55 protein-coding genes (2 of these 55 running past the window's edge) are annotated in these 57671 nt (G+C 37.7%); 37 read left to right on the top strand and 18 right to left on the bottom strand.

The features are described 5' to 3' along the window. Window positions 1–866, top strand: the 3' portion of a protein-coding gene (locus MHH44_RS18810; RefSeq protein ID WP_340799326.1) for a zinc-binding dehydrogenase. The gene continues 88 nt to the left of window position 1, outside the view; only the last 866 of its 954 coding nucleotides appear in the window; its start codon lies beyond the left edge, outside the window; the stop codon is at window positions 864–866. Between the two features lie 125 nt (window positions 867–991). Here MHH44_RS18810 and MHH44_RS18805 read toward each other — a convergent pair whose 3' ends face one another. Further along, window positions 992–3037, bottom strand: a complete 2046-nt coding sequence (locus tag MHH44_RS18805) for a methyl-accepting chemotaxis protein (RefSeq protein WP_340799325.1) — start codon at window positions 3035–3037, stop codon at window positions 992–994. Between the two features lie 316 nt (window positions 3038–3353). Between MHH44_RS18805 and MHH44_RS18800 the strand changes: the two genes are divergently transcribed. From MHH44_RS18800 to MHH44_RS18790, 3 genes are all read left to right on the top strand, one after another. Further along, on the top strand, window positions 3354–4259 hold the full coding sequence (locus MHH44_RS18800) for an NAD(P)/FAD-dependent oxidoreductase (RefSeq protein ID WP_340799324.1): 906 nt from the start codon (window positions 3354–3356) through the stop codon (window positions 4257–4259). Between the two features lie 231 nt (window positions 4260–4490). Further along, entirely contained in the window at window positions 4491–5342 is an 852-nt protein-coding gene (locus MHH44_RS18795; RefSeq protein ID WP_339263257.1) for a DegV family protein, read from the top strand. A gap of 33 nt (window positions 5343–5375) precedes the next feature. Then, complete coding sequence (locus MHH44_RS18790) at window positions 5376–5657, top strand: hypothetical protein (protein WP_008405562.1); 282 nt, start codon at window positions 5376–5378, stop codon at window positions 5655–5657. A gap of 60 nt (window positions 5658–5717) precedes the next feature. Here the strand turns inward: MHH44_RS18790 and MHH44_RS18785 are convergent, their stop codons facing one another. Beyond that, window positions 5718–6452, bottom strand: a complete 735-nt coding sequence (locus MHH44_RS18785; RefSeq protein ID WP_087617472.1) for a YqcI/YcgG family protein — start codon at window positions 6450–6452, stop codon at window positions 5718–5720. Between the two features lie 173 nt (window positions 6453–6625). On the opposite strand from MHH44_RS18785, the gene MHH44_RS18780 reads away from it, so the two are divergent. The 6 genes from MHH44_RS18780 (at window position 6626) to MHH44_RS18755 (ending at window position 11146) form a co-directional block, all read left to right on the top strand. After that, window positions 6626–7480 carry a dimethylarginine dimethylaminohydrolase family protein gene (locus MHH44_RS18780; protein WP_340799323.1) on the top strand — a complete coding sequence of 285 codons (855 nt, stop codon included), beginning with the start codon at window positions 6626–6628 and terminating at the stop codon, window positions 7478–7480. A gap of 182 nt (window positions 7481–7662) precedes the next feature. Then, a complete protein-coding gene (locus tag MHH44_RS18775; RefSeq protein WP_340799322.1) occupies window positions 7663–8514 on the top strand; it encodes a DegV family protein in 852 nt (283 codons plus the stop codon). Window positions 8515–9244: 730 nt separating this feature from the next. Then, window positions 9245–9388, top strand: a complete 144-nt coding sequence (locus MHH44_RS18770) for a hypothetical protein (RefSeq protein ID WP_168214724.1) — start codon at window positions 9245–9247, stop codon at window positions 9386–9388. A 105-nt stretch (window positions 9389–9493) separates the two neighbouring features. Continuing rightward, window positions 9494–9715 (top strand): DUF2829 domain-containing protein, encoded by a 222-nt coding sequence (locus MHH44_RS18765; protein WP_008405570.1) that lies wholly within the window; start codon window positions 9494–9496, stop codon window positions 9713–9715. 55 nt (window positions 9716–9770) lie between these two features. Next, window positions 9771–10493 carry a 3-oxoacyl-ACP reductase gene (locus MHH44_RS18760; protein WP_340799321.1) on the top strand — a complete coding sequence of 241 codons (723 nt, stop codon included), beginning with the start codon at window positions 9771–9773 and terminating at the stop codon, window positions 10491–10493. A gap of 149 nt (window positions 10494–10642) precedes the next feature. Further along, window positions 10643–11146, top strand: a complete 504-nt coding sequence (locus MHH44_RS18755) for a QueT transporter family protein (RefSeq protein WP_340799320.1) — start codon at window positions 10643–10645, stop codon at window positions 11144–11146. Window positions 11147–11213: 67 nt separating this feature from the next. Here MHH44_RS18755 and splB read toward each other — a convergent pair whose 3' ends face one another. The 3 genes from splB to MHH44_RS18740 all read right to left on the bottom strand — a co-directional run bounded on the left by splB (window position 11214) and on the right by MHH44_RS18740 (window position 15385). Further along, window positions 11214–12242 (bottom strand): spore photoproduct lyase, encoded by a 1029-nt coding sequence (gene splB / locus MHH44_RS18750; RefSeq protein WP_340799319.1) that lies wholly within the window; start codon window positions 12240–12242, stop codon window positions 11214–11216. Window positions 12243–12495: 253 nt separating this feature from the next. Then, window positions 12496–14694 (bottom strand): polysaccharide pyruvyl transferase family protein, encoded by a 2199-nt coding sequence (locus MHH44_RS18745; protein ID WP_340799318.1) that lies wholly within the window; start codon window positions 14692–14694, stop codon window positions 12496–12498. Continuing rightward, window positions 14687–15385 carry a glycosyltransferase family 2 protein gene (locus MHH44_RS18740; RefSeq protein WP_340799317.1) on the bottom strand — a complete coding sequence of 233 codons (699 nt, stop codon included), beginning with the start codon at window positions 15383–15385 and terminating at the stop codon, window positions 14687–14689. Before MHH44_RS18740 ends, MHH44_RS18745 begins: the two co-directional genes overlap by 8 nt. A 156-nt stretch (window positions 15386–15541) precedes the next feature. On the opposite strand from MHH44_RS18740, the gene MHH44_RS18735 reads away from it, so the two are divergent. After that, the gene (locus MHH44_RS18735; protein ID WP_008405580.1) at window positions 15542–15718 is read left to right on the top strand and encodes a DUF2642 domain-containing protein; all 177 of its coding nucleotides are present in this window, start codon (window positions 15542–15544) and stop codon (window positions 15716–15718) included. Between the two features lie 15 nt (window positions 15719–15733). Next, the gene (locus MHH44_RS18730; RefSeq protein ID WP_008405583.1) at window positions 15734–15943 is read left to right on the top strand and encodes a hypothetical protein; all 210 of its coding nucleotides are present in this window, start codon (window positions 15734–15736) and stop codon (window positions 15941–15943) included. Between the two features lie 397 nt (window positions 15944–16340). Here MHH44_RS18730 and hpaB read toward each other — a convergent pair whose 3' ends face one another. After that, window positions 16341–17783 (bottom strand): 4-hydroxyphenylacetate 3-monooxygenase, oxygenase component, encoded by a 1443-nt coding sequence (hpaB, locus tag MHH44_RS18725; RefSeq protein WP_340799316.1) that lies wholly within the window; start codon window positions 17781–17783, stop codon window positions 16341–16343. A gap of 564 nt (window positions 17784–18347) precedes the next feature. Between hpaB and MHH44_RS18720 the strand changes: the two genes are divergently transcribed. Further along, on the top strand, window positions 18348–19202 hold the full coding sequence (locus MHH44_RS18720) for a hypothetical protein (protein ID WP_008405590.1): 855 nt from the start codon (window positions 18348–18350) through the stop codon (window positions 19200–19202). A 70-nt stretch (window positions 19203–19272) separates the two neighbouring features. Here MHH44_RS18720 and MHH44_RS18715 read toward each other — a convergent pair whose 3' ends face one another. Continuing rightward, the gene (locus tag MHH44_RS18715; protein ID WP_008405594.1) at window positions 19273–19713 is read right to left on the bottom strand and encodes a YtoQ family protein; all 441 of its coding nucleotides are present in this window, start codon (window positions 19711–19713) and stop codon (window positions 19273–19275) included. 165 nt (window positions 19714–19878) lie between these two features. On the opposite strand from MHH44_RS18715, the gene nadX reads away from it, so the two are divergent. The 3 genes from nadX (at window position 19879) to MHH44_RS18700 (ending at window position 23942) form a co-directional block, all read left to right on the top strand. Then, window positions 19879–20655, top strand: a complete 777-nt coding sequence (gene nadX / locus MHH44_RS18710; protein WP_340799315.1) for an aspartate dehydrogenase — start codon at window positions 19879–19881, stop codon at window positions 20653–20655. A gap of 145 nt (window positions 20656–20800) precedes the next feature. Beyond that, window positions 20801–21769 (top strand): tRNA dihydrouridine synthase, encoded by a 969-nt coding sequence (locus tag MHH44_RS18705; RefSeq protein ID WP_340799314.1) that lies wholly within the window; start codon window positions 20801–20803, stop codon window positions 21767–21769. Window positions 21770–22280: 511 nt separating this feature from the next. Further along, window positions 22281–23942: an SLC13 family permease gene (locus MHH44_RS18700; protein ID WP_340799313.1), complete on the top strand. Its 1662-nt coding sequence runs from the start codon at window positions 22281–22283 to the stop codon at window positions 23940–23942. A gap of 41 nt (window positions 23943–23983) precedes the next feature. Here the strand turns inward: MHH44_RS18700 and MHH44_RS18695 are convergent, their stop codons facing one another. Next, window positions 23984–25165: an MFS transporter gene (locus MHH44_RS18695; RefSeq protein ID WP_340799312.1), complete on the bottom strand. Its 1182-nt coding sequence runs from the start codon at window positions 25163–25165 to the stop codon at window positions 23984–23986. 157 nt (window positions 25166–25322) lie between these two features. On the opposite strand from MHH44_RS18695, the gene MHH44_RS18690 reads away from it, so the two are divergent. Then, window positions 25323–26891, top strand: a complete 1569-nt coding sequence (locus MHH44_RS18690; RefSeq protein WP_340799311.1) for an alkaline phosphatase family protein — start codon at window positions 25323–25325, stop codon at window positions 26889–26891. Window positions 26892–26923: 32 nt separating this feature from the next. Here MHH44_RS18690 and MHH44_RS18685 read toward each other — a convergent pair whose 3' ends face one another. After that, a complete protein-coding gene (locus tag MHH44_RS18685; protein WP_008405606.1) occupies window positions 26924–27808 on the bottom strand; it encodes a patatin-like phospholipase family protein in 885 nt (294 codons plus the stop codon). A 403-nt stretch (window positions 27809–28211) separates the two neighbouring features. On the opposite strand from MHH44_RS18685, the gene MHH44_RS18680 reads away from it, so the two are divergent. From MHH44_RS18680 to MHH44_RS18655, 6 genes are read left to right on the top strand one after another with little or no spacing between them, the layout of a single operon-like run. Next, entirely contained in the window at window positions 28212–29168 is a 957-nt protein-coding gene (locus MHH44_RS18680) for a sugar kinase (RefSeq protein WP_340799310.1), read from the top strand. A 23-nt stretch (window positions 29169–29191) separates the two neighbouring features. Further along, the gene (locus MHH44_RS18675) at window positions 29192–29821 is read left to right on the top strand and encodes a bifunctional 2-keto-4-hydroxyglutarate aldolase/2-keto-3-deoxy-6-phosphogluconate aldolase (protein WP_014822664.1); all 630 of its coding nucleotides are present in this window, start codon (window positions 29192–29194) and stop codon (window positions 29819–29821) included. 3 nt (window positions 29822–29824) lie between these two features. After that, entirely contained in the window at window positions 29825–30895 is a 1071-nt protein-coding gene (uxuA, locus tag MHH44_RS18670; protein WP_340799309.1) for a mannonate dehydratase, read from the top strand. Next, the gene (locus tag MHH44_RS18665; protein WP_340799308.1) at window positions 30895–31731 is read left to right on the top strand and encodes an SDR family oxidoreductase; all 837 of its coding nucleotides are present in this window, start codon (window positions 30895–30897) and stop codon (window positions 31729–31731) included. The genes uxuA and MHH44_RS18665 overlap by 1 nt, the downstream gene beginning before the upstream one ends. 3 nt (window positions 31732–31734) lie before the next feature. Then, entirely contained in the window at window positions 31735–32733 is a 999-nt protein-coding gene (locus MHH44_RS18660) for a LacI family DNA-binding transcriptional regulator (protein WP_340799307.1), read from the top strand. Window positions 32734–32792: 59 nt separating this feature from the next. Then, window positions 32793–34130 (top strand): gluconate:H+ symporter, encoded by a 1338-nt coding sequence (locus MHH44_RS18655; protein WP_340799306.1) that lies wholly within the window; start codon window positions 32793–32795, stop codon window positions 34128–34130. 46 nt (window positions 34131–34176) lie between these two features. On the opposite strand, the gene MHH44_RS18650 is transcribed toward MHH44_RS18655, so the two are convergent. Continuing rightward, complete coding sequence (locus MHH44_RS18650; RefSeq protein WP_008405617.1) at window positions 34177–34422, bottom strand: hypothetical protein; 246 nt, start codon at window positions 34420–34422, stop codon at window positions 34177–34179. A gap of 230 nt (window positions 34423–34652) precedes the next feature. On the opposite strand from MHH44_RS18650, the gene MHH44_RS18645 reads away from it, so the two are divergent. Both MHH44_RS18645 and MHH44_RS18640 read left to right on the top strand, forming a co-directional pair. Next, window positions 34653–36050: a hypothetical protein gene (locus MHH44_RS18645; RefSeq protein WP_008405619.1), complete on the top strand. Its 1398-nt coding sequence runs from the start codon at window positions 34653–34655 to the stop codon at window positions 36048–36050. Window positions 36051–36194: 144 nt separating this feature from the next. Beyond that, window positions 36195–37814 (top strand): multicopper oxidase family protein, encoded by a 1620-nt coding sequence (locus tag MHH44_RS18640; RefSeq protein ID WP_014822669.1) that lies wholly within the window; start codon window positions 36195–36197, stop codon window positions 37812–37814. A 60-nt stretch (window positions 37815–37874) separates the two neighbouring features. Here the strand turns inward: MHH44_RS18640 and MHH44_RS18635 are convergent, their stop codons facing one another. Further along, on the bottom strand, window positions 37875–38435 hold the full coding sequence (locus MHH44_RS18635) for a DUF3298 and DUF4163 domain-containing protein (protein ID WP_008405623.1): 561 nt from the start codon (window positions 38433–38435) through the stop codon (window positions 37875–37877). A gap of 267 nt (window positions 38436–38702) precedes the next feature. On the opposite strand from MHH44_RS18635, the gene MHH44_RS18630 reads away from it, so the two are divergent. Continuing rightward, window positions 38703–39965 carry an MFS transporter gene (locus MHH44_RS18630; RefSeq protein ID WP_340799305.1) on the top strand — a complete coding sequence of 421 codons (1263 nt, stop codon included), beginning with the start codon at window positions 38703–38705 and terminating at the stop codon, window positions 39963–39965. A 59-nt stretch (window positions 39966–40024) separates the two neighbouring features. Further along, on the top strand, window positions 40025–40261 hold the full coding sequence (locus MHH44_RS18625) for a hypothetical protein (protein WP_008405626.1): 237 nt from the start codon (window positions 40025–40027) through the stop codon (window positions 40259–40261). Window positions 40262–40325: 64 nt separating this feature from the next. Here the strand turns inward: MHH44_RS18625 and MHH44_RS18620 are convergent, their stop codons facing one another. Then, window positions 40326–40556: a DUF1540 domain-containing protein gene (locus MHH44_RS18620; RefSeq protein WP_008405628.1), complete on the bottom strand. Its 231-nt coding sequence runs from the start codon at window positions 40554–40556 to the stop codon at window positions 40326–40328. Between the two features lie 305 nt (window positions 40557–40861). Here MHH44_RS18620 and MHH44_RS18615 point away from each other — a divergent pair, with 305 nt between their 5' ends. Further along, entirely contained in the window at window positions 40862–42349 is a 1488-nt protein-coding gene (locus MHH44_RS18615) for a class I adenylate-forming enzyme family protein (RefSeq protein WP_340799304.1), read from the top strand. 157 nt (window positions 42350–42506) lie between these two features. On the opposite strand, the gene MHH44_RS18610 is transcribed toward MHH44_RS18615, so the two are convergent. The 5 genes from MHH44_RS18610 to MHH44_RS18590 all read right to left on the bottom strand — a co-directional run bounded on the left by MHH44_RS18610 (window position 42507) and on the right by MHH44_RS18590 (window position 48136). After that, window positions 42507–43412: an ABC transporter ATP-binding protein gene (locus MHH44_RS18610; RefSeq protein ID WP_008405631.1), complete on the bottom strand. Its 906-nt coding sequence runs from the start codon at window positions 43410–43412 to the stop codon at window positions 42507–42509. Continuing rightward, the gene (locus MHH44_RS18605; protein ID WP_008405634.1) at window positions 43405–44457 is read right to left on the bottom strand and encodes an ABC transporter ATP-binding protein; all 1053 of its coding nucleotides are present in this window, start codon (window positions 44455–44457) and stop codon (window positions 43405–43407) included. The genes MHH44_RS18610 and MHH44_RS18605 overlap by 8 nt, the downstream gene beginning before the upstream one ends. A gap of 15 nt (window positions 44458–44472) precedes the next feature. After that, window positions 44473–45408, bottom strand: coding sequence for an ABC transporter permease (locus MHH44_RS18600; protein ID WP_087617443.1), 936 nt, complete (start codon window positions 45406–45408; stop codon window positions 44473–44475). Then, window positions 45408–46337 carry an ABC transporter permease gene (locus MHH44_RS18595; protein WP_014822673.1) on the bottom strand — a complete coding sequence of 310 codons (930 nt, stop codon included), beginning with the start codon at window positions 46335–46337 and terminating at the stop codon, window positions 45408–45410. Before MHH44_RS18595 ends, MHH44_RS18600 begins: the two co-directional genes overlap by 1 nt. A gap of 131 nt (window positions 46338–46468) precedes the next feature. Then, window positions 46469–48136, bottom strand: coding sequence for a peptide ABC transporter substrate-binding protein (locus tag MHH44_RS18590; protein ID WP_340799303.1), 1668 nt, complete (start codon window positions 48134–48136; stop codon window positions 46469–46471). 323 nt (window positions 48137–48459) lie between these two features. Here MHH44_RS18590 and MHH44_RS18585 point away from each other — a divergent pair, with 323 nt between their 5' ends. After that, window positions 48460–48957, top strand: coding sequence for a YehS family protein (locus tag MHH44_RS18585; RefSeq protein ID WP_340799302.1), 498 nt, complete (start codon window positions 48460–48462; stop codon window positions 48955–48957). Between the two features lie 245 nt (window positions 48958–49202). Then, on the top strand, window positions 49203–50102 hold the full coding sequence (locus MHH44_RS18580; RefSeq protein WP_008405643.1) for a radical SAM/SPASM domain-containing protein: 900 nt from the start codon (window positions 49203–49205) through the stop codon (window positions 50100–50102). Between the two features lie 57 nt (window positions 50103–50159). On the opposite strand, the gene MHH44_RS18575 is transcribed toward MHH44_RS18580, so the two are convergent. Then, window positions 50160–50735 (bottom strand): metallophosphoesterase family protein, encoded by a 576-nt coding sequence (locus MHH44_RS18575; RefSeq protein WP_008405644.1) that lies wholly within the window; start codon window positions 50733–50735, stop codon window positions 50160–50162. 212 nt (window positions 50736–50947) lie between these two features. Here MHH44_RS18575 and MHH44_RS18570 point away from each other — a divergent pair, with 212 nt between their 5' ends. From MHH44_RS18570 to murQ, 7 genes are all read left to right on the top strand, one after another. Beyond that, the gene (locus MHH44_RS18570; RefSeq protein ID WP_340799301.1) at window positions 50948–51682 is read left to right on the top strand and encodes a MurR/RpiR family transcriptional regulator; all 735 of its coding nucleotides are present in this window, start codon (window positions 50948–50950) and stop codon (window positions 51680–51682) included. A gap of 161 nt (window positions 51683–51843) precedes the next feature. Continuing rightward, on the top strand, window positions 51844–53247 hold the full coding sequence (locus MHH44_RS18565; RefSeq protein ID WP_014822676.1) for an extracellular solute-binding protein: 1404 nt from the start codon (window positions 51844–51846) through the stop codon (window positions 53245–53247). A gap of 98 nt (window positions 53248–53345) precedes the next feature. Further along, entirely contained in the window at window positions 53346–54239 is an 894-nt protein-coding gene (locus MHH44_RS18560) for a carbohydrate ABC transporter permease (protein WP_087617436.1), read from the top strand. A 13-nt stretch (window positions 54240–54252) separates the two neighbouring features. After that, complete coding sequence (locus tag MHH44_RS18555) at window positions 54253–55077, top strand: carbohydrate ABC transporter permease (protein ID WP_008405651.1); 825 nt, start codon at window positions 54253–54255, stop codon at window positions 55075–55077. 10 nt (window positions 55078–55087) lie between these two features. Continuing rightward, complete coding sequence (locus MHH44_RS18550) at window positions 55088–56119, top strand: serine hydrolase domain-containing protein (RefSeq protein ID WP_340799300.1); 1032 nt, start codon at window positions 55088–55090, stop codon at window positions 56117–56119. Between the two features lie 13 nt (window positions 56120–56132). Then, on the top strand, window positions 56133–57110 hold the full coding sequence (locus MHH44_RS18545; protein WP_340799299.1) for an N-acetylglucosamine kinase: 978 nt from the start codon (window positions 56133–56135) through the stop codon (window positions 57108–57110). Continuing rightward, window positions 57107–57671 carry the 5' portion of an N-acetylmuramic acid 6-phosphate etherase gene (gene murQ, locus MHH44_RS18540; RefSeq protein WP_340799298.1) on the top strand. The gene runs 341 nt beyond the window's last position, so 565 of the gene's 906 nt are visible here — the first part of the coding sequence; the start codon lies at window positions 57107–57109; its stop codon lies beyond the right edge, outside the window. The genes MHH44_RS18545 and murQ overlap by 4 nt, the downstream gene beginning before the upstream one ends.

The raw sequence follows: 57671 nt of genomic DNA, 5'->3' as shown, positions 1-57671 counted from the left end.
TTGATGTAAAAGCTGCCGGCCTATGTCATTCAGATGTAGCGGCATTACAGGATCCAGGGTGGATGCCACTTTTCCCTAACGGCCCTGTTATTATGGGACATGAGTTTGCCGGGGTTGTAATTGAAGTTGGTGAAGGTGTAAAAAATATTGAAGTTGGGGACCGCGTTGGCGTTAACCCGATGGATAGGGCCACGAAAGTAACAGCCGGATACAACTATGATGGTGGGTACGCAGAAAAAGTGCGTGTACCTGAACATCAATTTTTAGTTATTCCCGAGGGCGTGTCCTTTGTAGAAGGTGCTGCTTCAACAGATGCCGGAATCACAGCTTATCGAGCTCTTTTTAGTATCGGGCAAGCAAAAGAAGGAACAAAATTAGGAATCATCGGAGTCGGCGGACTTGGACAATTTGCTCTACAAATGGCATTAATTAAAGGATGCAAAGTATATGCTACCGATGTTTCTCCAGACGCGCGTAAACTTGCTGATGAACTGGGTGCCCATAAAGTTTACGATACGATTCTTGATATGAAAGAAGCGGAATGTGACGTCATTGTTGACTTTGCCGGTTTCGGACAAACAACATCTGATGCATTGGAAGCTGTAAAAGTACAAGGCACAGTTGTAATTGTTGGGATGGGGAAACTGGAATCCAATATCAACACGTATTTAATGATTACAAAAGAAATTAAACTTTTAGGAAGTAATGGCGGATCAGTCGAGGACTTACAAGGTGTATATGATTGTTTTGCTACTGGAAAAATGAGCCCGAATCTGATTACAATTCCATTTGAAGAAGTCGACAAAGGTATCGAGAAACTGAAAAACCATGAGGTAAAAGGTCGTTTAGTAGCTGTATTTGAATAGTAATTTAGATCATAGAAATTCTTCTCTTCGATGTATTTACGACATATAAAAAGCAGTTCAAATTTTAGTTAAAATTTGAACTGCTTTTAATTTTGAAAAATTGCCTATTACTATCTTACTGTTGACTAGAGCTTAAATTTAGAAACCGACTCAGTTAATTTTTCAACCTGGTTATTTAAATGAGTAGCATGCATCGTTACTTCAGAAGTAGCAGACGTTTGTTCTTCAATTGAACTTGCAATTTCTTGAGTCTCTGCTGTAACTTCTGTTGTCATTTCATTAACAACTGCAATTGAAGATACAACGACATTTTTTTGCTGTTGCATTGTTGATACATTTTCCATCGTGTTTGATATTGATACTTTCATATTTTCCAATGTATCGGACAGCTGTTTAATAGCATTATCTACAGTATTAACTGCTGACTTCTGATCTTCGCTAATCTCATTTGTTTGCTTCATTACTTGAACGAGTTGCTCAGTATCTTCTAAAATACTTAGAATAATTTGCTGAATATTAGTTGTTGCCGCTTTAGAACTTTCTGCTAAGCTTCTTACTTCATCTGCCACAACCGCAAAACCTTTACCATGTTCACCTGCTCGAGCAGCTTCAATTGAAGCATTAAGTGCAAGTAAATTTGTTTGTTCAGTAATTTGAGCAATTACATCCGTTACTTTTGAAATGGATTTAGTTTTTCCATCTAACTGTCCGGTTACAACCGTTACTTCATTGAACGCTCGCTCTAAATTCGCATAGGATGTTTCCAATTGTTGAACCTTACCAATACTCGAATGCACTTCAACCAATGCTTCGTCTGCATCATTTACCATTTGCTGAGTTTTTAATTCTATAGATTCTATACCATCGGCCAATACATGAATAGCTGTAGAACCATCATGCATTTTTTCTGCTTGTGTGCTTGTATTCATAGCAATTTCTTCAATGCTGTTTGAGACATTATTTAACGCTTGCTCATTTTCCTTCGCAATAATCGCTAAACTGTTTGAAGAATGTTGAATTTGTAATGAATTTTCATTTACTTGGTTAATTAAATTGCGGACCTCATCAAGCATTTTGTTGTAGTGATTTGCCAAGTCTGCAATTTCGTCATTTGACTTTGTTTCAAAACGTGAAATAAAGTCGCCACTCGCTGTTTTTTCGAATACTTTTTTAAAGTTATTAAAAATCTCTACTAATTTTCGTGCCATGAAATAGGCAATTAAACAACCTATTATTAGCCCGATTACTAATGATATCCAACCTGCAATTGTTAAATCTTTTAACTGCTGTGCATAACTATTAGCATCTACTAATGAAACAATTTGCCAATTATTTTTCTCGATTACCTGAACTTCACCTGTATAATTCACTTCATTCCATTCAAACTGTTCAATTTTATTGCTTCCATTTTTGGCATCGGAGAGCCATTTAAACTCTGCTTCTAATTTGGCAGTATCTAATAAATCCGTAACCCCTTCAATTTTACCGGAATTATCCGCAATAATATTTTTCCCGTCCCCATCTTCAATAAATGAAGATATAATCAATCCATTTGGATCGACAATCATTAATTTTGAAGATGATTTGGCTTCAATTCCTTCACGAATTGTACCAATTGTTGAGAAATCAATATCATAGCCGACCGCACCAACAAGTTCATCGTTTTTAAATACCGGGGCGATAACAGAAGTCATCAGCTTGTTTACACCAGTATCCAAATAGACATCCATCCATTGTAGGTTGGGGTTTGCGTTCAATTTCGCGAATGTTTGAGAATCACGTACATCCCATTCATAATCGATTTGAGGTGTGACATGTAATTTTCCGGTATTAAAGTCCATGTAATATACGGATAAATAATTTTTATTATTCTCTTTCAATGTGCGGGTAATTTTATCGATTTGTAAATAATCAACCTGTTCATTTTGTAAAATCGTTTCGATAACCTGACCGAACTGCAGAAGATTTGTTTCATAATTTTCTAAGCCTAAGGACACTTGATCAACAGCATTTTTTGCATTATTAGAAGAAGTTTGCTCATTTTCTTCCGTTAAAATATTTCGTACTGTCCACTGACTAAAAATAACTGTGATGACGACTGCTAAAATAACAGCGAGTGAAATGAACATCATCCACTTAGTTTTTATAGTTAAATTACTGAATATATTCATGTTTTACATCTACCTTTTACCTATGTATTTACTTTCATTCCCAAAATGAGGGGTTTGAAGACGAATTAAGGATATATTATCACGGGACTTTTGTCTATTAATTTTTCAGTAAATTATAATATATATTTAAAAGTTATAATTTTTTGATTTATTTTACTATTCATTAAATATTTTATAGAAAATTTTTTACTAAAGGATACTTCTGGTTTTTTGGTTCAAAATATCCAAGATAGGGCATAAAGAATTATTGATGTTTTTTCTATATAAATACTGGGAATTTAATGAAATTAGAAACAAATTAAGTGGGTGAAAAAAAGTGGATGTATTGGATTGTATTATTATCGGCGGCGGACCGGCAGGATTAAGTGCGAGTTTAGTTTTAGGTAGAGCTAGGAGAGAGATTGTATTAATCGATGATAAAACGAATCGCAATCGCGTGACAGATGAGGCCCGTGGATTTATTACGCGGGATCGGACAAATCCACAGGAGTTCAGAGAAATGGGATTGCAAGAATTGGATAACTATCCATCGGTATCCTATGTGAATGCAACCGTTACTGAAATAATTAAGGACACAGATAATGAAAGATTTACTGTCAAAGCGTCTAACAAGCAGGAGTATGTGACAGAAAAAATTATATTGGCTACAGGAATTCAAGAGGTTTTTTTCATACCGAGCATAAGAAACTATTATGGGAAAAGTTTATTTAGCTGCCCTTACTGCGATGGTTGGGAACAGCGGGATAAACCTTTAGTTGTGATCGCGGAAAAAGAAGATCATGTAATGCATTTAACTAAACTAATTTATAACTGGTCAAAAGATTTAGTTGTTCTAACGAATGGCCTTAAACTATCGAAAGAGGCGGTGTCGCAGTTAGAAAGACGAAAGATCAAAATAATAGAGGATCAAATAAAAACTTTAATTGGTAATGAAGGCTATTTAGAAAAAATAGAATTTGAGTCAGGAGAAACAGTAAAGCGTTCATATGGTTTTGTAGCGCCGACCTATTACCGTCCTAATAAACTAGTGGAAATGTTAGGGTGTGAAATACATGAAAATGGAAAAGTTATAACAGATGGCGTTGGCAGAACATCTGAAAAAAATGTTTATATTGCAGGAGAAACCGAGACAGCCCGACCGTCTTCCTTAATGATTTCGGCTGCCAGAGGAAATAAAGCGGCAGTTTCTGTAAATGTTGATCTTACTGAGGAACGTTTTTAAATTAGAAGTAGAACAAAAAATTATGAGTACTAAAATTACAAAACGAATTTTTGAAAAAGAATTCGTTTTTTTCTATTGAGCATGTCATAACAAGGTAATGCTAATCTAACTCTTACATATAAATATAGTAGAGGTTCAATTAATCTATAAGTAAGTTTATATTACAGTAATAACTATAGATAAAAATAATAAGTACGCAGAAATGGCTGCGTAAAGTGGAAGGTGTATACGATGAGAAAGATTATTTTATCAACTGACAGTGGAGCAGATTTACCGAAAGAACTCGTTGAAAAATATCAAATTCAAGTAGCTCCCATGCACATCATTATGGATGGAAAAGATTATTTGGACGGAGAGCTATCTGTAGAAGAAGTTTTTGAATATTATAATCGCACTAAGAAAATCCCATCTACTGCAGCAACTAATGTACAGGAGTATCATGATTTCTTTTCAAAAATCAGATCGGATTTTCCGGATAGTCTCATTATTCACATTGGTTGTACATCAAAAGCATCCGTCACTTTTCAAAGTGCGGTCATTGCTGCAAAAGAATTTGACGACCTTTTCCTTGTTGATTCATTAAATATAACAGGGGGATTAGCTGCAATCGTCATGTATGCGGCCATTTTGCTTGAACATGAACCTTCCATTGACCATAATCGTTTAATAGAGAAAATAGAATCCTTTGTTCCGAAAACAAGGCTTGCGATTCTTCCAGGCAGTCTCGACTTTTTGAAAGCGGGTGGAAGGGTAAGTAATCTAGTTTATCTTGGTGGAGCATTGTTGAAAATAAAGCCTTGTATTGAATTAAAGGATGGGAAACTTGTTTCAATAAGAAACTATCGCGGGAAGATGAGTATTGTAGCAGAAAAGTTTATGCGGGATTTTTTAAATGAATATAATATTGATAGAAAACTGCTATTTTTGATTTACTCTATTGGACTTGATGAAAGTATTAAAAATCGGATGGTTGAAATTGCAAGAGGGAAAGGATTCGAAAATGTGAAATGGATGCAAGCCGGAGCGGGAATATCTACGCATGCTGGTCCAGGCGGGTTTGGGGTTGCCGGATTAGAACGTTAGTAAATGTTTCGATTGTTGAGGGGTAGATACAGTATGGATAAAATTGTATGGTTATCAGCACTAACTTATTTTCTTTTAATCGCTTTACTTATTTTCAGCTATTATATAAGTAAAGGACTTTCCAGAATGATAGTCAGCTTCATCGGTATTGCAGCCCTTGTATTATTAACGTGGACATTAATCGATAATAAAATTATGGATTATCAGGATGCGAATATCGGGTTGGGATTAGTATTTTTTTTAGTATGGATTATCACTTTTTTTATGTTTTTATTTGCGCTTATTATGTTTTTTCGGTCAAAAAGACAGGGTTAGTCCGAATATCAAAAGAACGAATCTTCCAGTGGACTCGTTCTTTTGTTTTGAACTATAAACTTATAGTAATGATTTATGCTGGAAAGGGCATTTTCCTTGAATTGGCACGATGTCATCACCGATAAAGGATTGTTTCCATTCGTTATGTGTCGGATCTCCAAAGTGGCCGATATCAGGATGCTTTGGTAGCTGATCCCAAACTTCCACACGTTTCCGCACTTTCTCCCTCGACATAATCCCGCCTTTTTCAGTACCCTCTAAACCTTGGAATATTTTACGGGGCTGAAATCCAAGTACCATTGCATTTCCTAAATGGCGGGTTTTGCGCTTCTTATATGCAGGAGCATTTCCAAACACAAAGATCGGCTCTCCAGCGAAATGAAAATCCCACAAGTAATGATCCGGATCACGAGGACTGTTTTCCGGCCATTCTACTTTATCGACCGTATGCAGGTACTGAAGGATATCCCAAAACTGTTTGCGGTAATCATCTAGAGCACCTTCTTGTTCAAAAGGCTCCACAAAAACAAAGAGACCGTGTCTTTTATAATTGGGCTGTTTAAACAAATCTAAAAAACCTTCAACTGCTTGAGGCAGATTACTCCAGTCGTCCTGTGTAATATACGCATAACGGAGTTCGCCTTTTAGTTCGCCGCTCATCCCAAAAAAGCATGGGAATGTTTTATCCGTTACTGTATTATGAAAAGTTTCATATTCGCTATACAGCCAACTTGGCAAGTCTGTTCGATTGTGGAAATCCTCTTTTGTTAATAGTGCCTGCCCTTTCGTAATCATATAATCTCCTCCATTGATGTTCTTCGCCTAATTTTAATTTTTATTGTTAGTCCATACCCCAACGGAAAATTCCTGAAACAACAGCATTCACCTAGTAATAATCGGAAATAGTTTATGAAATCGAGAAATTAGGGAATGGTATAAAGGTGAATTGAAAATTTGGAGGATGACTTATGGTTAAAACAGTTTCAAATAAATCTAACGTACAATGTCAAAGTGAATATGGAATTTTAAAACAAGTCGTATTATGCGAGCCTGAATATATGGAAATTAAAGAAGTGATAAATGATGTTCAAAAAAAATATGAAGATGACAATATTGATCAAGAACTTGCCGTTAAGCAGCACCGAAACTTTGAGCAAGCGTTACGTAATGCCGGTGTAGAAATAATTAAACTGCCGCCTAGTAAAGACCATCCGGAACAAGTATTTACAAGAGATATTGGTTTTACAATTGGAAATCACTTGTTTGTTTCTGAAATGGCCAATCCCATCCGTCAAGGTGAAGAGGAAGTATTGGCTCAATGGCTGAGCAACAATAAAATTGCTTATAAAAACCTTTCTTTACATTCCATTGAAGGTGGCGATGTGATTGTTGATGGCAATAGGGTCTTTGTCGGAATTAGTGATCGTACATGCAAAAAAGCAATTCAAAATTTACAAAAAGAATTACCCGATTATGAAATTATTCCGATACCGTTTAACCCAAAATATTTACATTTAGACTGTGTATTCAATATTCTCTCATCAGAAGATGCTCTTATTTTTCCGGAAGCGTTCGAACCAAAAATAGTCAATCTTTTGTCGAGTATGTATCATTTGATCGAAGTAAGTGAAACCGAGCAGTTTTCAATGGGGACGAATGTGCTTTCTATTGGACAAAACCGTGTGTTGAGCTTGCCGGTTAATCGTGATGTGAATTATCAAATGAAACAGCATGGTTATGAAGTGCTGGAAGTTGATTTCTCAGAAATTATTAAATCTGGCGGCTCATTCAGATGCTGTTCGATGCCAATTTTACGGCAATAAAAATTTGATGCCTTCCAATTATCGATGCGAATAGTCTTATTCGCACTTCGTTTTTACTATATGTCATTTATACAACACTCATTCTAAAAGTTGTGCTTCCCGCACTTCCTTTTTAGTGTATATTTAAGGTGAATACGCAAAAAAGATTGCAGCAGTGACTGCGCTTTTGAAAGGAAGGTACAATGAAGAGAATTATTTTATCGACTGAGAGTGGCGCGGATTTACCGAAGGACCTAGTTGAAAAACATCAAATTCAAGTAGTACCGATGCACGTTATTATGGAAGGAAAAGATTATTTGGATGGTAAGGTATCTGTAGAAGAAGTTTTTCAATTTTATGACCGGTCGAAAACAATTCCCTCTACAGCTGCGACGAATGTCCATGAATACCATAATTTGTTTACAAATATTCGATTGAAGTTTCCTGAAAGCATTATTATTCACATTGGCTATACGTCAAAAGCATCTGCTTCCTTTCAAAGTGCGGTAATTGCAGCAGAAGATTTTGACGATCTTTATCTCATTGATACGTTAAATGTAACGGGTGGATTAGGTGCAGTGGTGATGTATGCAGCAAATTTGCTTGAAGAAGAACCTGAGATTAGCCATGAGTACTTAATTGAAAAAATCAATTCAATCGTTCCTAAAACAAGACTGGCTTTCTTGCCAGGAAGTTTAGACTTTTTAAAAGCCGGGGGACGGGTGAGTAATCTCGCATATATCGGTGGCGCATTGCTTAAAATAAAGCCTTGCATCGAGTTAAAAGAGGGTAAACTTGTTTCAACTAGAAAATACCGTGGCAAAATGGATAGTGTGGCAGAAAAGCTTATGAACGATTATTTCAATGAATACAATATCGATCGTAAACAGTTATATTTAATTTACTCGATAGGACTTGATGAACGTATTAAAGAACGTTTGGATGAAGTCGCGAAGGAAAACGGCTTTGAGAATGTAAGATGGATGCAGGCCGGAGCGATGATTTCAACTCATGCAGGTCCAGGTGGATTTGGTATTGCAGGGATAGAACGTTAGTGAACAAACTAAGAAAGAACCTGGATTTTTAATTCCAGGTTCTTTTTATGATTATCACTTTTGCTCCTCCATGACACACTGCCTCGCTTTCAGATTAAATTTTAGATTGCTCCAAAAATATTCTGTTTAAGCATATTCAGTTCTTGATGGTCCTTTTGAGATTGATCATTCGCACTCATCGGGTTAACCCTCCAGTCACTTAGATTTGAAGTGAAATCTTTAATAGTATAGGCCGTATTTAATTTTTTAAACGTTAATCGAAAAAGTTTTTTAAAAAAATATGATGTATCCCATCTGTCACACTTGGTAGGGCAACTTTTAAGCAGAAAAATAAGAAAGAACCTGGAGTTTTAATTCCAGGTTCTTTTTTTGATTACCACTTATGATCCTCCATGACACACTGCCTCGCTTTCAGATTAATTTTAGATTACTCCAAAAATACTCTGTGTAAGCTTATTCAGTTTTTGTTGGTCCTTTTGAGATTGATCTTTCGCACTCATCGGGTTAACCCTCCAGTCACTTAGATTTGAAGTGAAATCTTTAATAGTATAGGTCAAATATTTTTTTTTATACAAAAAAGTTTTAATATTTTCCCGTAAAATTATCTGGATACAAAGCGCTAAAAATTGTCTTCATATAAATAAATTGGTGTTTATTTGATTACAGCATACATTCATTAATTTTACGCAAAATAAATAAGAATCCAATTCGTTTTCGGAGGTGAAATAAGTTGGCGAAAAAAAGTAAAACAAGCTTCAAAAAGGATAAAAAGGAAACAAAGGATACGAATCGTCGTGAGGAGTATTCAAAAGAGTTTAATCAAGTAATTCATAATAACCCGCCGCAAGAAGTAACAAAGCATAGAGGAACATAAGGATGTGGTGCACCGGGATATCATTTTGGTACCCGGTGCATGTGATTTTCCTAACTTATTGTTATAATATGTGTAAGAAATATGAATACATAAAGGAAGATGAATATGACATTTGAAGAGATTCTGCCGCGTTTAAAAAATGGAGAAAAAATAATCCGTAAAGGCTGGGGCGGTGCTGAACTATATGTAAAATATGTGCCGGCGACTACATTGGATGACTTGGACATGAACCCGTACTTTGTTATTAATGTAACTGGTGAAGGATATACAATGTTTACACCGACAGTTTGTGATATTTTAGCGGATGATTGGGAAATTGTTCTATAAGAAATTTACGCTGGCTTGTTTTATACAAGTCAGTTCTTTTTTTGGAGGGAATACAGTGGGAAACCGATTTGAAAATAAAGTGGTCGTCATAACGGGGGCCGCATCCGGGATTGGTCGTGCACAGGCAGCTGCCTTTTTAACAGAAGGGGCCACTGTTGTTGGTATCGATATTCAGAAAGCAGCTATAACAGACGATAAGTATCATCACTATGTAGGAAGTATAGCGGATAACCAATTTATTGAAGAAACGATTGGACAATTAAAGTCTATTGATATTTTATGCAATACAGCCGGCGTACTTGATGGTTATGCTCCGTCACTGGAGACAGAAGAAGCACTATGGGACAAAATCTTTAACGTGAATGTAAAAGGGATGTTCTTTGTAACGAACGCAGTATTAAAGAAAATGCTCAAACAAAAGCGCGGTATTATCGTAAATATGGCGTCCATCGCAGGAATGGTTGCTGGTGGCGGGGGAGCGGCATATACTGCATCCAAACATGCTGTAATCGGTTATACAAAGCAGCTTTCCTATGATTATTGTAAGGAAGGTATACGTGTGAATGGAATTGCACCGGGAGCGATTGAAACACCAATGAATGCGGCCGATTTTGAAGGGTCAGGAGAAATGGCGAAATTAGTTGCAGAGCAAACACCGGCTGGTCGATGGGCAAAGCCGGAAGAAGTTGCAAATGTTACGTTATTTTTAGCGAGTGAAGCAAGCGATTATATGCATGCAACAATATTACCGGTCGATGGTGGATGGATGAACAAATAAAGTATTGCCATTATTTAATATTTACTCCATAATGAATTGGTGCAAAATCACACTATGGCACTTTGGCAGGGTACTAGCACCCATGCTCCTTTGGTCATAGTTATCAGTAAAATAGCAACTAGCTATTTTATAAAGGAGGAAATTAAATAATGGAAAATTCTGTTTCATCATCACGTGTCAACGTGCATGAAACAGCTAAAGTTGCGATCGTTGCTTCTCTTTATGTAGCAGTGACGCTTGTTTTGGCTGTCATAAGTTTCGGAGCCGTGCAATTAAGGCTGTCGGAGATGTTTAACTATTTAGTTCTGTTCCATAAACGTTACATAGTAGCAGTAACATTAGGTGTGGTCATTGCAAACTTCTTTTCGCCGATGTGGTGGGTTGATGTACCGGTAGGCGGGATCGCTACACTGATTGTGTTAATAATTTGCCGTATCGTTACAAAAAATATGAAAAACTTAGTGTTAAAAATTATTGTAACCGGAGTTATTTTTACGGCATCCATGTTTACAGTGGCAGCACAGCTGATGGTCGTTTTTGATATGCCATTTTGGCCAACGTACGGAATGGTAGCAGTGGGGGAAGCCTTTTCAATGCTAGTAGGCGGCGTCACAATTTATTTATTACAAAAGAAAATTGATTTTACTAAATAATAATTAAAAAACCGTTAAATATAAGAAGCAGACAGTTCAAAAATGAATGTCTGCTTTTATTTTTGCATTAAGTAAAATATTCCAGCTTTGCATTTGGAAAGAATTTTTCCATGTAGCTGTAGAGTGTTTCTTTCATTTCATCTTCTTCGTCCTTTTGGTAAATATACTTACTGATTCCGTATTTCCCCCACTTCACACGTCTTGCTGATTCGTCCAGCTTTAGCTTCGTCTTCGGGTAGTTTTTATTAATCACATTTTTAGCAGCCTTTGTAAAACGGTGCTGAATAAATTCGAATGTAATATCTTCCCGAACGTCTTGCGGGAGTTCGGCGTCAAGTCGTTTAAACATATGATAGTAACCTTCCTGCCAACCGTCATGAAGATAAATCGGTGCTACGATAAACCCAAGAGGATAGCTCGCTCTCGCTACTTTCCCGGCTGCCTCAATACGCTGGGCAAGAGAGGATGTACCTGGTTCAAAATTTCTTATAACATAATCCGCGTTAATACTAAAACGAAATCTCGTATGACCATTATGTTTAGCATCGAGTAAATGATCAACATGATGAAACTTTGTGACAAACCTTAACCTGCCCAGCTCGGTTTGACCAAAATGCTCTATCGCCTTCTTTAATGAATGGGTTAAGTGATCCAAACCTACTATATCGGAAGTACAGGCTGCTTCAAACCTTGTAATTTCAGGTGCACGTTCTTCAATATACCGGTCAGCCGCTTCAAATATTTCCTCGACATTCACATATGTGCGAATATACGGTTTGCTTCCCATTGTTGTTTGTAAATAGCAATAATGGCAGTGCCCCATACAACCTGTAGCAAGCGGAATAGCATATTCTGCGGAAGGCTTGGACGTATCAAATTTCAACGTTTTGCGAATACCAACGACAAGAGTGGATTTTGCAATTCGATACTTTTGCAAATCATTATCACCGGGAAAGTCTCGTATTTGATTATGGGAAGTTGTATACCGTATCTCAATGCCTAACGCTTCAAACTTTTCTTTTAGTTCTTTGCCAAGCGGATAGTCCAATGCTTTCGGTTCAAAATAAACAAGCTGAGGGATGAAAGGTTTATTCATGTTTTTTACACAACACCTTCTCTTTATTTTGGTTTAGTTTGTCTTAAGGAGAGGGATTTTATGAGGTGGGAATAATTGCAGCAGATAGCAACGGGAAGACATTTACGTATGTTCGTCCACTTAGATTTTATAAAAAAATAAGACCCCTTAAAATTGGTAACAAACATAAACTAACCATTTTGCGACATGTGTTAGATTTGTTGGAGGTAGGAGTCTTATTTAAATGGAATATAAATGAATTGAAAAATTCAAATTATTTTTTTGTGAAGGGTAATTCCAAAAGGGAAGTATATTTTTGTTGGATTGTGTTATATTGTTTTACTGGCTCTAATTCGTTTTTTTCAATCATTATGATGCGTTCTAACAGGTCATCTGTTAATTGTTGAGAACTTGTAGAAACGACTAAGTGCGGTAACCCTAATAATGCAGCGAAATCAAAAACTTTAAACCGATAGCCTAATGGGATAGAGGGGACATTTGCTATCAGAGATAGAATGTTGGCATATAGCTTGAAGTTAATCGTTGCTTTACACCTTGATAATTGAGTGATCAATTGCTGTTCGGTATAAAGGTTTTTGTCTAGTACTACATTGTTCGGATCATTAATTTTATTGTAAAGTCTTTTGCAATGTAGGATATCGTCATTCCACACTGTGTAAATCAATATTTTATACCCTTTGTTAATTAATCTCTTCGCCGTTTCAACCAACTGTTCTTCTACTGATTCTTCATTTGCGCCGTATAAACGATTAAATGTTGTTCCCCAATTGATACCAATTATTTTTTCTTTTTCTGGAGTTTGCAATAAATGTGTATTTTGCAATAGTAAGGCAGGATCGCCAATCACTTTTACTTTTGCAGATATCTCATTGCCCACCATAAGTTCAATGGCCTTTTTAGTTAAGGGACCTCTAACCCCTACAAAAAGCGCATGTTCTATAACCTCTTCTAGTACATCCACATCTTTTTGTGTAAAGCTTGGGTTTAAGGAAATCAATTGATCATTTAACAGTAAGCCTAACGTTGGTTCTTCAATCCAATCTATTCCTGCGCCCCAAATGAGTACTGATTTTCCTCTATGAATGGCGTCTTGGAGAATTTGAAGATAGCCGGGCAAGAAGAGGGAGCCTCCACCTAATACAACCATATCAAATTCATCAAGATTTTTTAAATCAGTACCTGGTAGTGATGGCTTAATTGTGAATTTTCCCATGTCTAAATATTTGGCACATGTATCTTTAAACATATTCCACAATAGTTCATCACCCAAATTATTAAAGCCGATCCAGCCTATATATAATATATTTTTTATTCCATCCCACCTTATTTTCGTTTGTTGAGAGTAGATTTTTAAAATCTTTTTTACAATCGTCTGAATGTTAAACATTTCCTCGATAATCTCTCTGGCTTTTATTCCATTATGTCTGAGTTGCTCTGTATCTCTTAAAATTTTTTTTAGATCATCACTTAATTGATGTCTATTGCAAACAGCCTTTGAACCGTGATCTCCAAAATAATGACTCCATGCTTCTTGAAAATTGTTAGTATCCACAATACCGAAATAACCATGGTTCCCTACTGCAACCACTTGCTTTTCCGAAGCCATCGCCTCTAATGCTACTCGCCCCGTGCCAACGACACAATCTGCAATTGAATAATAGGGGTGCATATTATTTTGTTCTCCTACTATATGGATAAAAGCCTCACCGCAAATTCCCTCAATTGTTCGAGCCAAAGATGTAATTTCATCCAACTTGTTTCCATCGCCTACCACTATGACATGAAGGTTAGGAATTTCACCTACTTTTAAATCCTTGCAAGCTCTTAAAAAAATGGAACAAACATGCGCCTTAGCCCATGTAATTCTACTTGCATACAGAAGAATGGTGGCATCTTCCGGTATTTTCAATTCATTTCTTATATCTCTTTCAGCGAGATCTATGGGATAGTCTTCTAAGTTGATTCCATTTGGTACTAAGAAAGGATGTTCTACACCGAATGTTTTTACATAGTCACATAATGGAGGGCTTACACAGATGACTTCATCTGATAATTTGAGAAGTTCCTCTATCTCATGATTTGGATAATACGTCCCATGTATTGTTATAATTGTAGGAATGTCTCTGTTTTTTGCTGCCTTTCCAGCCAAGTAGCCAGATGAAGTTTGATGAATATGAACATGGGATATTTTTTCTGTTTCAATAATTAGTTCAATTTGTTTTATCAATTCCGTCTCATAGGTTTTCTCCAAAGTAATGGATTTTGGAAATTCAATATGATATATGGGACAATTCAATGCCTCATATGAATTGACTAAATTACCTGTTTTATTAGCAACGATTGCCACAAAGATATTATTTTTAATAAGTTCTTTTGCCAAACTTAATACATGAGTTTCAGTTCCGCCGATATAGAAGGCATCAACGGCAAGCAAAATCCTTTTTTCAGTCACTCTTCTCGCCTCCATAAAACGTCTTGGAGCGTTGCTGATCATGATTTCGATAGTAATAGAGAACATCTGTAAGATTATCTATCTTTAATTTTGCATTCAGAAATTTTACGATAAATTCATAATCTTCTGCACCGTTAATCCTTCGTGTGGGACCACCTATCATGTCAAAAACCTTTCCGCGAAATAAAATCGTTCCGTGACAGACACAATGACCTCCAGCCGCATAACATTCTTGTATAGAATTTCCGTATTGCAACCAATTAGATTTTTGTCCATCTTCTATTGAATCTGCGTTATAAAATACTTTGTAGTTTGCTCCAATTAAATCATAGTCTGGATTTTCCAGGAGAAAGTTTACCTGTTTATTTAAACGTAACGGGTGCGAAATATCATCGGCATCATTTACTGCAATATATTCGCCCGAGCTCATAAAATAGCCGACAGTAAGAGCACCGGCAAACCCTGTATTCACAGGAAGATTACATATAATAGTTTGAAAGTGGGGATTTGAATTTTCCAGCCACTTTTCAACTACGTCTAGTGTGTTGTCAGTAGAAGCGTCATTAACAATTATTACTTCAATTTTATCGTGTTTTTGACACTTCAGTCCATCTAGGCAATCTTCTATAAATTGCGCTGCATTATAGCATGGAATTACAACACTCACTAATCCTTCCTTCCTTTCCTTCATAGTTATCACCTCCCAATTATGATATGAACCTTATTTAATACCAACTGTGCGACATGCTTATATTTTATTGGGAATTATGGAAAATTGAATCTTTACCCAGAGAAGTTTCTGCAGTAAACATATCATTTAACATACCAACATAAAGGGGGGTGCAATATGGGGCAACTGCGTGCATTTCTTAATTCTTTGAAAGGGTCAAACCTTACAGTTACAACGGAATATTCAAAGGTAACCGGTATTTTAGTAGAAGTGGACTTGGACTTTATAACACTTAGAATGAACACGCATTTTCTATACATTCCATTAACCAGTATTGAAAATGTAGCTTATTAAAGAGGAGGTGGTGTAATGAGCCGCAAATTATTGAATACGCAGCTGGAGATGTTTTTAAAAAGGGAAATTACAGTAGCAGTAGGAGAAGACCTGATTACAGGAACATTGGAAGCGGTTAAACAGGACTTTCTAATTTTAACTGAATCTATTAATACCTACGAAAGGGAAAGTATAACAAGAATTATCGTTTTATCACAAATAAGCTATATACAAGTCCCACTGTAAGTAGAGGGGTATTAATCAAATATTGACCAAAAGGGCGGACTGTAATTGAATTTTTGGATCACAACTGTAAATGGGTTTGTACTACGCTAAAATATCACTTTTAATAAAAAGTGATATTTTAGCGAATATGAAATTTTTCGTACAGGTTACGAGGTTTAAAGTACCCGCAGTGCTACCTCCATCGTTTTCCCAGCGATTCATGTCACTGCTTTCATCATTTTCAATGTAATCTGCATGTTTGTCGTTTGGATGGGTATTTCCGCAACATTTCCGCAACTTCATTTTATTCATCATCCTTTTTATAATCATTCTTATTTAGTTTATGCAATAAACCCGTTTTAGTTAATGACTGAAGAAGGAGTGATGAATGTACCTACCAGGATCATCATCTATCTAATTATTTTAGGTTTATAAATGTACATACAGCCTCTACATATTCTTTTTTAGGATAATTGAAATATAATTCGCTCGCTAACCGGACGGGATCGCCAAAGAAGAAACGCTCGTATTGTGTTTGCCTAGTTCCAAATGAACTCATCGTTAAATCCCAAGCTAACCGGAATATTTTTACCCGTTCTTCAGCAGGTTTAGTTGCGGCTTGAAGATATTGATCTAAATCGCTTCTTATAGCAGAGTGAAATGCCTTTTCAGTTGGGAGTGTAATAATTCCGCTGGCACCAATGAGCTGAATGATTTCGGTGAGGCGGGCATAAATTTTCGAAAACGTATAACCGGCAACTTTCAATGGTAAAATTGCAGGTCGTAAATAGCCGTATTCATCTAGTGCTGCATCATTCTCCGATTTCTCCAATAGTGCTTTCATCGTTTCCAATCCAACAATAATTTCCGACATTTTTTCATGGATATGCTGATATTCATAAACTTTAATCGTATTGATGAGGAGTTCGGCAATTCCTAAAATAAATTCTGTTTTTACAATCTGCCTAATTAAAACTTGAGACTTGGCAAAATGATGAAAACCACTTTGCATAAGAAATTTTTCGGCAACCTCGACATTGTTGTAAAAAAAGACACGTTCCCATGGTACTAATACATTGTCAAATACCACAATGGAATCCATTTCTTCGTATTTTGAGCTTAAAGGATGATCAAATGCAGACACCCCGCCTATAAAAGAATCTCTGCAAATAAATTTTAAACCTTCTGTATTCGATGGGACGGCAAAGGAAAAAGTTTCATCTTCACCAAATACAAGCTTACCAACATTAAATACAAATACTTCATCTGTTAATCCGCCTTGTGTTGCTAAAAGACGTGCGCCTTTTATGATGATGCCTTCTTCAGTCTCGGCGATAACCCTTGCCGAAATAGGTTCGTTCGTGTTTTCAATATAACTTTGAGAACGATTTACTTGAGGGGTAATAAACGTATGGGTAAGCGATAAATCATTTTCCCTTACTATTTCAAAAAATGCCAGAAGGTTTTCCGGGTAGCATTTTTCCTGGCCTTCAAGCATTGCAGCAGAGGAGGTGAAGCCCATTAAAACAGAGTTCAAGTAATCGGGACTTCTTCCTAAAATGCCATGTGTATGTCTAGCCCAATGTTCCATCATTTTTCGCCTTTTTATTAAATCCTCTTTCGCTTTGGGCATCAAATAAGAAAGGCCGACACGTTCTCCGGTAAGGGGGGATACGAAGGTCATTTCATCTTTTATTTTAGGATTGTGCTGTAAATCATAAAGGGAAGCTTTCGTCTGAATAAGTCCTTTAAAAACAGGGTGTTCAGATATCAACCCTTCCAACTTTTCACCGTCCAACCATATTTCATTATTTAACGCATTTAATCGGTTAATATAATTTTCACCATTAATTGCACCCATTCACCCACTCCTTAAGTTTCATGATCATCGTCCAGCCAATTACTTACTTATATGCAAATGTAGGCTTGAACTAAAACAAGGTAGCACTTTGTATGTTTGTATATACGCAACATATGTAAGGACAGGTTTTAAAGTGCTTCGTAATATGTGAATTTTTGAAAGGAAGCGTTAAGTAAATGCTGTATTCATCTATTTAATAAATAAAAAAGCATCCGGAAAAAACGCGTTTTTACACGTCCGAACCAGATGCCTACTATAATTTTAAGGGATAAATATTTTAGTTGACTTAGAGCAAAATTTCATTTTAACCTAACGTAAAATAATATGTCAATAAAATTTTTGTAATTTCTATAAAAAAATGTTATAATAGTCTTACAATTGTTTTCGGTGCGTATTATGTATTCTTTGTTCTTTTTGAATTCATTATTAAGGATACGTATTTATGTACTTTTTTTATTCACGAGAGCAAAAATTTTAACAGTTGTCTAAGCTCTAAACTAGAGTTAATTATTGGCTGACGATTGAACGTAACTGTGTTTTTATTTTACAAGGAGGATTTAAATAATGAATCTAATCAATAAAAAAGTTACACATAAGCATTTCGGAATGGGTAGTATCGTTAAACAGAATGAATCAAGCATTGAAATACATTTCGCATCGGAAAGTAAAAAGTTTGTTTTCCCTGATGTATTTGGAAAGCATTTAGTACTTCACGATAAAGATGATGTGCAAACGCTAGAAAAAATCATTCAGAAAAAAGAACTTGAGCGAAGAGAAGAAGAATGGCAAAAAGAAGAGAAATTAAAACTCCAGCGTAAAAACCAGGAACAACGATTAATTCATGAAAAACATATGAAAAACTTTAAACTTCATCCAGAATCACAATTGGTTTTCTGGTGTGACACTGAAGAACAGCAAACAGCTTTTTCAGATTGGAAGGTTTTTTCGGGATTAACGAAGAGCGGTGTAAATAAAGGGAAGCCTGTAAAACCAATTCGTCTGCACCTGAACAGTGCTGTGTTGTTAACGGCAGTGGATGAAAATTCGCCTGAAAAGGAACGACGCATTTTAGGTGTGTATATGGTAGAAGAGAATTTTATCGGGAAATTGAGTGAAGATGGATATATTCCGGCACATTCAAAGTACAGAATTCAACTGACAGAACAGGAAGCTGAGCAAATGCTGTTCTGGAACTATTATGTAAACGAGAAGTTCACTCATAAAATGACGTGGAATACAGGTAAGCATCGTTATTTTGATAATGTATGGATGGCTCAAATTTTACGTGATATTGTTTCCTTGAAAACAGACCCTCAGGAAAAAGAGCTGGCTCAACAATTCTTTACACATTTCTGTAAAATGAATGAAATAACAGCGCAAGAATTACCACAGCCTAATGGTGCCTTGAAGCGTATTTAATTATATAGATACTTGTAAAAAAGAACGAATTCCAAAGGGAGTTCGTTCTTTTTTAGTTTTAACTGGTGCTTTAATCAAATATATAACGGATTACTTCAATTGCCTGATCAACAGTTTCCACTGTCACATTTGCTTTGTTGGATAACTCTTTTAAAGGGTGAATTAATGACTCGGGACGGATGATGATTGTCGGTTTATTCAATGCAATCGCTGTACTTACATCCATTGCGGTATTCCATTGTTTATACTTTTCACCGAATAATGCAATGACGACATCCGCTTTTTGCATTAACACCTGTGTCCGGAAATTATTAATATCAGAAGCAGCATTGTCCTTATAATATGCAGAAGGCTGTATGCCTAAAATCTCCTCGCCAATATTATCTGAACGGTCGTGGTCTGTCTGTGGTGCTACAAAGTGTAGCGGAAGATTTTTTACCTTCGCCTTTTGTGCGATTTCTTCACGCCAATTATCATGTATCTGTCCTGCTAAATAAACTGTTAGTTCCATACGAATGCCTCCTCTAATTTCTTGCCTTATATTCATACTAACGAATTCATCTATATATTTGAAGTAAACCCTCTGTTAAAGGATGGGAGAATGCATTGCTGATATTATGATATGGTTGTAGAAGAGTACAATTGAAAATAGAAGATGATTTAAAGGAGGTACACAATGAAAATCGGTTTAATCGGCGCGGGTGCAATTGCTCATTTCCTGTTGGAAGAAATAAATGAAAAGAGGCAAGAAAACTTGCGTATTACAAGTGTTTTTGTGAGGGACAGGGAAAAGCATCATTTACTTGAATCCAATTATGGAGTAAAGCTGTACACGGAAATAGATGCATTTTTAGATTCAGAAATTGATATTGTTGTGGAGGCTGCAAATATTGAAGCAGTTCATACATTACTTCCGGCGGCAATCAGGAAAAAGGATGTTGTCTTAATTAGTATTGGTGCATTAGTGGATGAGGAACTGTTGGCAGGGCTGAACACCTTAGCGAATGAATTCAACCGAATACTTTACTTGCCATCAGGTGCAATCGGAGGATTGGATTTACTGCAAAACGCTCATGTGCTTGGTACAGTTACATCCGTTTCACTGACAACGCGTAAACCGGCAAGCTCTTTAATTGAAGAACAGATCGAGGAAGAGAAAGTGATATTTGAAGGGAGTGCGACAGAAGCGATCAGACGTTACCCTAAAAATATGAATGTATCGATTGTGCTTGCGCTGGCTGGAATTGGATTTGACGAAACGAGTGTAACTTTAGTGGCAGACCCGAAAATTGATAAAAACATTCACCAAATTGAAATGACAGGGGATTTTGGGGAAGCAACATTTACAATTAAGAATAGTCCGCTACCTGCAAATCCTAAAACGAGTTATTTAGCAGCGATGAGTATTTTAGGAACACTTAAAAAAATAAAACAGAAACTGCTAATTGGTTAATGAAGCAAAAAATCAATCTATTTATTAAAAGACAGCTTTTTAAATCATCTGCTTTTACTTTTCTGCACTATTTACGCTAATATTGTTAGAGGAAATTTAAAAGTAAGAGATGATTGTTTGTAATGAGAGGAATTGAACTTAACATATGAAAGAGAATTTTTGGCAGGAGCTACCGAAACCATTTTTTGTACTCGCGCCGATGGAAGATGTGACAGATTTAGTTTTTCGGCATGTAGTGGCTGAAGCAGGAAGACCAGATGTATTTTTTACCGAGTTTACTAATTCGGAAAGTTACTGTCACCCTGATGGAATTAAAAGTGTCCGTGGTCGCTTAACATTTACAGAAGACGAACAGCCGATTGTTGCACATATATGGGGAGACAATCCCGACAATTTCCGCAAGATGAGCATTGGTATGGCAGAATTGGGCTTCAAGGGAATTGATATTAATATGGGATGCCCAGTACCGAATGTTGCAGGCAGAGGGAAAGGCAGCGGTCTGATTTTACGTCCCGATGTGGCAGCAGAGCTAATCGAAGCTGCTAAAGCAGGTGGTCTGCCGGTCAGCGTGAAAACACGACTAGGTTATAAAGAAATAGATGAGTGGAAAGAGTGGCTCACACATATTTTAAAACAGGATATTGCAAATCTTTCTATTCATTTACGTACACGAAAAGAAATGAGTGCTGTTGATGCACATTGGGAGCTTATTCCGGAAATTAAAGCGTTGCGAGATGAAATTGCGCCAAATACACTGTTAACAATTAACGGCGATATTCCGGACCGTCAAGTTGGTTTAGAACTTGCAGAAAAGTACGGAATTGACGGGGTAATGATAGGACGCGGTATTTTTAAAAATCCGTTTGCTTTTGAAAAGGTTCCAAAGGAGCACAGTCCAGGAGAGTACCTTGACCTTCTAAAACTGCAGCTTGATCTGCAGGACAAGTATGCCGAAGAACTGCCACGTTCAATGTCAGGTCTTCACCGCTTTTTCAAAATTTATGTAAAAGGCTTCCGAGGTGCCGGTGAACTGAGAAACCAGTTGATGAATACAAAATCTACGGATGAAGTACGTTCATTGCTTAATAGCTTTGAGTTGAATAAAGAAGAATAATAATAGGCTTGATTCCGGTAAATGGAATCAAGCCTATTTTTCACCGTTTTTGTAAGCAGCTATAAAGTGGATACAAAACTTACCTCCGGTTGCTTATTTAAAACCTGTTAAAAGAGCGAATGCACGTTAATTTCTGGAAAAAAGAACTGAATTCCTATTAAGGGAGTCCGTTCTTTTTTATGCATTTCATAAGGATTTCTAATTTTGAAAGAAATAAATATTTTCTTATAGAGAGTAAATTTATTTGTTTTGCTATTAATATTTACTTTTTTAATATAATATTAAAGTGTTATATAACAATGCTTTATGTATAAAAATACTATTTACATCGATTAAATAGTGGGATTTTTTGTATATTCTCCTCTTAATATTCATTTGTATACTTAAATCGAAATATTTTAAATACTATTGCTTTTTTTCTTAACCTAAGTAAAAATGTAAAAGGTAATAACAATATAGCATCAAAAATAGGTATAAGGCTATTTATAATCAAATTTTAGGGGGTAAGGAATTGTTTTCAACAACTTGGAATCGGTTATGGGAAATGCATGATCAAGTAAAAGACATGTTTACTTTTTTCATAAAACCAAATTCTTCAAAGGTCGTATCAAAGGGTGTTACCGGAAAGTCTGGTAACGAAAACTCAGGTAATGGTGGTGGATATACGCCTCGCAGTTATACAACAGCGCAGATGATTGGTCTATTTTTAGGTCCACTGCTTTTTGTTTTAACATTATTGTTCTTCCAGCCAGAAGGTCTCTCAACAGAAGCAAGGGGAGTATTGGCAAGTACTATTTGGATTGCGACATGGTGGATTACGGAAGCGATTCCGATTCCGGCAACATCGTTATTGCCGCTCGTATTGTTTCCATTAACGAATAGCTTGGATATGAAGGTAACAGCATCTTCTTATGGGGATGAAACGATTTTCCTGTTCATGGGTGGATTTATTATCGCTCTTGCAATGGAGAAATGGAACTTACATAGACGTATAGCAATTTCAATTATTTCAATGGTCGGTACAAATATGGACCGAATTGTTCTAGGATTTATGATTGCAACAGGATTTTTATCGATGTGGATTTCTAATACCGCTACAGCGATGATGATGATTCCAATTGGACTTGCCATCATCAACCAAGTTGCAGACGGATTAAAAAATGACCCGTCGATTGATACATCTCCACAGCGTTTTGCATTTGGTAAAGCATTGATGCTCGGAATTGCATATTCTGCCTCACTTGGTGGAATCGCCACATTAATCGGTACACCGCCAAATACATTGCTTGCTGGAGCGATTAATAAAATGTATGGCATTGAACTATCATTTGCTGGATGGATGCTGTTTGGTGTACCATTTGCATGGATTTTTATTTTTGTGACATGGATTTACCTTGTAAAAATTGCGTTTCCATCAAAATTAAAAACATTGCCTGGTGGACGTGCTGTTATTGATAAACAGAAAAAAGATCTTGGAGCTGCATCAATTGAAGAAAAGCTTGTATTTGTTGTCTTTGCATTAGCGGCATTTTCTTGGATTACGCGTACATTTTTACTGAGCAAATTTGTCGACGGTTTAACAGATGGAATGATTGCTGTTATTTTTGCGATTGTGTTATTTGCGATACCTTCAGTAAACCGTAAAGGCGACCGCTTAATGGATTGGCAAACAGCAGTTAAATTGCCATGGGGCATTCTGCTTCTATTCGGGGGTGGCCTTGCAATTGCTTCCGGTTTCGTAAGTACTGGCTTGTCAGAATGGATAGGAGCACAACTTATGGGACTTGAAGGCGTAAGTGTTATCGTCCTGATTTTCCTTGTTGCAGCACTTGTACTTGCTTTAACGGAAATTACTTCAAACACTGCAACTGCTTCTATGATGTATCCAATTATGGCATCTCTTGCTGTTGCATTAGGTGTTCATCCATATGCTTTAATGATTGCTGCTGGTGTAGCTGCATCATGCGCATTCATGCTACCAGTGGCCACACCGCCAAATGCGGCAGTTTTCGGATCAGGTTATATTAAAATAACTGACATGATGAAGGCAGGATTTGCATTGAATGTATTCGGTGTAGTATTCATCACACTGTCCATTTATTTCCTTCTTCCAATTATGTGGGATATTGATCTGAATTCAGTACCGGAAATGTTTAAAGTAATGAATAAGTAATTTAAAAAGGTGAAATCGAAAAGATTTCACCTTTTTTTGCTTTAATTATCGTTATATACGGTCATTTTCTTACTTCCAATTAAATAGATGATTAAAATAAGAATCATAAGTACCGCAGAAATACTGAAGGTCATACCGTAGCCAACTATACTTGCTATAAAACCTAATCCTACTGAACCAATAGCTAAACCGGAATCGATAAATATAAGAAGCATCGAATTGGCTGTTGTCTTTTTCTCCGGTGGAACAAGTGTTAATGCCCAAGCTTGAATAATGGGATGAAGAATAGCAAAAGCAATTCCGAACAGTACACCTGACAGTAAAACCATAATCATGTTAGTTGAAAAGCCTAATACAACCAACCCGACAGCACCTGAAACAGCAGCCGGAATAATGAGAATTCTATGCCCGAACTTATCGAAAATTCTACCGGAAAAAGAACGGATGATTACCATTGTAATTCCTTGAGCTATAAAAAACTGTGATATGCTTGCCCCTACATTAATTTCTTTCCCCAATGCCCCCATAAAGTTCACAATCCCTGCAATCGTCATATAATTGAATGCTACTAAAATAGACGGAAGAAGAACACGTTTATCAAACATATATTTATAGAACGGCTCTTTATTTCTCACATTTGGATGTTCCTTTTCAACTTTCGTATTTTTTGTAAAAAGACTGCACACAAATGAAAATGCCATAAGACCTAATGTTAGTACCATCATAGACTGGAATGAAAAATTTGCTAAATAGGAAATAGCAATAAGAGGCCCTATTGTTGTCCCGAGGCTCGTAGACATTGCAAAGAAAACAATTCCTTCACCTAAGCGGGATTTTGGCACAATAGTACTGGATATAGTAAACACCAAATTTGTAAGCATGCAAAATCCAATCCCTTGAAGAGCTCTAATGACGATTAAAAATCCGATTGAATCATTGACGAAAGTGAGGGCGATTGTTCCTATAAAATAAAGCAAAGAAATAATCAGCAGCAATTTCATATTAATTTTTTGGATAATTATACTAGCGAAGAAGCGTGTAATCAGGGATGCAGTCATTAAAGTTGTCGTCATAATTCCTGCAATTGCAGGGTTTTCACTAATCGTGGCTACATAAATTGGAAAACCTGCTGTAATCATATAAAAAGAAACGAACATTATTAAAGACAGTAAAATAATTATTAAGTATTGGTTTGTCCATAGTTTGACTTTTGTATTATTCATGATGGAAAAACCACCTTTCAAGGCAATATGATAGCAATATAAATTACTTTGCCCATTTCAAAAAAAATTATTTCAGGCCAGGATTTGTTATTAGCGGCATACATTCATAAAGTTCAAACCATACTATTCTTTATATAATTAGTTTGAAGGTGACACGATGAAACGAAAATTAATAGTTGCAGCAATCTTTGTTGCTGTTATCTGTGCTAGTTTTTTATTAGCGCTTTCAATTTCCCCATTAAAAAAACTGGAAGGTCAAATAATGAAAGACCCGAATAAACCTGTAGTTCTCATTGTCATAGATTCCTTAATGAATGAACCATTGCAAAAAGTGATAAAAGAAGGTAATGCACCTGCTTTAGTATATTTAATGAACAACGGACAGCTGCATCAGGAAATGATTAGCTCTTATCCGACGATGTCAGTCACGATTGACAGTACGTTACTAACGGGTACATATCCAGATCAGCATCAAGTGCCGGGATTAATCTGGTTTAAAGAAGATGAAAAACGAATGATTAGCTACGGCAGCGGAATCGGCGAAATCTGGAGTAATGGAGTTAAAAATGTTGCTCTTGATAGTGTTGTCCATTTGAATAGCAGCCATTTAAGTAAAGAAGTGCAAACAATCCATGAAGAGCTGGCTCATCGGAATCTTTCTTCAGCTTCGATCAACGGTCTTTTATATCGTGGAAATTTTCAACATCGCCTAAATATACCTAAATTAATTACGGTAGCAGATTTTTTGCCGGAAAATATTGATGTTAATGGTCCTGCAATATTTTCACTTGGAACGTTATCTCAATATAATTCAGAAAATAATCGTTATAAATTTGTATGGAATCGTTTAGGTGTCAATAACCAATTTACTGCGAATGAACTGAATTACTTGATTGACCAAAAGATGTTACCGCCCTTTACACTTGCCTATTTACCGGATGCAGATGCTTCTATACACAAACACGGGCCTGAAGATTTAAAGGGAATACAGAAAGCGGATCAAGCAATACAAAACATTCTAAATCGCTTTCCATCATGGGAAGAGGCTATACAAGAAGTAACTTGGATTATACTGGGCGATAGTGGTCAATCGATTGTAACTGATGATAAAGAAACGGCATTAATTGATTTAAATCAGTTATTGAAGGATTGTACTTTTTGGGAAAGGGAAAATCCGAATGCCCAACTTGCCGTCGCTGTTAACGAGCGTATGTCATACATTTACTTAATTGACCCTCAAGTTGAGCTATCGGAAATTGTAAATGTTTTAAAAGAGGATGAGCGAATTGGCTTTATCGCATGGAAGAGTGGACAAACAAACTATGTTGTCAGCCCACAAAGTGACGGAGAGTTAGAATTTTCAAGAGAAGGTAACTTTATTGATGAATATAATCAAGCATGGCGAATCGCTGGCGATGCCTCAATTTTGGATTTAAATATGACGAATGAACAACGTATTGTATATCAGGATTATCCAGATGCACTTGCAAGGCTGCATGGAGCGCTTCATTCACAGGAAGGGCGTGTTATTATCGTGGATGCTAAACCATCTTATGAGTTTATTGAAAAGCATAGCCATGACCATGCGGGTGGCGGCGCACATGGATCTCTTCATAAAGTAGATTCGATTGTTCCGATTATAGTGACTGGGGAAAGTGAATTACCTGAATCTGATCGAATAGTTGATTTGAAAAAGTGGATACTTCAATTACTGGGTGAATCATAACTATGAAAGCATCCAGTTTTTTATTGGGTAATTTACCAAACTGGAGACCAGGTTTTTAAAAATTGAATTGTCCGCTCTTTTCCGATGCCCATTAATTTATTTTTTGTCGCTTCATCTAAATCAAATTGGGTTGCACTATATTCTTCAACAGGAATAAAGATAATATTTTTCTCGTGTCTTCGAGAAATATACCGATTATCATGAGCATTTTGCATCGTACTAAATAAAGCTTCAAATAGTTGAATTCCATTATTAATATCATGAGGCTTCTTATCCTCGCTTGAACTGCTAAGCTTCATTCCAAGAACGGGCCGTTCTCTATTTCCATTATCATAAATCCACATTGGGAAATTACTTAAAACACCACCATCTACAATAACAGACTCCCTTCTCCCATTTTTTAAATAGACAGGCTCAAAGAAGAATGGAAGACCGCAACTCATGCGTAAAGCGCGGGAGACCGGAAAATTTTTTGGATCTATATTATAGTGATGCAAATCATCCGGGAGAACAAGAATCTTGCCGTTTGTCAAATCGGAGGCTACTAGTTTTAAGATGCCCTTTGGTAAATCTCCGAATGTGTAGATGCCTTTTGTCGCAAGTTTTTCGAGAAACCAGTTTTCCAAGGATTTACCACGATACAAGCCCATTCTTTTATATAAATTAAGCCATTTTAAAAACGGTAACTCGATTATGAATTTCGGGGGATCGAGTAAAACCTTTAAATTTAGTTCATCAAAAATTTCTTCAAGTTCCTTTGTATTAAATCCCGCAGCGATAAAAGTTGCCAAGATGGCTCCGGCACTTGTACCGGCTACACGTTCGAACTTCACGCCCTTTTCTTCGAGCGCCCGAATGGCACCTACATATGCAAAGCCTTTAATACCGCCGCCTGAAAAAACTCCGTCTACAATCATTCGTTCTCTCCTTCCTTATATTCATTTAGATCGTTCAATACATTTCCGGCTAGAAGTTAGTAGCTTTGGTATTTTTATAATGATTTTTTAAATTTGATGTCATAACAGTATATGATATTAAAATTAAAATGGGCTTATTAATATTAAACAAAATTGGATATTAAGAATTACTATCCCGAAAGTTTAATTGTCAAAAAATTAAAAAGAAATTTATTACCTGAAAAAGCGTATTGAGTCCTTATATAACAGCATTCAGTACTATCGAAAAACACTTTACATTTAAAATATTCTAAATTTTACTATTGAAATGAAAGCACTTTCAATGTAAGATTTGAATAATTCAAATTACTAAACCGGTTTAGTAAAATATTTAGCTTAAAAGTTTTCTCAAGGAGGAATAATTTTGACTACAAATCCAACTGTTTTTACATTAGGAGATGCATTAGTTACGTTTAACCCATCCGAAACAGGTCCGCTTCGTTATGTGCAAAGCTTTGCTAAGAAAGCGGGTGGGGCAGAGTTAAACTTTGCTATTGGTTGTGCCCGACTTGGATTGCAGTCGAAATGGATGAGTCGCCTAGGTAATGATGAATTCGGTAAAGGCATTTACAAATTTGCTCGCGGAGAAGGCATTGATGTATCGGAAGTTGAGTTCGTTGATGGGTATCCGACATCTCTGAATTTTAAAGAAATCCGCGAAGACGGTTCCGGAAAAACGTTTTACTACCGCCATCAATCTCCGGTATTAACAATAGAACCGGAGCATATTACGGACGAATTGTTGAATGGCGTGTCGATTGTCCATTTAACAGGTGTATTTTTGGCAATCGCACCAAAGAATCTGCAAATTGTACTAGCTGTACTAAAAAAGGCGAAAGAAAAAAATATAAAGATTTCATTCGATCCGAATATTCGACTAAAACTATGGACGATTGAAGACGCTCGTAAAGCATATGAGCAAATTTTCCCTTATGTAGATATTCTGCTGGCAGGGATGGAGGAAGTAGAGCTTATTCAACATGATGTAAGCAAACCAGCACTGGAAGCTTTCGCAAAGCAGCACGGAATCGGACAATTTGTTATTAAAGACGGAGCCAATGGTGCAAAGCTTTATTCAGAAAATATGTGGCATGAAAAGGAAGCTTTCAAAATCACTCCAATTGATACAGTAGGTGCCGGAGACGGGTTTGATGCAGGCTATATATACGCAGCTCTTCACAATTATTCACCAATAGAAAGTCTTACGTTTGCGAATGCGGTGGGTGCGCTAGTAACGACTGTAAAAGGTGATAATGAAGGATTGCCGGAACTACAGGAAGTGCTCGACTTTATGAACAATAAAAAAGCAATTGAACGTTAATCATATAAAAGGGAGATGAACATATGGTAAAGGCTGAAACATTAGCAGCGATTACAAGTTCGAAAGTAGTAGCAGTGATTCGAGGAAGTTCAGCAGAAGAAGCAATCGCTCTTTCTAATGCAGCGATTGAAGGGGGCATTCATTTAATTGAGCTCACTTATACAACGCCAAATACGCAGCAAGTACTGGAAACATTCCGCAATTCTGATGCAGTAGTAGGTGCTGGGACGGTGCTTGATGCGGAAACAGCTCGTCATGCAATTATGAATGGAGCAAAGTTTGTTGTAGGTCCACAGTTCAGCAAAGAAGTAGCAAAAGTATGCAATCGCTACGCTATTCCGTATTTCCCTGGTTGTATGACGATTCAGGAAATGGTATCGGCACTTGAGTATGGCTGTGATGTGATTAAATTATTCCCTGCAAATAACTTTAAGCCATCGTTCATTAAGTCTGTTAAAGGTCCATTACCGCATGTACAGATTATGCCGACTGGTGGCATAAATACTGACAATATCGGTGAATGGCTTGATGCGGGAGCAATCGCAGTAGGGATTGGCAGTGATTTAAATAAAGCTTATGCAACAGGCGGACATGCAGCAGTAGTAGAAGCGAGCAGAAAATATGTAGAAGCAGCAAAACAAGGAGAGGTGTAAAAGATGAATATTACATTTCGCTGGTACGGAAGAAACAATGATACAGTAACGCTCGACCATATCCGTCAGATTCCGAATGTTAAAGGAATTGTTTGGGCATTGCATCAAAAGGCAGCAGGCGAGCTTTGGACGAAAGAAGAGATTAAAGAAGAAGCAGAGTATATACAGTCAAAAGGTTTCCATATTGATGTTGTTGAAAGTGTCAACGTTCATGAAGATATTAAGCTCGGTCTTGGTAATCGCGATTTATATATTGAAAATTATAAACAGACAATACGGAACTTGGCGGAAGTAGGCGTTAAAGTAATTTGTTATAATTTCATGCCGATTTTCGACTGGACACGTACAGATATGTTCCACCCGCTTGAAGATGGGTCGACAGCACTTTACTTCGATAAAGAAAAAGTACAAAGTCTTGATCCGCAGCAGCTTGTAAAAACGGTTAGTGAAGCTTCTGATTTAACTTTGCCAGGTTGGGAGCCTGAACGTATGGCCCGTATCGCGGAACTTTTCGAAGCGTATAAAGAAGTGGATGAGCAAAAGCTATGGAACAACTTACGTTACTTTTTAGATGCCATTATCCCTGTCGCCGAAGAGGTTGGAATACGCATGGCAATCCATCCAGACGATCCGCCGTATTCGATTTTTGGCTTACCGCGCATCATTACAGGAGTTGCAAGCTATGAAAAATTAATTGAGATCAATGATTCTTTAGCAAACAGCTTTACATTCTGCTCTGGGTCGATGGGTGCATCACCGGATAATGACATGGTCGCAATTGCTGAAAAATATGCATATCGTTCACCGTTTGCCCATATTCGTAATGTGAAAATCTATGAAAATGGCAGCTTTACGGAAACTTCTCATTTTACATCAGATGGTTCAATTGATATTAAAGGGATCGTTAAAACATTGCATGAACAAAATTATACAGGCTATGTACGTCCGGATCATGGACGTCACTTATGGGGAGAAGTTTGTCGCCCTGGCTACGGTTTATATGATCGTGCACTCGGTATTATGTATTTAAATGGTTTATGGGATGCTTACAGCGAACAAACAGGAGGCAAATAATGATTCCAATACACGAAAATTTAGCAGATAAAGTAGCAGTAATTACAGGTGGCAGCGGTGTTCTATGCTCAAAGATGGCACAGGAATTGGCACGCCAGCAAGTAAAGGTGGCGATTATCGGTCGTACTGAGTCAAAGGTCGAAGCAGTTAAAGAGGAAATCGTTGCAGCAGGGGGGAATGCTGTGGCAATAACTGCTGATGTACTTAACAAAGATTCTTTACTTGCAGCAAAAGAGCAAATTCTTGAGCAGTTTGGACGTATTGATTTTTTAATTAACGGTGCAGGCGGAAACCATCCGGATGCGATTACCGAAAAAGAATATTATGAGGCGAATTCCACTGGTCTTTCATTTTTTGACTTGCAGGAAAATGGCTTTTCCGATGTATTCTCTTTAAATTTCACAGGAACATTCCTGGCATGCCAAGTATTTGGAGAGGCACTTTTACAAGCAGAAAATCCAGCCATCATTAACATTTCATCGATGAGCGCATACACACCATTAACGAAAATCCCTGCGTACAGTGCAGCAAAAGCGGCGATAAACAACTTTACAAGTTGGATGGCTGTTCACTTTGCTGAAACAGGCTTACGTGTAAATGCAATTGCACCTGGTTTTTTCATTACCCAGCAAAATAAAGATCTGCTCGTTGATGCAGAAGGAGAGTATACAGCACGTTCAAAAAAAATTATTGAAGCAACACCGATGAAAAAATTTGGTGAGCCAGATCAATTATTAGGGGCTCTGCTATTTTTACTGGACTCTTCTTATTCTTCGTTTATTACGGGTACAACAATTGCAGTAGATGGTGGCTTTAACGCGTATTCGGGGGTGTGATATTTGAAAAATGTCACGATTTCCGATGTCGCAAAGCATGCGGGGGTTTCTAAAAGTACTATTTCACAATATTTGAATGGCCGCTATGAATATATGAGTGAGCATACCCGAAAAAAAGTGGAATATTCCATTCGTGAGCTTAATTACCGACCAAATATTATTGCTCGTAGTTTGTCGCAAAAATCTACTTTCACTGTTGGGATTATTGTCGCGAATATTCTACATTCATTCTCCACTCATATTATTCGCGCAATTGAATTGAACTTTAATAAACACGGCTTTCATACAATTGTATGTAACGCTGACGATGAACCTGAGAAAGAACGGCAGTATATCGAAATGCTCATGGCAAAACAGGTGGATGGGATGATAATCTTTCCTACTGGCGACAATTTGGATTTATATGAGCAAATGAAAAAGAAAAAATATCCGATTGTTTTCATGGACCGTACGATAGAGGGCTTAGGAATTCCCTCTATTTTACTGGAAAATGAACAGGCGGCAGAAGTGGCGGTAAAGGCATTGACCGATAACGGGCATAGCCGGATTGCCATACTGACCGCACCGATAACACGTAATATTACACCACGGCTGGAGCGAATTGAAGGTTATAAAAAAGCTTTAGTGAGTAGAGGCATACAAGTACGGGATGAATATATACATAGTGTCGAAGTCGAAGAAATGAAAGTATCTCTTTGTAATATGTTTGAACTGGATCAGCGGCCGGAAGCGATTATCGCAGGCAGTGACCGTGTATTAGTCGAAATCTTAAACTTTGCAAAAGAGCATCAACTTGTCATTCCAAAAGATTTAGCTGTTATTGGAATAGATGATGTGTCATTTGCAAACTTGTTTACACCCCAACTTACGACCATTTCACAGCCAACAACAAAAATGGCGAATAAAGCCGTGGAGTTATTATTACAGCAAATCAAAGGGGAACAAAAGCTGTCTAAAACAATCCGCTTTGGTGGCCAACTAAATATGCGTCAAAGTCATTAATACAATAAGCTGTGTTGATAGATAGACTGGATGTACAGCTATTAACCTAGGGGGAAAACATGGATTTCATAGTAGACTATTTACCGATCATCTGGGTCGCACTTGGTGTCGGTTTATTATTATATTTAAACATCGTTGTCAAATTAAATAGTGTATTAGCTTTACTTATTGTTGCAATTCTTGTTGGGGTTTTAAATGGTTTATCATTAACGGATGTTGTGACATCTGTTAAAACAGGCTTTGGGAGCACACTTGGAAGTTTAGCGATTATTATCGGGATGGGTGCAGTTCTCGGAAAGTTAATGGTCGATTCGGGAGCTGCACAACGAGTTGCCTCGACATTGCTTAAAAAATTCGGAGCAAAAAATGTAGAATGGGCAATTTTAATTGTCGGTGCAATTTTCGGTATTTCCGTTTTCTATGAAGTGGCATTTATTATTTTGGCGCCTTTAGTTATTTCAATTGCAATTGAAGCAAAAATGCCTTACTTGCGTTTAGGGATTACGATGGTTGCTGCCGCTACGATGGCGCATAGTATATTCCCGCCACAGCCTGGTCCAACTGCACTTGTAGAAGCATATGGTGCAGATATGGGGATGGTTTACCTGCTGGGGATTGTTGTAGCTGTACCTGCGATTATTGCTGCGGGGATTATTCTTCCGCGGGTTTTAAAGAATTTGGATTTGCCAATACCTCCATTATTGAAGAAATCTGAAGAAGTAGATCTGGACAAGGCACCAGGGTTTGGAATTAGTTTATTAATTCCATTATTACCTGCAATTATTATTACAGGTGCTACGATTTACAATATGATTTTCGATAAAGAGTCGGCAGTCGGTCAATTCATCAACTTTTTAGGCAGTGCTGAAATTAGTATGATTCTGGCAGTGCTGATCGCAATTTATGTATTCGGTATCCGTCTTGGCCGTACGATGAAAGAAGTAATGAATTCGTTCGCGGGTGCAATAGAAGGTATTGCAATGATTATCTTTATCGTCGGTTCCGGTGGGGCGTTTAAACAAATCATTTTAGATACAGGCATTGGTGATCTCATTGCAGGTGTGATGCAAAATACGTCCATTAACCCATTAATTATGGCATGGCTGATTACAGCAGTTATTCGTATTGCGACTGGTACTGGGGTTGTGTCGGCAATTACAGCTGCAGGTATTGTAGGACCGTTAATCCATACGTTTGATGTCAATCCAGTCCTGATGGTTTTGGCAACAGCAGCGGGAAGTAATACAATTACACATGTTAATGATGCATCTTTCTGGCTGTTTAAAGAGTATTTTAACTTATCGATTAAAGATACATTTAAAACATGGGGTCTTTTACTATTCACGACATCGATTGTCGGCCTTTGCGTAGTATTAATTTTGGATATATTTATTTAATAATTTTGATTATGGCATGTCCGAAACTTTGTTTCGGACATGTTTTTTACTGTTCCTGTATAAACAGGACCTGCTCAAAGCTGCACTCTTTGCAAACAAGTAAATGCGGGCAAATTTCATCTTTTGCGGTATTAGGGTAGCCATCCCCAAGCTTAACGGTGTTTTCATCATTATAATGTCCATATGGATCCGAATAATCGGCTACCTTTCCTCCATCCTGCAGCGGACTATTGCAAGAAGGACAATCCTTGCTGACTTTTTCTAATGCATTGCACAACGGACAAATCGCCATAAACACACCTCTATTTTTATCGTATGTATGCAATATGTCTCTTTTCCACCATTAATTAAACACAATTGCCCGATGAAGTTACTTTTAAAAATGCCTTACTAACATTGCGTCCCGTTTTATAGAATCTAGGCGAATACCATGAAAGATTAAAATATATATATTGGTACTAGGCGCTCACAACCTTTCTTTTTTCTCCATATGCTAAGTAAAAAAGGAAAAGAGGTTGGAGTATGGGAATTGAGATAACAGCTCTCCACTGGATCTATGTTGTTTTTATCATGCTGATCATTATCTTTATGGTGAGGCGCCTGGATACAACATTGATCAGTATTGTGGGGATTTTTGTTATTGCTCTCGTCGCAACAGGGGATTTTGTAGCGTCAATAGGCGGTGTATTTAATAGCTTTATTTATGCAATTACCGAACTTTTATCTACTATTTTAATTATCTCAATTATCGTCGCCATGAGTCGGGTACTAACTAAAACGGGAATTAACGAAGTAATGATTGCACCTTTTACAAAAATCATAAAAAACCCGACACTAGGATTTTGGACAATCGGGATATTAATGATGATCATTTCCTGGTTTTTCTGGCCATCTCCTGCAGTAGCTCTGCTCGGAGCTGTATTATTGCCTGTAGCAATACGGGCGGGGCTGCCGGCATTAGGTGTGGCTATGGCGATGAACTTATTCGGTCACGGGATTGCGTTATCCAGTGATTTTATTATTCAAGGTGCACCAAAATTAACGGCTGATGCTGCCGGTCTTCCAGTTGGGGATGTCGTGATGGCAAGTATACCGCTTGTCATAACGATGGGGGTTGTAACGACAGTTGTCGCATTTTACTTTTTGAAACGGGATATGAAGCGTGGCACTATTCCTTTAGTAGGAACGTACGATAATAGTACGGAGCAAGAGCTGGAGCAAACAGAAAATCTATTATCGATGACTCAGAAAAAATTGTTTGCGTTGCTCATTCCGGTTGCCTTTGTATTGGATGTTGTTGCAATGGCTATTTTTGATCTCCAAGGGGGAGATGCAACAGCACTGGTAGGAGGAACTTCTGTATTTATCCTGCTTATTCTTTGTGTTATTGCTTTTAAAAAGAAAGGGCTCGACCAAACGACAAGCTACTTTATTAAAGGGTTTCAGTTTGGTTTTAAAGTATTTGGACCGGTCATCCCGATTGCGGCGTTTTTCTATTTAGGGGATGCAGGTTTCCTTACTATTCTCGGAAATCATCTGCCTGAAACGTCACATGGTATTGTGAATGATCTTGGGATGGGACTGGCGGCACTCGTACCATTAACAACCGAAATTGCAGTTGTAACACTGACGGGCGTAGGAGCCATTACAGGGCTGGACGGATCAGGGTTTTCCGGAATTTCTTTAGTCGGTTCACTCGGAAATTTATTTGGTACGGCAATTGGAGAAGGTACGGCCACATTGACTGCTCTTGGTCAAATTGCGGCTATTTGGGTAGGTGGCGGGACACTTGTTCCATGGGCGTTAATTCCTGCAGCGGCCATTTGTAATGTTAGCCCATTTGAACTGGCACGAAGAAATCTTGTACCGGTAATAATCGGACTAATCGTAACGACGATTGTAGCGCTTTTCATTATCTAACATGTTGCACGGATATAACAAACCACTCGCTGCAGTATGTTTGCTGTCCGGGAAACTTGAATAAATGTCGGATTTCAAATAATGTGGAACGCCTAATTATATAGAGAATAAAATAGAGTAATAAAGAATGAAGGATGGGACAATTTGAAAATTAATGATCAGCCGGTGAACCCAGCAGATCCTGCTACAATATCAAAATTTGAAGATAAACTCGTTATACCGCGAGTTGCAAGATCTAAACCAAACAATAACTATCCGCCTAATTCCTATTATGAAATCCAGATGCTTAAAGCAAGGCATCGATTTCATAAAGACTTTCCTTATACTGATGTGTGGGGCTATGATGGAATCGTTCCTGGTCCAACAATTGAAGCAAAAAAAGATGTTACGACTTATGTGAAATATTTAAATAAACTTCCCGATAAACATTTTCTGCCGGTAGATTACAGTCTACATGGAGTAAACAATTCTGCAGAAGTCCGAACAGTAGTTCATTTACATGGGGCGAATGTCGCTTCTGCAAGTGACGGGCACCCTGAGGCATGGTATACAAAAAACTATGCTGCTACAGGACCACTATTTAAACAGGAAGTGCATGCATATACGAACCATCAGCCGGGTACGACTATGTGGTATCACGACCATGCGATGGCACTTACAAGATTAAACGTTGTGGCAGGATTGGCAGGATTTTATTTGCTTCGTGATTCTTTGGAGGAACGATTAAAACTGCCAAAGGGAGATTACGAAATACCATTGCTCATTCAGGATCGCTCCTTTAATGAAGATGGTTCTATCTTTTATCCAACGAAACTTGATCCCCCATTTCCTCTACCTGTACCTGACCAGCTTCCACTGCCGGATCCGACTGTTACGTTAGGCTATGTTGGAAATACAGTTATTGTAAATGGGAAGGTATGGCCATATTTAAATGTTGAGCCGAGAAAATATCGCTTCCGAATATTAAATGGCTCAAACCGTAGAAGTTACAAACTACGTCTCTCAAATGAAGAAGAAATGAACCAGATTGGAACAGATGGCGGATTTTTAGCTGCAACAACGAAAATCATCACAGCTGAATTAAATCCTGCTGAGCGTATAGATGTAATTATTGATTTTAGTAAATTTGCGAATGAAGAAATTTTTCTGATGAATGATGATGAGGAGTTTGCAGATGAACATACGAATGTCATTATGAAATTCATTGTGAACTTACCTCTAAGGCGAGAAGATACAAGCCAAATACCTACATTGTTGGAACCAGCGATGGATTTACACGAGCATCATGCACATACCATTCGTAATCTGCCTTTAACATCTTCTCTAGACCGTTATGGCAGGCTTATGCTCATGCTGGATAATAAAATGTACCATGATCCCGCAACAGAAAAGCCTTCGTTAGATAGTATAGAGATTTGGAACTTTATAAATACGACACCAGTCCATCATCCAATCCATCTCCATTTAGTACAGTTCAAAATATTGGAGCGTAGACCGTTTAATGTAGATCTATATGTTTCGGAAGGGAAATTAGAGTTTACAGGTGAGCCGGAAAAACCGAGAGATTATGAAAGAGGTTGGAAGGATACTGTAAAAGCGGACATTGGAAAAGTAACGAAAATTATTATGCATTGGAAAGAACATACAGGGGATTATATGTGGCACTGTCATTTTCTTGAGCATGAAGATCATGATATGATGCGACCGATTCGCGTTATTAACGATGCCCATCCCGTGCAGCCACCGCATATTGATGACCATTAACTAAATTGAAAAAAATGTACTATATTTTGAATGTAAAAATATAGTACATTTCACTTAACTTTAACCGTTAGTTGCCAATCTGCCGAGCGGGCCGGATTCGTCGATAATATCAGCCAAATCAAAAACAGAAATCGGAAACATTGGCAGACCTACGACATATGGAGTAATCTCATATAATTGAAAATAAATAACGAGTGTTTTATCTGCAATATAAAAATCCTGATCTGGACTTATACCCCGAAAATCTCCTAATGTCGGGAGGTCCCGCTCCTGTATTTGAATATCGACAAGAGCAGAAAGTCTTCTAACATAGTTGCTGCCCGGTTTAAATAAATCTTTAAGTGTACATAGCTTCTTTTTTTCAATATCAAATGTCAGTGATTGGATTGTCGTCATCCCATGCGCGGCCTTTTGATGATACGTATAATTGGAAAGACTCAAACTTAGCACTTGCCGCTGATTGTTTTTTATTTCGTATAGCCCCAGCATTTCTTCTACTGTTGTCGGCATTTCACCAACTTGCTGTGCAATTTGCTTTTGTACTTGCTCCTTAATCGCCTCATTCATCTCGTTTTCCCATAAATGATCCCACTTGTAAGAAACATGAGGATAATATACCAATTGATTCGGTCCACAATCTAATCGAACAGTACTAACAGGCATTGGACCAATTTGAAGAATAGTTTCACTTCCTTCATTCATTTTTTCTTAAATAACAATATGCATCTTACCCTGCATACTGTTATTTATATGTAGTGTATATAACTTTATGAAAGTGAAGGCTTGAAAAGATAACATGCAAAGTTCTTTCATAAAATGGATAATGATAAGGAACTCGTAATTTAACAATTCAATGTGTAAAGAAAAACATTATGGGAGTCGTGATCATTGGAAAAACAGAACAGTAAGTACAGATGGGTAGTATTTGTTTCGGTATTGCTTACGTATTTGTTAATGGCTAGTCAGCGGACAGCGCCTGGATTGATTACTGATCAATTAATGAATGACTTTAATATCACGGCCACCACAATCGGATTAATTACAGGTGTTCAATTTTTTGTTTATACAAGTCTTCAAATTCCAATGGGGATTTTGGCGGATCGCTTTGGACCAAATTTTTTTCTTATTTTTGGAGCAGTCCTTGCCGGAGTGGGAACGGTTCTTTACAGTGTAGGAACGCATGAATCGTTATTATTTCTTTCGCGAATTTTTACCGGAATAGGGGATGCGACCATTTGGGTTAATATGATGCTCATATTAGGACAGTGGTTTTATAAAAAGGAATTTGTCCGTTTAGTTGGTTTTGCCGGTATGACAGGCAGTTTAGGGTTCTTGTTGGCGACTGTTCCATTTTCGGCATGGATTGGGCTCCTTGGATGGAGAGGGGCATTTTTCTCATTGGGACTTCTTGTAAGCATATGCGGAGTACTATTATATGTTGTCCTGATAAAACAAGCAAAAAAGGCTTTCCCGCAAATTACGCCTGTAGTAACTGAGCCTGTCCAACGCGAAAAAACAGCTGGCATCGTAAAAAGAGTCTTTTCCAGCCGTCAAGCATGGGCATTATTTTTATGCCATTTTGGGGTAGTGGGCGGCTATGTTGGATTTATCAGTTCGTGGGCGGTGCCGTACGGAATGGATCTTTACGAAATGAGCCGGTCACAGGCGAGTCAGTTAATTATGGTTGGGCTCGTTGGTGCAATTATTGGTGCGCCTTTTATGAGCTGGGTTGCAAGTATGTATGAATCGATTAAAAAACCTTATATAGCAGTGCAAACGATTGTTTTTGCAAGCTGGTTTATGTTTCTTTTATTTCAAGGATATCCGTCACTGATCGGAGTTATTGTTCTTTTCTTCCTCATCGGCTTCGGATATGGAGCAAGTGCATTGACATTTGCTGCTGTACGGCAGTCATTCCCAATGAAAGAGTCTGGCATTGTATCGGGATTTGCCAATACAGGAGGCTTTTTAAGTGCCGTCCTATTGCCGATTTTTTTAGGTGCAATATTAGACTATGTTCAGGCAAGCTCGTTAAATTTACAAAATGGGTACTTTTACGGCTTTAGTATTCCAGTTATTTTTTCTTTAGTCGGTTTAATTGGAATTATGTTATACAAAGAAGGATCTGTTACGGAAACAATGTCGACTTGAGCGAGTAATTACATAAACAATTGTTCATCGCACATCCTAGTAATTGAGGAGGTGGATGAATGAACGAGAAAAAATTCACAGAAGCAGGAACAGATGTTGACGAAGTAAAGAGATTGAATGCAGCGTCCGGTCTTTCTTATAATGACACGCTTGCTTTACTTGCCAAGGAACAGGAAGTAAAGACAACTGATGAAATGCCGCTTCGACCATTAACAGAAAATCTGGAAGTCGACAGCAGTACTTATAAAATCAGTGAGGTACCTGGTGGGCAATTAGGTGGCAATGGTCCGCATTAAATTTTTATGAAAAAGGAAGCTGTCTTGAAAGTGTATACTTTCTAGACAGCTTCTTCAAAATTAATTAGTGCTGCTTATCTTTTTTAGAAATAAACGTTTTGCAGCAAGTGTCGCTGGACGACTTCGCTTCTTTTTGTTTAGGGGCTTGCAAATCAAAATCAGAAGCAAACTCCGTCCGTTCTTTTTTGTTGGTTATACCTTCCATATCAATTTCTATTTTTTCTGCCCCACAAAAATTTCCCTTTGCATGGAAAAAACAATCTGATACAGTACATTTCACCTCTAAAGTTGGCATTAGCTTTCCTCCTCTTTGATTTAGCAATAATGAAGAAAAAGGCGCTTGATCTTGATTGCTTTCCTTTTAAAATCTTCATCATTAATTTGTCCACTCTGAATGTTTTTATGTTCAAATAAAATGGATGTATTAACTTTATTTGACAACTAGCTTATCCAAAATAAACGTATACCATTCGCGGAACCTAATAAATAATTCAATTTTCATTAGTTGAAAAAAATAAAAAATGAAAATATTGCATTAGGCAGCTATAAATTGTTAAAATTTAGAATATTAAGATATTTATATACTAAGGGGGATGTTAAATGACGGTTTTACAGGCATTAGTTGACCAAGCTCTGGAGACACCGAATGCAACGGCTATTCAATTTGAAAATAAAGTATGGACATACAATGAACTTCTGGATAATTCCCGGAAAATTGCCGGTTATCTAATTGAAAAAGGTTTTCAAAAGAATGATATTGTAGCAGAGTTTGCCCTAAACTCCCATTTATTTATGGCTGTTTATTATGGTGTGCAGCTCGCAGGCTTAACCGTAATGCCTGTGAATACAAAACTTGCTCCTCCTGAAGTCGATTTTATTTTTAAGCATTCAGAAGCGAAAGTGTTAATTTATGATGAAAAACTGCAAGAGACGATTGATCTCACGACACATGGTTTTCAGGAAATTCTTTCACTATCACAAATCAAAAACATTTTAAATGAACAAAGTAATTCTCCAACAATGCCGGAGTTAGAGCTCGAGGACACGTCAGTTGTTATGTATACATCCGGAACGACGGGAAAACAAAAAGGGGTTATGCTCAGTCACCGGAACATTTTAGAGACGGCGCAAATCTGGTCTGACTCAATAAATATGACAAGTGAGGACCGCATGTTTATTTGTACACCTTTATTCCATTGTGCAGGCAGTCATGTATTTGCAGTGCCGACAATTTATAAGGGGGGGGCAGTTCTTATTGAAGAGGCATTTTCACCAGACCAGACTTTGAAAAATTTAGTTGAAACAAAGGCATCTATTTTCTTTGGGGTACCGGCAATGTATACCATTTTATTAAATAAACCTGAGCTGCAGTCCTATGATTTTAGTGAACTGCGCCTGTTCTGCTATGGGGCTGCACCAATGCCGTATGAGCTTGTGAAGCGTCTAAAGGATACATTCCCTAATGTAAAAGTACAGAACTTATATGGGCAAACGGAAAATTCACCCGCAGCCAGCTCATTGCTGGATGATGCGGCACTGTTTAAAATCGGTTCAGTAGGCAAACCGTTAGCACGGACTGATATTCAGTTACGCGATGCGAATGGTGAAATTGTGCCACTAGGGGAAGTCGGTGAAATTTGTGTGAGAGGTCCCCAAGTAATGAAGGGATATTTGCGCGCACCGGAAGAAACAGCCAAGTCGATTCAGGATGGGTGGCTGTATACAGGAGATTTAGGCCGTTTTGATGAGGAAGGCTATTTATATATTGTAGATCGCAAAAAGGATATGATCATTCGTGGAGGCGAAAATATTTACCCAATTGAAGTGGAAGAAGTACTGTACCAAATGCCTCAAATTCTGGAAGCCGCGGTCGTAGGGATCCCACATGAAGTTTACGGTGAAGTTCCTAAGGCGTTTGTTGTATTAAAGGAAGACAAACAACTAATGGAACAAGATGTACTGGACTATTGCATGACACAGCTTGCAAAATATAAAGTTCCATTTGAAGTTGACTTTATCGATCAACTGCCACGTAATGCTTCCGGTAAAGTACTGAAGCATACATTAAGACCAAAACAAACCATATAAACAAACGTAGTCTCGATTTTTGTCGAGGCTATTTTTCATGAAAAATATAAGGATCATTTTCCAATCCTTTGCAATGAAGGAGAGAGAAAATGGTAGAGAAATTGGACCACTATAATGGAAAAAGCCGAGTACTCAATTTGGATACTCGGCTCTCTATTTATAACCAGCTGGCAAGTTGCTGTTTTGTGGCAAATACGAAATGCCCGGGACGTGCTTCTAAAGTCTCCGCATTTTCTGGTGTTTCTTCATGCTTGTATGGAATACGAACACGTTTACGCTCATACTCAGGGTTTGGTTGAGGTACGGCAGAAAGTAAAGACTTTGTATAAGGATGAATCGGATTGTTGTAAATCTCGTCCGCATCACCTAACTCTAAAATTTTCCCGCGATACATAACAGCAATACGATCCGAGATATACTTCACCATCGATAAATCATGGGCAATGAATAAATATGTTAAACCGCGTTCTTTTTGTAGCTGCTTTAATAAGTTAACGACTTGAGCTTGAATAGATACGTCTAGAGCAGAAATTGGCTCATCCGCAATAATGAAGCTTGGATCCAAGCTCAATGCGCGGGCAATCCCAATACGTTGACGTTGACCGCCTGAAAATTCATGTGCATAACGGTTTGCATGCTCACGGTTTAAACCAACAGATTCTAACAGTTCTCCAATTTTTTCTTGACGCTCTTTTTTATTTTTGTGAAGGCCGTGGATATCATAGCCTTCCGCAATAATTTCACCAGCTGTCATCCGCGGGTTTAACGATGCGTAGGGATCTTGAAAAATCATTTGCATGTCGCGGTTGAATTGCATCGATTCCTTTCGTGAAGAATAAGAATTCACGTTTTTTTGGTTAAATAAAATTTCACCTTCTGTAATATCATACAGGCGAATAATTGAACGTCCTGTTGTTGATTTACCACAGCCTGATTCACCCACTAGTCCAAGTGTTTCGCCTTCATAAACGTCGAAGCTAATGCCGTCAACCGCTTTAATAGGCTCTTTAGCAGTACCGAAATATTGTTTTAATCCTTTTACTTCTAAAATCTTTTTACGCATTAGCTGTGCCTCCTCTTGCCATTTCGATCCGGCGAGCAACCGCCTCAGGAAGTGGAATTTTTGGAGCGTTCGGATGGAGTAACCAAGTTTTTGCATAATGAGTGTCAGAAACTTGGAACATCGGTGGCTCTTCCTCATAGTCGATTGCTAAAGCCAGCTCATTACGAGGGGCGAATGCACAGCCGATAGGTGGATTAATCAAGTTTGGCGGCGAACCAGGTATTGCACGTAATAACTCATCTGTAGAGTTGTTTAAGTCGGGCATTGAACCTAGCAGCCCCCAAGTATAAGGATGCTTAGGATTGTAGAAAATGTCCTCTACTGTGCCATACTCAACAATTTGTCCGGCGTACATAACGGCAACACGGTCAGCCACGTTTGCCACGACCCCTAAATCATGAGTGATAAAAATAATCGAAGTATTCGAACTTCTTTGAATGTCCTTCATCAATTCTAAAATTTGCGCCTGAATCGTTACATCAAGTGCTGTTGTTGGTTCATCGGCAATTAGAAGCTTAGGATCTGCAGCAAGGGCAATTGCGATGACAACACGCTGACGCATCCCCCCCGAAAGCTCGTGTGGATAAGAAGCAAACCGTTTTTCAGGAAAAGGTATACCAACCTGATTTAATAATTCAATGGAACGCGTTTTCGCAGCCCCTTTACTGGAAACTTTTTTATGCTTTAATAAAACTTCCATGATTTGCTTGCCGATACGCATTGTTGGGTTTAGTGCAGTCATCGGATCTTGGAAAATCATTGCCACTTCATTGCCCCGGATAGATAACATATCTTTTTCAGAAAGAGGAATCAGATCACGACCGTTAAATTTTATTTCGCCATTGGCATAAATACCGGGTGGCTCAGGAATCAGCTTCATCAAAGCATTACTCGTAACACTTTTACCTGAGCCCGACTCACCTACGATAGCCAATGTTTCGCCTTCGTATAATTCAAAGTTTACGCCTCGTACAGCCTGGACAATACCGGCGTACGTTTTGAAGTGAATATGTAAATCATTAACTTCTAAAATTTTCTTCTTCATCTCATACACCCCTTTCTACTTACGTAATTTCGGATCTAAAGCATCGCGAAGACCATCTCCAACAGCGTTAAATGCGAAAATCGTTAACGAAATGAAGAGGGCAGGGAACATTAATCGCCAAGGTGCAGATTGGATTGCCTTATTTCCTTCTGAAGCCATTGTGCCCCAACTTGCAAGCGGCTGCTGTACCCCTAAACCAATATAGCTTAAAAATGATTCTGTAAAGATTGCAGCTGGAATAGTTAATGTCATTGTTACTAAAATAGCGCCCATTGCATTTGGGATTAGGTGACGTTTAATTAAATGCCATGAACCAGCGCCTAATGTGCGAGAAGCTAAAACAAATTCACGACTCTTAATTGAAAGTACCTCAGCACGAACGATACGTGCCATGTTTACCCATCCCGTAAAGGATAGGGCAATAATCATAGGAATTAATCCTTTCTCCATAACGACTAGTAAAATGATAACAACTAATAAATAAGGAATCGCTGTTAACACATCAGCAATACGCATCATAATATTGTCAACGCGTCCACCAAGCAATCCTGAAATACTTCCCCAGAGAACACCAATAATTAAATCAATCACAGCTGCGGCAAGACCGATGAATAACGAAATTCTTGCGCCAATCCAGACACGAACGAATAAGTCGCGTGCAAGGTCGTCTGTACCGAACCAGTGGGCAGCTGAAGGGGCTGTATTGTAAAGACCCGTATTTTCTTCATAACTCCAAGAGGAAAACATCGGTGCAAAGATAGCCATAATTGTAATAAACGCTAAAATAACCAAGCCTATAATTGCTAGCTTGTTATGTGAAAACCGGTACATTACCTCTTGCCAAAATGAAATTTGCTTTTTGTTTAGAGAATCCGCATCACTTGGACGGGCGCCTACAATTTCAAAACGCTCCGGAGCGATTTGTTCATTAAATTTATTTTCTAAAGTCATTATTTTTTCGCTCCTTTCAATTTGATACGAGGGTCAATGTAGTGATACAAAATGTCTACAATTAATACCGCAAAGAGTAAAATAATTGAATAGAAAACAGTTACACCCATAATCGTCGTATAATCACGATTCGTAATAGATTGTACGAAGTGACGGCCAATACCCGGTATGGCAAAAATTTGTTCAATAATGAAACTTCCTGTCAGTACGCCTGCAGTTAAAGGTCCTAAATAGGTGATAACCGGCAACAACGCATTACGAAGCGAGTGTTTAAATACAATTGTCCATTTTCCGATTCCTTTAGCACGTGCAAGCTTTACATATTCACTGTTATTTTGTTCCAGCATACTGGATCGAGTTAGCTTGGCAATAAATCCAACATGTGTCAGGGCAATAGCGACTGCAGGTAAAACCGTGTAGCTAAAGCCTTTCCATCCAGTCACAGGGAACCACCCCAATTTTAGTGATAAATAGAGCTGTAATATCGCTGCAAGAATAAAGGAAGGGACAGAAATTCCTATAACAGCGATGACAGTCGACACATAGTCAGGAAATCGATTGTGATAAAGTGCAGAAATAACACCTAGTAAAATTCCAAAACCTACTGCTAGGAACATTGCCTCTAAACCTAGTACTAATGAAACAGGGAATCCTTCGGAAATCATGTCGTTTACTGAACGTCCTTTATATTTCATGGATTCTCCAAAATCAAATGTAAGGGATGAGATTAAATAATCTTTATATTGGATGTACCATGGATTATCAAGTCCGTATTTTGCATTAAGTTGCTGTTCGATTGCTGGTAATAACTCACGCTCACTGGCAAATGGGCTACCTGGTGCAAGCTTCATTAAAAAGAACGTTGCCGATATGATGAAAAATAATGCTACCAAAATATAAATTAATCGCTTGAAAATGTAGTTAAGCACTAAACAGACCCCCTTTTTGTTAGAATGAAATGAATATTCTGAAATATATAGAAAGACTGCCCTAAATCACATGGATTCTGAGCAGCCTTTCATGTAAACATACACAATAAGTTGTGTTGATATGTTAAAAATTATTTGTTGATATCAACATTTTTAAGTGAAATATTACCTAATGCATCTGGCTCCATGCCTGTTACATAATCTTTTACGATGTAAGGGTTAGTATAGAAGTAGATTGGCGCAACTGGAACTTCTTCAGCCATAATTGCTTCTGCTTGTAACATAATCTGAGTACGTTTGTCTGGATCTGTTTCAGTAACTGATTGTTTTAATAGGTCAGAGTATTCAGCATTTTCCCAACCAGTATCGTTGTTTCCGTTTTCTGCAGAGTTATACATTTCCAGGAATGTATAAGCATCGTTGAAGTCAGCAATCCAACCTAAACGACCTACTTGATAATCTAAGCTAGAAAGTTTATCTAAATATACCTGCCATTCAGAGTTATCAAGTTTTACTTTAATACCTAATTCTTTTGTCCATCCTTGTTGAACGAATTGGGCAATTGCAGCATGAGCTTCAGAAGTGTTGTGAGAAACTGTAATTTCTAATTCAGAAGGATCTGATAAACCAAGTTCTTCTAAACCTTTTGCTAAATACTCTTTAGCACCTTCGAAATCAGCATCTTTGAAATAACCTTCATCATCACCAAATCCATCTACTGAGTTTGGAACATATCCTAATGCAGGTTGTTGTTCCGCCTTCGTAATGTTGGCAATTAAGCTTGCACGGTCTATTGCTAAAGTTAAAGCTTTACGAATATTTACGTTACTTGTCACTTTGTCTGTCGTGTTGAATTTATACCAGTAAACACCAGAGTACTCTGCTACTTTAAGCGTGCCTTCTGATTTTAAGCGATCGATTGCATCAAGGGAGATCGAACCATAATTTGTTCCTAAGAAGTCAACTTCCCCAGCATCAAACATGTTCATTTGAGAAGCTTCAGATTCAACGATTGCTACGTTTACCGTATCAATTTTCACGTTCTCTTTATCCCAGTAATTTTCTGATTTAGTGAATACCAAGTTACCATTGTGAACCCACTCCGTTAAAGTGTAAGCACCATTTGATACGATTGTGTCTGCCTCAGTGTACCAGTTAGCATTTGCTTCCTGAGTAGCTTGGTGAATTGGTGAAAATGTTTTGAAAGCAGTTAATTCCAAGAAATATGGTGTTGGAACTTCTAATGTTACTTCTAAAGTTTTGTCATCCACAACTTTAATACCTAAATCATCGGCAGAGCCAGTACCTGAGTGGTAAGCTTCAGCGCCTTTGATTGGATATAAAATTGAAGCATATTCAGAAGCGTTTTCTGGCGTTAATGCCCACTTCCAAGCAAAAGCAAAGTCGTTTGCTGTTACAGGGTCGCCGTTAGACCATTTTGAATCACGTAATTTAAATGTATAAGTTAATAAGTCATCGGAAATTTCATAGCTCTCTGCGGCAGCTTCAACCGGAACGCCGTTTTCCATTGTCATTAAACCTTCAAAAATGTTGTTGATTGCTGTACTTGATGTAGTATCAGATGCTAAACCCGGGTGTAAAGACGGTGGTTCAGACATAAATACTAAGTTAAGCTCTTTTGGTTCTGATGAAGTGCTTGTAGACCCTTCATTGTTTGTTTCACTACCTGTAGAACCTTCTGATGTTTCATTGTCCTTACTGTCGTCTCCACCACATGCAGCAAGTACTACAGATAGTACAAGTGCCATGATAAGTGTTAGAAACTTGTTTAATTTCATCTTAAAACCCCCCATTTTGTGTAAAAACATGATATTTTTTGCAAATTAATGCAATATAACTATAACAAAACTTAAAAGAATTATAAACATATTTTTTGTCATTTGCGTAAATATTCTGTCTAAAGCAAAAAATTACTTTTTAGCGCTGTATTACTCTATGTGGAAATTAGAGAGTTTTATACATCATGGATACTTGATTTTATTGAACGGAGACGTCATAAAATATACGCTAAAAAGATATAGAAAGTTTAAGTGATCATGCTAACGTTCCAAGTCCAACCTTTGATATAATATTTGCTAGCAAAAGAAGTATGGAGGGTATTATGGATAACAATGATATTCTAATCCGAACGCGTTATGCTTTGGATTTGAAAAATAGAGAAATGATTGAAATTTTTAAGCTTGGTGGTATAACAGTGAAACCAGAAGACATGCCAAAAATGTTAACGAAGTCATTGGTGAAAGATGAGGAAGTGCCAGCTGACTACGATCAAATAAAAGTTAACAACAAAACATTAGAAGGATTTTTCAATGGCTTAATTACTCATAAACGTGGTCCAATGCCGAAAAAGGAAGGCCAAGCAGCGCCAGTACAGGAAAAGCCGGATCATATGAATAATATGGTACTAAAAAAATTAAAAGTAGCATGTCAATTAACTGCAGAAGAAATGCTGGATGTGCTGGATGATGGTGGAATTGCCGTTTCGAAAGGTGAACTTGGTGCAATTATGCGTAAGCCAGGGCACCGCAACTACAAAGAATGTGGCGATAACTTCACAAGAAAATTCTTAAAAGGGTTATCAGTACGATATAGAGGATAAAACGGAGGATGCCTAATTTTAGGCATCCTTTTGAGTGCGTAAGCACATTTATATACAACTACTTGAACAATCGAGAAGTCGCCAACTTCCTTTTTGCTGATAAAATTTGATACAATGAACAGTATTGTTTAATTTCTTTCATCATGTATTCAAACACCTACTGAAAGAAGTTAGGATCTCCAGCAAATTAGAGGCAATGATGCAAAGGTATAATTGAGATAAAATAAAGGAATGGTGAACGAGCGTTGAAAACTTTTAAGAAAGTGTATATCGAAATTACAAGTGTATGTAATTTAGCATGCAGCTTTTGTCCACCTACAGAGCGTGCAAAAGGATTAATAAAGGTAGAGCAATTTGCTCATATTTTAGATGAAATTAGCGGCTATACAAAATATATATACCTACATGTAAAAGGGGAGCCTTTATTGCATCCGCGCATTGGGCAATTACTTGATATTGCACATGAAAAGGGCTTTAAAGTCAATATTACGACAAACGGGACGTTAATTAAAAAGAACCGTGAAAAGCTTTTAGGCAAGCCTGCACTCAGACAAATAAATTTTTCGCTTCATAGTTTTGATGGACATGAAGGCTCTGAAAACCGCGAAAAGTACTTAAGTGATATTTTGGAATTTGTACGGGATGTACGAAAACATAATGTCATTATTTCTTACAGGCTATGGAATTTGCAGCGCAATAATGTTTCCGAACTGGCAAACCGTAGAAACCGCGAAACACTTGAAATTCTCGAAAAAGAGTATGAACTGGACTATGAAATTCAAGAGCGGGTAGAAATGGGCTCAGGAGTAAAAATTGCAAAAAACATCTATTTAAACCAGGATCATGAGTTCCGCTGGCCGAGTCTACTTGAAAAAGCGGATGAAGGAAAAGGGTTCTGTCATGCATTGCGTACACATGCAGCTATTTTAGTAGATGGTTCTGTTGTTCCTTGTTGTTTGGATGGCGAGGGTGTCATTAATCTAGGGAATGTCCACGATCAAAAATTCGGCGAAATTATTACTACCGACCGTGCACAAAACTTAGTAGATGGTTTTTCTCGTCGTGAAGCAATTGAAGAACTTTGCAAAAAATGCGGTTTCCGCCAAAAGTTTGGCATGGATTCAGAACTGCCGGATGTTTTGTAATCGGCTATATAAATAGATTAAAAGGCTGCCCTGAATTTACTTCAGGGCAGCCTTTTCCTATTGCGCCTGCATAAAAGTGACCGTCATTTCCTCACTGTCATATAGGCACCATTCTTTATTATCTACGACAGGACCGACATTAATCTGGTATTGTTTTTTTCCAACAGCCAGAGGGATATCGTAAGGGACAGATTGTCGTTGCCCATCCTTATAGATGGCTGCTTCATGACTATGTCCAAAAAACAGCAGTGGCGTTTGGATGTTAGGGAAGGTAGGATTGAATGTCTTATCCCACTCTATTTGGTGCCCGTGAATTAAAGTTGCATGTTCAATTACAAGTGCATTTTTATATTGGAGAAAACGATTATCCCCTGTTACAAGAGCAATCCGTTCTTCCTGGTTGCCGATGATAGAAGGGAATGTTAAGAGGCTCATAAACTTATCATCAATAATTGCCGCATCTTTTAGCTTTGCATGACGAACCATTTTCGCCTTTTTCTTGCCGATTTTACACTCGAATAAATCCCCTAAGCCAATAATCTCTGCATTTGGTGCTACTTGCTGTATATGGTTTAACACCTTTTTAGTATTTTTATAATGCGAATGTAAGTCACTTAAAATTGCATACTTCATTAAGAATCACCACCGTATAATTGAATTTCTACAATAGTATAGCAATAGTCAATTAATCGATAAAATAAAACATTTATTTCCTTTTATTTTCAGAAAATTTAAAATAAAATCTTGACGACTAGCAATATAGGTTTTATTATGGAGTTAAATTTCATATATTTTATATTAAAAAGGAAGTTTTACAACATTTTGTTTGAGAGTAGGTAATGAATTTGGAAAATAGTATTGAAAGAATACGTTCGGGGATGGAATTGCTGAAACCTGCAGAAAGAAATGTAGCTTTATATATTTTAAGTCACTTAGAGGATGTTATTCGCATGCCGATTGCAGTGCTGGCAGAAAAGGCTAAAACAAGTGAAGCAACAATAGTGAGAATGTGCAGGGCATTAAACTTTTCCGGATTCAAAGATTTAAAACTCAGTATTGCTACAGCACCTACTCTGGAAATTCAAAACAACCACAATTTTGAACTGGAAAAAGATTCGACCATATTGCAAATGATACAGACCATTGAAATGCACAATATCGATGCAATCCAACGAACGCTAATGATTAATGGCGAAAGGGAATTGGAGAAAATTATTCACCAAATTAATAATGCAAGAAAGATTATCTTTATCGGCATCGGGGCCTCAGCAATCGTTGCGCAAGATTTTGAACATAAATTGAAACGGATTAATAAAAACTGTGAAACAATTTTCGATAGTCATGGGCAGCTGATTGCAGCAGCACATGCAACGAGCGAAGATGTTGTATTCGCGATCTCGTACTCAGGTGAAACGAAGGAAGTTATTAATGCACTTACCGTTGCAAAAGAGAATCAAGCAACGATTATTACAATGACACAAAACAAGCGAAATACAATACAAAGCTTTGCAGATTCTGCTCTGTACGTCGTTTCTAACGAAGCAGATATTCGTAGTTCGGCAACCGCATCACCCAACTGACATTAATTGATATTTTATATACAGGAATCGCAACATTAAACTATGATAAATCGATTGTTGCGTTAAATCGCACACTCGAGGTAATTAAGGGTTTTTCTCGTTAATATTGGTGCTGACTATATTCATATAGTTAACATAATGAAAATGAAGGGGTGTAATGTATGTTTGTTATCAAAGAGAGAAAGCAGACTTGGTTTTTAGTAGCATTAATGAGTTTAATGCTATTGCTCGTAGCGTGTTCGAATGACGAGGAATCAAACAGCGACACTGAAGGAAACAGCAGTACAGAACAATCAACGACTTCATCGGATAATACTTCTACAGAAAGTACAGGGGATGGGTTATCAGGAAAACTGGAAATTCAATATTTCGTTGGAGGATATGGTGACGGATGGTGGAAGCAAGTTATAGGGGACTTCCAAAAACAGCATCCGGATTTAGAAATTGTAGAACATGCAGGTCCGAATATTAATACGGAGATGAACACACGCTGGATTTCGGAAACACCACCTGATGTCGTCTATATCGATGGAGCAGGAGCTAGTGAAACACAAATGATCGCTGAAGGTCAGTTAATGGATATTAGTGAATTTGCAAAAGGAATTAAACTTGAAAATGGTACAGCATTATTAGATAGCTTTATCTCACCGGCAGAAGAAGTAGATGGCGGGAAAATCTATAGTTTGCCATTAGTATTCGATACGTGGGGAACTTGGTATGATGCGAAGTGGTTTGAAGAAAACGGATGGGAAGTACCAACAGATTTTGACAGCTGGATCAGCTCTATGGAAAAAATTAAAGCCGATACGAAAATTGCACCATTTGTAACGACAGGCCAACATACACAATACTTCCACCGTGGCGTATTGAATCCGGCTTTTGCTGCTGCAGGCGGTGAAGAGTTATTAAATGACTTAAATAATGGTGTAGTAGAGGCTTGGAAAAAACCTGAAACGCTTGAAGTATTGAAAAAGGTAGAAAAAATTGCTAAAGCAGGACTAATTGACAGCGGTTTTGCTGCCTACAATCATACGCAATCACAAATGAACTTTTTAATGCATAAAAATGCCTATATTCCAGTAGGTTTCTGGTTACCAAATGAAATGAAAAATGATACGCCGGAAAGTTTTGAATTCGGCTTCACACCAACACCGATGAATGATTCTGGTAAGCCATTAGCACTTGTACCGGATATTCGTACAATTGCAATTGCTGAAAAATCGCAAAATCCGGAAGCTGCAAAGGCATTTTTGGAATTCATCTTTACGGAAGAATATGCGCAGGCATTTGCTGAATCAACAGGTGCGATTATGAACATGAAGGACGTTGATTTATCTTCGAATACAAATGTTCAGGATTTCTTGAAGAATATTAATGAAATGATTAACAATCCAGGTGCTGTTCATACGTACAAACGTTACACACCAGATGCTGAACTGCAAAAAATTGCAGTTGAAATTACAAATGAAATTAAATTATTAATTATTGATATCTTACTTGGTGAAATTACTGCTGAAGAATTTGTCGATAAGATGGTGAAAAAAGCAGAAGAGCTAAGAAAATAACGAGAGAGTCACTTTGCAAATAAGTGACTGCAGGAAATGAGGTTGCTAAAAGCTTTTTAGCAACCTTATTTAATCAGTAGAGAAAGGAGTAATGAACAATGACCTTTTCTTCCAAAAGTAAATATTTGTTTTTAGCATTTTGTTTACTGCCGACTTTTCTGCTCTTTTTAATTTTTACTGTTTATCCGATGTTGGGCGGATTGTATTACTCATTTTTTGAGTGGTCCGGAACAAGTGCAAACAAAACGTTTATCGGCTTAGATAATTATATTCGTCTATGGAATGACTCCATTATTAAAAAGGCGATCATAAATGACTTTTTCTTCGTATTTGTAAAAGTTATTGGGATTATGACGCTCGCTCTATTTTTTGCTGTGGCATTGACGCAGCTTAAAATTAAAGAAGCACCATTTTACCGGATTGTATTTTTCTTTCCGAATATTATGTCGGTTGTAGTTATAGGGATTTTATGGCAATTTATTTATGATCCGAATATGGGGATTGTAAATAGCTTATTAAATCAGGTTGGATTAACTGAATGGGCCCGCCCTTGGTTAGGTGATAAAACATGGGTACTTCCTAGTATTGCCATTCCTGCAATCTGGGCAGGGATTGGATTATTTATGCTACTTATTATGGGTGGTATCTCGAATGTTCCGAAAAGTTTATATGAGGCGGCAGATATTGATGGGGCATCCGAGTGGCAACAATTTTGGCATATTACGGTCCCACTCGTTTGGCCACAAATAAAAACATCCATTCTTTATATCATCATTACTTCTCTGAACGGTTCGTTTGTCCTTGTGCAAGTAATGACAGGTGGTGGACCGGGAAGCGCTTCAGAAGTAATGGGGTCATATTTATACCAGCGCGCTTTTGAAGATTTTCAATTTGGCTATGGTGCAGCGATTGGTGTTCTAATCTTGGTCGTGTCGCTCATTACCGTTCTCGTGTCACAATTTATTCTGAAAAAAGAAAAAGTCGAATATTAACGGGGGAATTGAGATGAAAGTAGTTTCACAAATTTTAGTACGTATCCCGTTAATCCTATGGGCGTTTATCGTAATTTTCCCGTTAATATGGATGTTTATGGGTGCGTTTAAATCGAATGCAGAAATCTTCACGTCACCTTGGTCAATGCCGACTGATTTTAGTTTTACAAATTTTGAACGAGCATGGAACGACTATAATATCGGGCGTGCATTTTTGAACAGTTTTTTTGTAACAGTGCTTGGCTCTTTTTTAACACTCATTTTATCGATTCCTACGGCTTATGCGCTGGAACGTGTTCGTTCAAAATTTGGTGAAGTGCTGATTAATGTTTATTTGGCTTCAATGATGATTCCATCCGTTTTAGGTTGGATTCCTCTATTTTTCTTATTAATGAAGTTTAATTTATTAGATAACTTGTGGGCATTATCGCTTGTATATGCCATTTCGCATGTACCGTTTACAATTTTCATACTTGTTGGATTTATCGGCAATATTCCTAAAGAGCTTGAAGAAGCAGCGGTCGTCGATGGTATGAGTCCATATGGAATCCTGTTTAAAATTGTGACACCGCTTATAAAGTCAGGAATTATGACCGTGACGATTTTGAATGCCATTTCTTATTGGAATGAATTTTTCATGGCGTTAATTTTACTGCAAACAGAAAGCAAAAATACGTTAGGTGTTGCGATGAACTTACTGAAAATAGACGCACAATACGATAGTGCATGGGGTGTCTTGTTTGCGGGATTATGTATTGCTGTCATACCGGTAATTGTTTTCTATTCGATCTTCCAACGCCATATCGTAAAAGGTATGACAGAAGGTGCCATCAAATAGGAGGGAGATCATGGCTTTTTCACGAGTTGAACAATTTATTGAAACAGCAATCCAAAATAAAGAACTGCCCGGTGCAGTATTGTCTGTGGCAAATGCAGAGGATGTCCTTTACTGTAAAGCATTTGGGATGGCACATACAAAGCAGCAAATTCCGATGTCGGAACAGACGATATTTGATTGTGCTTCATTAACGAAAGTAGTAGCAACGGCAAGCTCGGTTTTATTATTGCTTGAGCAAGGGGTTATTGATTTAGATGATTCCATTAGTTACTACTTTCCGGAATTGAAGGAAATGCATGAAGAAGTTAGGATTCGTCATTTATTAACACATACAAGCGGCTTTCGGGCAGAAATCAAGTTCTATAAAGAAGAGGTAGCTTATGCAGATGTCATAGAACGTATTGCAAAGGAAACAGGACGGAAAAGTGTAGAGCAGCAGGTGATCTATAGTGATGTAAACTATATTTTATTAGGGAAGCTGATCGAAAAGGTTACAGGTATCTCATTGGCCGACTATGCCAGTAAAACTATTTTCCGGCCGCTTTGTATGCACAATACTCTATTTAATCCGCCTGTCCAGTTACAGGCTAAAATTGCGGCAACTGAATTTCGTACTTATTTACAGAAACATCAGTGGGGTGAAGTGCATGATGAAAATGCTCTCCATTTTGGCGGAGTTAGCGGTCATGCAGGGTTGTTTTCGACTGCTGAGGATTTGACGAAGTTTGCTCAATCTTTTATGAAAAATAACGATTCTATTTTTCGCGAGCATACTAAACAATTAGCAAAGCAAAGTTTTACAGAGCAGCATGAGGAACAGCGTGGCTTAGGGTGGCAGTTGTATTCTTCGCCTTCATTTTCCGGCCAATATTTGCGAGACGGTTTTGGGCATACCGGTTTTACGGGCACTTCAATTTGGGTATCGGATGAGAAGCAATTAGCAATTATTTTGGTAACAAACCGCGTTCATTTTGGACGTGGTTGCGAAATTCAAAGGTTTCGAAGAATTGTGCACAACTTAGTTGCACTTGAAAATGAATAGATAAGGTGAGTAAATGGCAGGGAAATTATGGATTGGTATAGATGGTGGCGGCACGAAAACAACCGCTGTAATCGGTGATAAAAACGGACATTTACTTGCAGTTGCTAAGGGAAGTTCCGGCAATTTAACAGCGATTTCAATAGATCAGTTGTACACACTTATAAATAATTTGATCGACCAGTTGTTCATACAGACAGGTGCGACATTATCGGACGTTGAAACAGTATTTGCTGCAATGGCAGGTGCAGATCGACAAGCTGAGCAGCAGAAAATATATGATGCATTTAAGCAATCACCCGTTCTGGAAAAACTTAGAGTGCAGAGTGATATCCATGCCGCATTAGCAGCGGGAACATGGGGCAGAGAAGGTACTTTACTTATTGCTGGAACCGGAGCAATTATATTCGGTTATGAGCAGCAAAAAACATTTCGTGTCGGAGGCTGGGGTTATTTATTAGGTGACGAAGGAAGCGGCTATCACTTAGGTAAGCTGGCCATTCGTTCTGTATTAAAGGCGCATGACGACAAAATGCCTTTGAAGCTATTTCAGGAAAAGATATTGTCCCATTTTAATGTACAGTCACCTGATCAGCTCATTACAAAAGTTTACGGCAGTACGAACTCCGTGGCCACTATTTCTTCTGTGGGCAGGATTGTGCTAGACGCTTTTGAGGAAGATCTATCAGCAAAATCCATCGTTAGCACAGTTCAAGAAGCATTATTACAACTTATTGAAAGTGCCTATTCACGAATTGATCGGACAAAGCCGGTAGTTTTACATGGCGGATTATTTTCGAATAAGCCATTCTATGAACGGTTTACCGTACGTTTTTCATCGCGATTTCCTGATTTGATTGCTTTGAAGCCACCAATTTCGGGGACAGTTGGAGCTTACTTATTAGCATTACATGAAAGTGAAATCGAAGTAAGCGATCCAGTTAAACAAACGATTCAACAAACATGGCGTCTATTGGAAGGTGAGATAACATGAATTACGATCAATTAACGACTGAAAAGCGGAATGACGAAACATTGAAGTTGGATGTAATGCCTATCACGGACATACTGCAAATAATGAATAAAGAAGATATGCATGTTGTGAAAAGTGTCGAACAAGTTTTGCCTATTATTGAGAAAGTAATTAAAAGAGTGGTTGAAAATATAAGTAACGGTGGACGCCTTTTTTATATCGGAGCGGGGACTAGTGGTCGTTTAGGTATGCTTGATGCATCAGAATGTCCCCCTACTTTTATGACCGATCCGGAACTTGTGCAAACGGTCATGGCAGGCGGAAAGGAAGCCTTTTTCCAGGCAGTGGAAAATGCTGAAGACCGTTTGGAAGACGGAATAAACAAATTAAAGGAAAAAAACTTAACGAAATTCGATTCTGTTATCGGTATTACGGCAAGCGGTACAACGCCATTTGTAATTGGTGCTTTACAATATGCGCAATCTGTCGAGGCTTTTACGGTAAGTTTGACGAGCAATATTAACTCCGAAGTAAGTCGCTATGCGGAAGAAGCGATTGAAGTCGTCGTAGGTCCCGAAATAT

The organism is Solibacillus sp. FSL K6-1126 (assembly GCF_038003445.1).
Taxonomy (GTDB): Bacteria; Bacillota; Bacilli; order Bacillales_A; family Planococcaceae; genus Solibacillus; species Solibacillus silvestris.
This window is presented reverse-complemented; position numbering and strand designations above follow the sequence as displayed.

Coding starts and splice junctions, on each gene's coding strand:
- MHH44_RS18585 (WP_340799302.1), top strand. CDS start 48,460: ATGGATAACAATGATATTCTAATCCGAACGCGTTATGCTTTGGATTTG.
- MHH44_RS18565 (WP_014822676.1), top strand. CDS start 51,844: ATGTTTGTTATCAAAGAGAGAAAGCAGACTTGGTTTTTAGTAGCATTA.
- MHH44_RS18555 (WP_008405651.1), top strand. CDS start 54,253: ATGAAAGTAGTTTCACAAATTTTAGTACGTATCCCGTTAATCCTATGG.
- MHH44_RS18625 (WP_008405626.1), top strand. CDS start 40,025: ATGAACGAGAAAAAATTCACAGAAGCAGGAACAGATGTTGACGAAGTA.
- MHH44_RS18560 (WP_087617436.1), top strand. CDS start 53,346: ATGACCTTTTCTTCCAAAAGTAAATATTTGTTTTTAGCATTTTGTTTA.
- MHH44_RS18785 (WP_087617472.1), bottom strand. CDS start 6,452: ATGATTACGAAAGGGCAGGCACTATTAACAAAAGAGGATTTCCACAAT.
- MHH44_RS18805 (WP_340799325.1), bottom strand. CDS start 3,037: ATGAATATATTCAGTAATTTAACTATAAAAACTAAGTGGATGATGTTC.
- MHH44_RS18790 (WP_008405562.1), top strand. CDS start 5,376: ATGGATAAAATTGTATGGTTATCAGCACTAACTTATTTTCTTTTAATC.
- MHH44_RS18665 (WP_340799308.1), top strand. CDS start 30,895: ATGATTCCAATACACGAAAATTTAGCAGATAAAGTAGCAGTAATTACA.
- MHH44_RS18740 (WP_340799317.1), bottom strand. CDS start 15,385: ATGAAGGAAAGGAAGGAAGGATTAGTGAGTGTTGTAATTCCATGCTAT.
- MHH44_RS18545 (WP_340799299.1), top strand. CDS start 56,133: ATGGCAGGGAAATTATGGATTGGTATAGATGGTGGCGGCACGAAAACA.
- MHH44_RS18590 (WP_340799303.1), bottom strand. CDS start 48,136: ATGAAATTAAACAAGTTTCTAACACTTATCATGGCACTTGTACTATCT.
- uxuA (WP_340799309.1), top strand. CDS start 29,825: ATGAATATTACATTTCGCTGGTACGGAAGAAACAATGATACAGTAACG.
- MHH44_RS18600 (WP_087617443.1), bottom strand. CDS start 45,408: ATGACTTTAGAAAATAAATTTAATGAACAAATCGCTCCGGAGCGTTTT.
- hpaB (WP_340799316.1), bottom strand. CDS start 17,783: ATGGGTGCAATTAATGGTGAAAATTATATTAACCGATTAAATGCGTTA.
- MHH44_RS18730 (WP_008405583.1), top strand. CDS start 15,734: ATGAGCCGCAAATTATTGAATACGCAGCTGGAGATGTTTTTAAAAAGG.
- MHH44_RS18765 (WP_008405570.1), top strand. CDS start 9,494: ATGACATTTGAAGAGATTCTGCCGCGTTTAAAAAATGGAGAAAAAATA.
- MHH44_RS18795 (WP_339263257.1), top strand. CDS start 4,491: ATGAGAAAGATTATTTTATCAACTGACAGTGGAGCAGATTTACCGAAA.
- splB (WP_340799319.1), bottom strand. CDS start 12,242: ATGAATAAACCTTTCATCCCTCAGCTTGTTTATTTTGAACCGAAAGCA.
- MHH44_RS18575 (WP_008405644.1), bottom strand. CDS start 50,735: ATGAAGTATGCAATTTTAAGTGACTTACATTCGCATTATAAAAATACT.
- MHH44_RS18620 (WP_008405628.1), bottom strand. CDS start 40,556: ATGCCAACTTTAGAGGTGAAATGTACTGTATCAGATTGTTTTTTCCAT.
- MHH44_RS18675 (WP_014822664.1), top strand. CDS start 29,192: ATGGTAAAGGCTGAAACATTAGCAGCGATTACAAGTTCGAAAGTAGTA.
- nadX (WP_340799315.1), top strand. CDS start 19,879: ATGAAAATCGGTTTAATCGGCGCGGGTGCAATTGCTCATTTCCTGTTG.
- MHH44_RS18650 (WP_008405617.1), bottom strand. CDS start 34,422: ATGGCGATTTGTCCGTTGTGCAATGCATTAGAAAAAGTCAGCAAGGAT.
- MHH44_RS18715 (WP_008405594.1), bottom strand. CDS start 19,713: ATGGAACTAACAGTTTATTTAGCAGGACAGATACATGATAATTGGCGT.
- MHH44_RS18735 (WP_008405580.1), top strand. CDS start 15,542: ATGGGGCAACTGCGTGCATTTCTTAATTCTTTGAAAGGGTCAAACCTT.
- MHH44_RS18775 (WP_340799322.1), top strand. CDS start 7,663: ATGAAGAGAATTATTTTATCGACTGAGAGTGGCGCGGATTTACCGAAG.
- MHH44_RS18605 (WP_008405634.1), bottom strand. CDS start 44,457: ATGAAGAAGAAAATTTTAGAAGTTAATGATTTACATATTCACTTCAAA.
- MHH44_RS18610 (WP_008405631.1), bottom strand. CDS start 43,412: ATGCGTAAAAAGATTTTAGAAGTAAAAGGATTAAAACAATATTTCGGT.
- MHH44_RS18705 (WP_340799314.1), top strand. CDS start 20,801: ATGAAAGAGAATTTTTGGCAGGAGCTACCGAAACCATTTTTTGTACTC.
- MHH44_RS18755 (WP_340799320.1), top strand. CDS start 10,643: ATGGAAAATTCTGTTTCATCATCACGTGTCAACGTGCATGAAACAGCT.
- MHH44_RS18690 (WP_340799311.1), top strand. CDS start 25,323: ATGAAACGAAAATTAATAGTTGCAGCAATCTTTGTTGCTGTTATCTGT.
- MHH44_RS18645 (WP_008405619.1), top strand. CDS start 34,653: ATGGGAATTGAGATAACAGCTCTCCACTGGATCTATGTTGTTTTTATC.
- MHH44_RS18720 (WP_008405590.1), top strand. CDS start 18,348: ATGAATCTAATCAATAAAAAAGTTACACATAAGCATTTCGGAATGGGT.
- MHH44_RS18655 (WP_340799306.1), top strand. CDS start 32,793: ATGGATTTCATAGTAGACTATTTACCGATCATCTGGGTCGCACTTGGT.
- MHH44_RS18780 (WP_340799323.1), top strand. CDS start 6,626: ATGGTTAAAACAGTTTCAAATAAATCTAACGTACAATGTCAAAGTGAA.
- MHH44_RS18615 (WP_340799304.1), top strand. CDS start 40,862: ATGACGGTTTTACAGGCATTAGTTGACCAAGCTCTGGAGACACCGAAT.
- MHH44_RS18695 (WP_340799312.1), bottom strand. CDS start 25,165: ATGAATAATACAAAAGTCAAACTATGGACAAACCAATACTTAATAATT.
- MHH44_RS18685 (WP_008405606.1), bottom strand. CDS start 27,808: ATGATTGTAGACGGAGTTTTTTCAGGCGGCGGTATTAAAGGCTTTGCA.
- MHH44_RS18550 (WP_340799300.1), top strand. CDS start 55,088: ATGGCTTTTTCACGAGTTGAACAATTTATTGAAACAGCAATCCAAAAT.